The organism is Catenulispora sp. MAP12-49, from assembly GCF_041262705.1.
Classification (GTDB): Bacteria; Actinomycetota; Actinomycetes; order Streptomycetales; family Catenulisporaceae; genus Catenulispora.
The window spans coordinates 230,687-285,110 of record NZ_JBGCCP010000002.1; the positions used below are offsets into that span (position 1 = coordinate 230,687).

Annotated in this window: 54 protein-coding genes and 3 pseudogenes (1 of these 57 only partly in view); 28 read left to right on the forward strand and 29 right to left on the reverse strand. The window is 69.2% G+C overall.

The genetic code is table 11. The features are described from left to right. Positions 1-1,036, reverse strand: partial view of an alcohol dehydrogenase catalytic domain-containing protein gene (locus ABIA35_RS05110; protein ID WP_370357006.1) — the 5' portion only. 2 nt of this gene lie to the left of the window's left edge; the window shows 1,036 of its 1,038 coding nt (coding positions 1-1,036); the start codon lies at positions 1,034-1,036; its stop codon straddles the left edge of the window (only 1 of its three bases is visible, at position 1). 192 nt (positions 1,037-1,228) lie between these two features. Continuing rightward, positions 1,229-1,648, reverse strand: a pseudogene (locus tag ABIA35_RS05115) (zinc-binding dehydrogenase); the annotation flags it as partial. A 45-nt stretch (positions 1,649-1,693) separates the two neighbouring features. Here ABIA35_RS05115 and ABIA35_RS05120 point away from each other — a divergent pair. Then, positions 1,694-2,116: a TetR/AcrR family transcriptional regulator gene (locus tag ABIA35_RS05120; protein ID WP_370357007.1), complete on the forward strand. Its 423-nt coding sequence runs from the start codon at positions 1,694-1,696 to the stop codon at positions 2,114-2,116. Between the two features lie 10 nt (positions 2,117-2,126). On the opposite strand, the gene ABIA35_RS05125 is transcribed toward ABIA35_RS05120, so the two are convergent. Genes ABIA35_RS05125 through ABIA35_RS05135 form a run of 3 tightly spaced genes read right to left on the reverse strand, consistent with a single transcriptional unit; the run spans position 2,127 to position 4,113 of the window. Further along, complete coding sequence (locus ABIA35_RS05125; RefSeq protein ID WP_370357008.1) at positions 2,127-2,363, reverse strand: tautomerase family protein; 237 nt, start codon at positions 2,361-2,363, stop codon at positions 2,127-2,129. 36 nt (positions 2,364-2,399) lie between these two features. After that, a complete protein-coding gene (locus ABIA35_RS05130; protein ID WP_370357009.1) occupies positions 2,400-3,299 on the reverse strand; it encodes an SDR family oxidoreductase in 900 nt (299 codons plus the stop codon). A 13-nt stretch (positions 3,300-3,312) separates the two neighbouring features. Beyond that, positions 3,313-4,113: an SDR family oxidoreductase gene (locus ABIA35_RS05135; protein ID WP_370357010.1), complete on the reverse strand. Its 801-nt coding sequence runs from the start codon at positions 4,111-4,113 to the stop codon at positions 3,313-3,315. 125 nt (positions 4,114-4,238) lie between these two features. On the opposite strand from ABIA35_RS05135, the gene ABIA35_RS05140 reads away from it, so the two are divergent. Further along, entirely contained in the window at positions 4,239-5,090 is an 852-nt protein-coding gene (locus ABIA35_RS05140; protein WP_370357011.1) for a helix-turn-helix domain-containing protein, read from the forward strand. 280 nt (positions 5,091-5,370) lie between these two features. On the opposite strand, the gene ABIA35_RS05145 is transcribed toward ABIA35_RS05140, so the two are convergent. After that, the gene (locus ABIA35_RS05145) at positions 5,371-5,769 is read right to left on the reverse strand and encodes a hypothetical protein (protein WP_370357012.1); all 399 of its coding nucleotides are present in this window, start codon (positions 5,767-5,769) and stop codon (positions 5,371-5,373) included. A 13-nt stretch (positions 5,770-5,782) separates the two neighbouring features. Here ABIA35_RS05145 and ABIA35_RS05150 point away from each other — a divergent pair, with 13 nt between their 5' ends. Next, positions 5,783-7,465 carry an FUSC family protein gene (locus ABIA35_RS05150; RefSeq protein ID WP_370357013.1) on the forward strand — a complete coding sequence of 561 codons (1,683 nt, stop codon included), beginning with the start codon at positions 5,783-5,785 and terminating at the stop codon, positions 7,463-7,465. 99 nt (positions 7,466-7,564) lie between these two features. On the opposite strand, the gene ABIA35_RS05155 is transcribed toward ABIA35_RS05150, so the two are convergent. The 3 genes from ABIA35_RS05155 to ABIA35_RS05165 all read right to left on the reverse strand — a co-directional run bounded on the left by ABIA35_RS05155 (position 7,565) and on the right by ABIA35_RS05165 (position 9,543). Then, positions 7,565-8,107 (reverse strand): LuxR C-terminal-related transcriptional regulator, encoded by a 543-nt coding sequence (locus tag ABIA35_RS05155; RefSeq protein WP_370357014.1) that lies wholly within the window; start codon positions 8,105-8,107, stop codon positions 7,565-7,567. A gap of 66 nt (positions 8,108-8,173) precedes the next feature. Beyond that, entirely contained in the window at positions 8,174-8,635 is a 462-nt protein-coding gene (locus ABIA35_RS05160; protein ID WP_370357015.1) for a nuclear transport factor 2 family protein, read from the reverse strand. Then, the gene (locus ABIA35_RS05165; protein WP_370357016.1) at positions 8,632-9,543 is read right to left on the reverse strand and encodes a pyridoxamine 5'-phosphate oxidase family protein; all 912 of its coding nucleotides are present in this window, start codon (positions 9,541-9,543) and stop codon (positions 8,632-8,634) included. Before ABIA35_RS05165 ends, ABIA35_RS05160 begins: the two co-directional genes overlap by 4 nt. Positions 9,544-9,646: 103 nt before the next feature. On the opposite strand from ABIA35_RS05165, the gene ABIA35_RS05170 reads away from it, so the two are divergent. Beyond that, positions 9,647-10,291: an ABATE domain-containing protein gene (locus ABIA35_RS05170; protein WP_370357017.1), complete on the forward strand. Its 645-nt coding sequence runs from the start codon at positions 9,647-9,649 to the stop codon at positions 10,289-10,291. Between the two features lie 13 nt (positions 10,292-10,304). On the opposite strand, the gene ABIA35_RS05175 is transcribed toward ABIA35_RS05170, so the two are convergent. Next, the gene (locus ABIA35_RS05175) at positions 10,305-10,685 is read right to left on the reverse strand and encodes a DUF4406 domain-containing protein (protein ID WP_370357018.1); all 381 of its coding nucleotides are present in this window, start codon (positions 10,683-10,685) and stop codon (positions 10,305-10,307) included. Positions 10,686-10,754: 69 nt separating this feature from the next. On the opposite strand from ABIA35_RS05175, the gene ABIA35_RS05180 reads away from it, so the two are divergent. Then, complete coding sequence (locus tag ABIA35_RS05180; RefSeq protein ID WP_370357393.1) at positions 10,755-11,510, forward strand: DeoR/GlpR family DNA-binding transcription regulator; 756 nt, start codon at positions 10,755-10,757, stop codon at positions 11,508-11,510. Here the strand turns inward: ABIA35_RS05180 and ABIA35_RS05185 are convergent, their stop codons facing one another. Continuing rightward, the gene (locus ABIA35_RS05185; RefSeq protein ID WP_370357019.1) at positions 11,511-12,287 is read right to left on the reverse strand and encodes an SDR family oxidoreductase; all 777 of its coding nucleotides are present in this window, start codon (positions 12,285-12,287) and stop codon (positions 11,511-11,513) included. Between the two features lie 178 nt (positions 12,288-12,465). Between ABIA35_RS05185 and ABIA35_RS05190 the strand changes: the two genes are divergently transcribed. After that, positions 12,466-13,371 carry a helix-turn-helix transcriptional regulator gene (locus tag ABIA35_RS05190; protein ID WP_370357020.1) on the forward strand — a complete coding sequence of 302 codons (906 nt, stop codon included), beginning with the start codon at positions 12,466-12,468 and terminating at the stop codon, positions 13,369-13,371. Positions 13,372-13,532: 161 nt separating this feature from the next. Then, the gene (locus tag ABIA35_RS05195; protein ID WP_370357021.1) at positions 13,533-13,757 is read left to right on the forward strand and encodes a hypothetical protein; all 225 of its coding nucleotides are present in this window, start codon (positions 13,533-13,535) and stop codon (positions 13,755-13,757) included. A gap of 79 nt (positions 13,758-13,836) precedes the next feature. Here ABIA35_RS05195 and ABIA35_RS05200 read toward each other — a convergent pair whose 3' ends face one another. Then, positions 13,837-15,855 (reverse strand): glycosyl hydrolase family 28-related protein, encoded by a 2,019-nt coding sequence (locus ABIA35_RS05200; protein ID WP_370357022.1) that lies wholly within the window; start codon positions 15,853-15,855, stop codon positions 13,837-13,839. A 432-nt stretch (positions 15,856-16,287) separates the two neighbouring features. Between ABIA35_RS05200 and ABIA35_RS05205 the strand changes: the two genes are divergently transcribed. Together ABIA35_RS05205 and ABIA35_RS05210 are read left to right on the forward strand one after the other, a co-directional pair. Further along, positions 16,288-17,514, forward strand: a complete 1,227-nt coding sequence (locus ABIA35_RS05205) for a beta-ketoacyl synthase (protein ID WP_370357023.1) — start codon at positions 16,288-16,290, stop codon at positions 17,512-17,514. An 86-nt stretch (positions 17,515-17,600) separates the two neighbouring features. Next, positions 17,601-20,855 carry a BTAD domain-containing putative transcriptional regulator gene (locus tag ABIA35_RS05210; protein ID WP_370357024.1) on the forward strand — a complete coding sequence of 1,085 codons (3,255 nt, stop codon included), beginning with the start codon at positions 17,601-17,603 and terminating at the stop codon, positions 20,853-20,855. 50 nt (positions 20,856-20,905) lie between these two features. On the opposite strand, the pseudogene ABIA35_RS05215 reads toward ABIA35_RS05210, so the two are convergent. Further along, positions 20,906-21,780: pseudogene (locus ABIA35_RS05215) on the reverse strand (ABC transporter permease). Continuing rightward, positions 21,777-22,787, reverse strand: coding sequence for an ATP-binding cassette domain-containing protein (locus tag ABIA35_RS05220; protein WP_370357025.1), 1,011 nt, complete (start codon positions 22,785-22,787; stop codon positions 21,777-21,779). The pseudogene ABIA35_RS05215 and the gene ABIA35_RS05220 overlap by 4 nt, the downstream one beginning before the upstream one ends. Before the next feature lie 170 nt (positions 22,788-22,957). Here ABIA35_RS05220 and ABIA35_RS05225 point away from each other — a divergent pair, with 170 nt between their 5' ends. Together ABIA35_RS05225 and ABIA35_RS05230 are read left to right on the forward strand one after the other, a co-directional pair. Continuing rightward, positions 22,958-23,503 carry an ATP-binding protein gene (locus ABIA35_RS05225; RefSeq protein ID WP_370357026.1) on the forward strand — a complete coding sequence of 182 codons (546 nt, stop codon included), beginning with the start codon at positions 22,958-22,960 and terminating at the stop codon, positions 23,501-23,503. 5 nt (positions 23,504-23,508) lie between these two features. Beyond that, positions 23,509-24,123, forward strand: a complete 615-nt coding sequence (locus ABIA35_RS05230) for a hypothetical protein (protein WP_370357027.1) — start codon at positions 23,509-23,511, stop codon at positions 24,121-24,123. Here the strand turns inward: ABIA35_RS05230 and ABIA35_RS05235 are convergent. Beyond that, positions 24,054-26,078, reverse strand: coding sequence for a HEAT repeat domain-containing protein (locus tag ABIA35_RS05235; RefSeq protein WP_370357028.1), 2,025 nt, complete (start codon positions 26,076-26,078; stop codon positions 24,054-24,056). The genes ABIA35_RS05230 and ABIA35_RS05235 overlap by 70 nt on opposite strands. A 239-nt stretch (positions 26,079-26,317) precedes the next feature. Between ABIA35_RS05235 and ABIA35_RS05240 the strand changes: the two are divergent. Continuing rightward, positions 26,318-26,494, forward strand: a pseudogene (locus ABIA35_RS05240) (TetR/AcrR family transcriptional regulator); the annotation flags it as partial. A gap of 27 nt (positions 26,495-26,521) precedes the next feature. Here ABIA35_RS05240 and ABIA35_RS05245 read toward each other — a convergent pair. The 3 genes from ABIA35_RS05245 to ABIA35_RS05255 form a co-directional block, all read right to left on the reverse strand. Further along, a complete protein-coding gene (locus ABIA35_RS05245) occupies positions 26,522-26,710 on the reverse strand; it encodes a hypothetical protein (protein ID WP_370357029.1) in 189 nt (62 codons plus the stop codon). A gap of 71 nt (positions 26,711-26,781) precedes the next feature. Continuing rightward, positions 26,782-27,870: a glycosyl hydrolase family 18 protein gene (locus tag ABIA35_RS05250; protein ID WP_370357030.1), complete on the reverse strand. Its 1,089-nt coding sequence runs from the start codon at positions 27,868-27,870 to the stop codon at positions 26,782-26,784. Between the two features lie 91 nt (positions 27,871-27,961). Then, positions 27,962-28,768 (reverse strand): GntR family transcriptional regulator, encoded by an 807-nt coding sequence (locus tag ABIA35_RS05255; RefSeq protein ID WP_370357031.1) that lies wholly within the window; start codon positions 28,766-28,768, stop codon positions 27,962-27,964. 143 nt (positions 28,769-28,911) lie between these two features. On the opposite strand from ABIA35_RS05255, the gene ABIA35_RS05260 reads away from it, so the two are divergent. From ABIA35_RS05260 to ABIA35_RS05290, 7 genes are all read left to right on the forward strand, one after another. After that, entirely contained in the window at positions 28,912-30,276 is a 1,365-nt protein-coding gene (locus ABIA35_RS05260) for an ABC transporter substrate-binding protein (RefSeq protein WP_370357032.1), read from the forward strand. A 53-nt stretch (positions 30,277-30,329) separates the two neighbouring features. After that, complete coding sequence (locus ABIA35_RS05265) at positions 30,330-31,232, forward strand: carbohydrate ABC transporter permease (protein WP_370357033.1); 903 nt, start codon at positions 30,330-30,332, stop codon at positions 31,230-31,232. Next, positions 31,229-32,161 (forward strand): carbohydrate ABC transporter permease, encoded by a 933-nt coding sequence (locus ABIA35_RS05270; RefSeq protein WP_370357034.1) that lies wholly within the window; start codon positions 31,229-31,231, stop codon positions 32,159-32,161. The genes ABIA35_RS05265 and ABIA35_RS05270 overlap by 4 nt, the downstream gene beginning before the upstream one ends. Next, positions 32,158-33,408, forward strand: coding sequence for a 6-phospho-beta-glucosidase (locus tag ABIA35_RS05275; protein WP_370357035.1), 1,251 nt, complete (start codon positions 32,158-32,160; stop codon positions 33,406-33,408). Before ABIA35_RS05270 ends, ABIA35_RS05275 begins: the two co-directional genes overlap by 4 nt. Beyond that, positions 33,405-34,493: an N-acetylglucosamine kinase gene (locus ABIA35_RS05280; RefSeq protein WP_370357036.1), complete on the forward strand. Its 1,089-nt coding sequence runs from the start codon at positions 33,405-33,407 to the stop codon at positions 34,491-34,493. Before ABIA35_RS05275 ends, ABIA35_RS05280 begins: the two co-directional genes overlap by 4 nt. Positions 34,494-34,924: 431 nt before the next feature. Then, positions 34,925-35,545, forward strand: coding sequence for a protein rhiA (locus tag ABIA35_RS05285; RefSeq protein WP_370357037.1), 621 nt, complete (start codon positions 34,925-34,927; stop codon positions 35,543-35,545). Positions 35,546-35,613: 68 nt separating this feature from the next. Continuing rightward, a complete protein-coding gene (locus tag ABIA35_RS05290) occupies positions 35,614-35,952 on the forward strand; it encodes a hypothetical protein (protein ID WP_370357038.1) in 339 nt (112 codons plus the stop codon). Between the two features lie 315 nt (positions 35,953-36,267). Here ABIA35_RS05290 and ABIA35_RS05295 read toward each other — a convergent pair whose 3' ends face one another. Beyond that, entirely contained in the window at positions 36,268-37,125 is an 858-nt protein-coding gene (locus ABIA35_RS05295; RefSeq protein WP_370357039.1) for an HNH endonuclease family protein, read from the reverse strand. 131 nt (positions 37,126-37,256) lie between these two features. Here ABIA35_RS05295 and ABIA35_RS05300 point away from each other — a divergent pair, with 131 nt between their 5' ends. Next, positions 37,257-37,583, forward strand: a complete 327-nt coding sequence (locus ABIA35_RS05300) for a hypothetical protein (RefSeq protein WP_370357040.1) — start codon at positions 37,257-37,259, stop codon at positions 37,581-37,583. A gap of 151 nt (positions 37,584-37,734) precedes the next feature. Next, complete coding sequence (locus ABIA35_RS05305; RefSeq protein WP_370357041.1) at positions 37,735-37,956, forward strand: hypothetical protein; 222 nt, start codon at positions 37,735-37,737, stop codon at positions 37,954-37,956. An 18-nt stretch (positions 37,957-37,974) separates the two neighbouring features. On the opposite strand, the gene ABIA35_RS05310 is transcribed toward ABIA35_RS05305, so the two are convergent. Beyond that, entirely contained in the window at positions 37,975-38,682 is a 708-nt protein-coding gene (locus tag ABIA35_RS05310) for a hypothetical protein (protein WP_370357042.1), read from the reverse strand. Positions 38,683-38,868: 186 nt separating this feature from the next. On the opposite strand from ABIA35_RS05310, the gene ABIA35_RS05315 reads away from it, so the two are divergent. Next, complete coding sequence (locus ABIA35_RS05315) at positions 38,869-39,639, forward strand: DUF4253 domain-containing protein (protein WP_370357043.1); 771 nt, start codon at positions 38,869-38,871, stop codon at positions 39,637-39,639. A 66-nt stretch (positions 39,640-39,705) separates the two neighbouring features. Here ABIA35_RS05315 and ABIA35_RS05320 read toward each other — a convergent pair whose 3' ends face one another. Continuing rightward, a complete protein-coding gene (locus tag ABIA35_RS05320; RefSeq protein WP_370357044.1) occupies positions 39,706-40,335 on the reverse strand; it encodes an SMI1/KNR4 family protein in 630 nt (209 codons plus the stop codon). 273 nt (positions 40,336-40,608) lie between these two features. Between ABIA35_RS05320 and ABIA35_RS05325 the strand changes: the two genes are divergently transcribed. Next, the gene (locus ABIA35_RS05325) at positions 40,609-41,067 is read left to right on the forward strand and encodes a hypothetical protein (protein WP_370357045.1); all 459 of its coding nucleotides are present in this window, start codon (positions 40,609-40,611) and stop codon (positions 41,065-41,067) included. Positions 41,068-41,301: 234 nt separating this feature from the next. On the opposite strand, the gene ABIA35_RS05330 is transcribed toward ABIA35_RS05325, so the two are convergent. Then, positions 41,302-41,985 carry a hypothetical protein gene (locus ABIA35_RS05330; RefSeq protein WP_370357046.1) on the reverse strand — a complete coding sequence of 228 codons (684 nt, stop codon included), beginning with the start codon at positions 41,983-41,985 and terminating at the stop codon, positions 41,302-41,304. Next, positions 41,982-42,644, reverse strand: coding sequence for a recombinase family protein (locus ABIA35_RS05335; RefSeq protein WP_370357047.1), 663 nt, complete (start codon positions 42,642-42,644; stop codon positions 41,982-41,984). Before ABIA35_RS05335 ends, ABIA35_RS05330 begins: the two co-directional genes overlap by 4 nt. Positions 42,645-42,852: 208 nt before the next feature. Between ABIA35_RS05335 and ABIA35_RS05340 the strand changes: the two genes are divergently transcribed. Continuing rightward, positions 42,853-43,212, forward strand: coding sequence for a hypothetical protein (locus ABIA35_RS05340; protein WP_370357048.1), 360 nt, complete (start codon positions 42,853-42,855; stop codon positions 43,210-43,212). Continuing rightward, on the forward strand, positions 43,206-43,751 hold the full coding sequence (locus ABIA35_RS05345) for an Imm21 family immunity protein (RefSeq protein WP_370357049.1): 546 nt from the start codon (positions 43,206-43,208) through the stop codon (positions 43,749-43,751). The genes ABIA35_RS05340 and ABIA35_RS05345 overlap by 7 nt, the downstream gene beginning before the upstream one ends. Before the next feature lie 302 nt (positions 43,752-44,053). On the opposite strand, the gene ABIA35_RS05350 is transcribed toward ABIA35_RS05345, so the two are convergent. The 5 genes from ABIA35_RS05350 to ABIA35_RS05370 are packed head-to-tail and all read right to left on the reverse strand — an operon-like array spanning position 44,054 to position 46,851. Beyond that, positions 44,054-44,629 (reverse strand): hypothetical protein, encoded by a 576-nt coding sequence (locus ABIA35_RS05350; protein ID WP_370357050.1) that lies wholly within the window; start codon positions 44,627-44,629, stop codon positions 44,054-44,056. 7 nt (positions 44,630-44,636) lie between these two features. Further along, positions 44,637-45,437, reverse strand: coding sequence for a leucine-rich repeat domain-containing protein (locus ABIA35_RS05355; RefSeq protein WP_370357051.1), 801 nt, complete (start codon positions 45,435-45,437; stop codon positions 44,637-44,639). Then, complete coding sequence (locus tag ABIA35_RS05360) at positions 45,434-45,565, reverse strand: hypothetical protein (RefSeq protein ID WP_370357052.1); 132 nt, start codon at positions 45,563-45,565, stop codon at positions 45,434-45,436. Before ABIA35_RS05360 ends, ABIA35_RS05355 begins: the two co-directional genes overlap by 4 nt. 12 nt (positions 45,566-45,577) lie before the next feature. Then, complete coding sequence (locus tag ABIA35_RS05365; protein ID WP_370357053.1) at positions 45,578-46,240, reverse strand: hypothetical protein; 663 nt, start codon at positions 46,238-46,240, stop codon at positions 45,578-45,580. Continuing rightward, positions 46,237-46,851 carry a recombinase family protein gene (locus ABIA35_RS05370; RefSeq protein WP_370357054.1) on the reverse strand — a complete coding sequence of 205 codons (615 nt, stop codon included), beginning with the start codon at positions 46,849-46,851 and terminating at the stop codon, positions 46,237-46,239. Before ABIA35_RS05370 ends, ABIA35_RS05365 begins: the two co-directional genes overlap by 4 nt. 197 nt (positions 46,852-47,048) lie before the next feature. Here ABIA35_RS05370 and ABIA35_RS05375 point away from each other — a divergent pair, with 197 nt between their 5' ends. After that, the gene (locus ABIA35_RS05375; RefSeq protein ID WP_370357055.1) at positions 47,049-47,729 is read left to right on the forward strand and encodes a hypothetical protein; all 681 of its coding nucleotides are present in this window, start codon (positions 47,049-47,051) and stop codon (positions 47,727-47,729) included. Between the two features lie 45 nt (positions 47,730-47,774). On the opposite strand, the gene ABIA35_RS05380 is transcribed toward ABIA35_RS05375, so the two are convergent. Beyond that, entirely contained in the window at positions 47,775-50,900 is a 3,126-nt protein-coding gene (locus tag ABIA35_RS05380; RefSeq protein ID WP_370357056.1) for a Tn3 family transposase, read from the reverse strand. A 1,595-nt stretch (positions 50,901-52,495) separates the two neighbouring features. Here ABIA35_RS05380 and ABIA35_RS05385 point away from each other — a divergent pair. Both ABIA35_RS05385 and ABIA35_RS05390 read left to right on the forward strand, forming a co-directional pair. Continuing rightward, a complete protein-coding gene (locus ABIA35_RS05385) occupies positions 52,496-53,536 on the forward strand; it encodes a hypothetical protein (RefSeq protein WP_370357057.1) in 1,041 nt (346 codons plus the stop codon). Between the two features lie 54 nt (positions 53,537-53,590). Then, a complete protein-coding gene (locus ABIA35_RS05390; protein ID WP_370357058.1) occupies positions 53,591-54,364 on the forward strand; it encodes a maleylpyruvate isomerase family mycothiol-dependent enzyme in 774 nt (257 codons plus the stop codon). The last annotated feature ends 60 nt before the right edge of the window (positions 54,365-54,424 follow it).

A 54,424-nucleotide genomic window follows, 5' to 3' on the forward strand; every position in this document is an offset into this window, starting at 1 on the left:
AGTCGCGGATCAGGACTTTCAGCGCCGTGCGTTCGTCCATGGCCTTGTAGCCGTCGGCGGTTTCCTCCAGGCCGATGGTGCGGTCGAAGACCTTTCCGGGGTCGACGGCGCCGGAGAGGATGTCTGGCAGCAGGGTGGTGATGTAGGCGCGGGCCGGCGCGGGGCCGCCGGTGAGAGTGATGTTCGGGCCGAACAGGGTGCCGAAGCCGACGGATGCCTGGTCGTATTGGGGGACGCCGACGCGGCTGATGACGCCGCCGGGGCGGACCACGCCGAGGGCTTGTTCGTAGGCGGGCATGTGGCCGACGGCTTCCAGGACGGCGTGGGTGCCGTCGCCGCCGGTGAGGTCGCGGACGGTCTGGATGCCTTCTTCGCCGCGGTGGGCGACGACGTCGGTGGCGCCGAAGGTGCGGCCGAGGTCGGTGCGGTCGGTGTGGCGGCCCATGAGGATGATCTGTTCGGCGCCGAGGCGCTTGGCCGACAGCACGGCCATGAGTCCGACGGCGCCGTCGCCGATGACGGTGACGGTGGTGCCGGGGCCGACCCGGCCCTTGAGGGCGGCGTGGTAGCCGGTGCCGTAGACGTCGGACAGGGTGAGCAGCGAGGGGATGAGCGGGGAGTTCTCTTCGACGGGCACGGGCACGAGGGTCCCGTCGGCGAGGGGGACGCGGACCGCTTCGGCCTGCCCGCCGCCGACGTCGCCGGAGTTCCAGAAGCCGCCGTGGCGGCAGGAGGTCTGCAGGCCTTCGCGGCAGAAGTCGCAGGTGCCGTCGGACCAGGCGAAGGGGGCGATGACGAGGTCGCCGCGCTTGATAGTCGCGACCTCGCTGCCGGTGTCCTCGACGACGCCGAGGAACTCGTGGCCCATGGATGCGCCGTCGTCGCTGTGCGGGCGGTTGTGGTAAGGGTGCAGGTCGGAGCCGCAGATGCAGGAGGCGACGACGCGGACGAGGGCGTCGGTGGGGTGCTTGACGGCCGGGTCGGGGACGTCGATGACGCGGACGTCGCCGGCACCGTACATGAAGGTGGCGCGCATGGGGTTCCTCGTTCCTGGTGTCGCTTTGCATGCTGCGGCATCGCTGGGGGCCGTGGCGTGCCGCCGCGGGTCGGGTACCGCTGTTCGGGTGATTGCGGCGACGGCCACGGCCACGGCTCTCAGTCAACGCTGGTCGTCGGGCGACGGGGAGTGTCTGGCTTTAGGGGTCTTGGCAGTACCCCTTTCGCGGGTTCACAGGGTGACGACGATCTTTCCGTGGACGTGCCGTGTGGCCTGCAGCCGGACGGCTTCCTGGATCTTCTCGACGTCGAAGGTGGCGGCGATGGGGATGGTGATGTGGCCGGCGGCGACGGCGTCGGCGATGTGCCGGAGGTCTTCGGGGCGGGCGTTGACGCCGCCGGTGGCGCGCACGCCCGCAGGCGGGTTGGGGCCGGCAGCGATGGTGGAGACACGGTGTGCGGGGACGCCGAGGGCCAGTGCGGTTTCAGCGGTTTCGGTGCCGTGCAGGTCGGTGGCGGCGGTGATGCCGTTCGGGGCTGCGGCGCGGACGCGGTCGGGCAGGCCGGGGCCGTAGGCGACGGGTTCGGCGCCGAGGCCGCGCAGGAAGTCGGCGGTGTCGGCGGAGGCGGTTCCGATGACGCGCGCGCCGGCCTGGCCAAGAGCACGTTCTTCCGGCATTTCCAGGACAAGCGGGGGGTGTTGTTCGGTGAGGATGTGCTGACCGGGCATCTGGATGCTGCGATCGCGGCCGCTCCGGTGGATGCGGGGGCGTTGGAGGCGGTGGGGTGTGGGTTGGAGGCGTTGGGCGGCTTGGTGTTCACGCCGGAGTATCGGGAGTTCGCTGCGCGGCGGCGTGCGGTGATCGAGGCTCATGCTGATCTGCGGGAGCGCGAGGCGCTCAAGGGCGTGAGTCTGACTGCTGCGATGGCGTGCGCCGTGGCGGGGCGGGGTGTTGAGGTGCTGGTGGCGGAGGCGGCTGCGCAGTTGGGTGCGTTGGCGTTGAGGCGGGCTTATGAGCGGTGGTGCGATGTGGCGAACAACGATGAGTTCGGGGTTCTTGTCCGGCGGAGTGTGAGCGAGGTTCGGGGCGCGGCTGCTGTTGCGGCTGCCGCGCCCTGAGTTGTTCGGACTACTCTTCCGCGTTTGGCGTCTGTTCGGTCGGGCCGCCCTGGAGTACGGCCAGGGTCAGGACCTGGTCGCCGATGCCCCAGCCGCCGTCGGTGACTTCTTCGACGAGGACCATGGTGCCGGCGCGGGCGCGTTCGCCGTAGATGTCGGCGTACAGGTCGGTGGTGCGGTGGATGATTTCGGCTTTCTGCTGGTCGGTGAGGGTGCCGGCGGGGACTTTGAAGTTCGCGAAGGGCATGGTGTGCGTGGGCCTTTCTTTGTATCGCCGGCGCTGTCAGCGGCTGGCGTGTTCGGGGAGCAGGTCGGCGATGCCGATGCGGTGGTAGAACTCGGCTCGGATGCGGTCGGCGACGGTGGACACGACGTCGCTGCCGTCGCGGCTGGGGTCGACGTGGATGCGGAAGGGGCGTTGGCCTGCGGGGGTGCCGACGGCGGTGACGACGGCCTCGGCGACTTCGTCGGTGGTGCGTCCGGCGGGGAACAGGCCGGCGAGGCGGTCGGCCATCTGGGCGCGCAGTTCGCCGTAGGCGGTGTCGTATTCGGTGGCGCGCGCCGTGTCGGCGGGGGTGCCGGCGTGGGCGAAGTGGTTGGTGCCGGTGGGGTAGGCGCCGGGGACGATGATGACGGTGTCGATGCCGTAGCGGATGATTTCGGCGGCGTAGCTTTCGGCGAGGGCGTCCATGCCGGCTTTGGCGGCGAAGTAGGGGGCGAGGAACGGCGGGTGGCCGCCGCGGGTGCTGGAGCTGGCGATCCAGATGAGCAGGCCGGAGCCGGCGTCGCGCATCAGGGGCAGGGCTGCGCGGTTGACGCGTTGGGTGCTCAGGACGTTGATGTCGTAGAGCTGCGCGAGTTGTTCGGGGGTGAAGGCTTCGGCGGGGCCGAGGACCATGTGTCCGGCGTTGTGGACGACGACGTCCAGGCGGCCTTGTTCGGCGGCGATCTGGGCGATGGCGGCGTCGACGGAGTCCTGGTCTTGGACGTCCATTTCGATGCCGCGGATGTCGATGCCGGTGTCGGCTGAGAGTTGGGCGAGTTCGGCGACGCGCGTCGTGTTGCGTCCGGTGGTTTCGCGCATTCCGGCGTAGACGGTGTGTCCGGCGGTGGCGAGGGCTCGGGCGGTGAGGTTGCCGAATCCGGATGAGGCGCCGGTGACGATGATGATGTTGCGTGTCATGGTGGGGGTCCTTTCAGACCATTCCGCCGTTGGCGCGGACGATTTGCCCGTTGACCCAGTGCCCTTCGGGTCCGGCGAGGAAGGCGACGACGCGGGCGATGTCTTCGGGTTGGCCGAGTCGTTCCAGCGGGTTCTGGGCGGCGAGGTGGGCGATGAGTTCGTCGTCCTTGCCGTCGAGGAACATGTCGGTGGCGGTGGGGCCGGGGGCTATGGCGTTGACGGTGACGTCGCGGCCGCGCAGTTCGCGGGCGAGGATGAGCGTCATGGCCTCGACGGCGCCTTTGCTGGCGGTGTATCCGGCGTAGGTGGGGAACTTGGTGCCCATCACGGAGGTGGAGAACAGCACCAGGGATCCTCCGGTGCGCAGCCGCTTGGCGGCTTGCTGGGCGACGACGAAGGCGCCGCGGATGTTGGTGCGGTGCATGGCGTCGAGGTCGTCGAGGTTCAGGTCGGCGACGGTGGACAGTTTCATCTGTCCGGCGGCGTTGATGACGGCGTCGATGCCGCCGAAGCGCTGCTCGGCTGCGTCGAACATGGTCTTCACGGCGGTTTCGTCGGCGACGTCGGCCTTCACGGCGATGGCGCGGCCGCCGGCGGAGGTGATCTCGGTGACGGCTTTCTCGGCGAGGTCGGCGCGGCCGGCGTAGCCGAGGACGACGGCGTATCCGTCGGCGGCCAGGTGTTGTGCGACCGCGTGTCCGATGCCGCGGGAGGCTCCGGTGACGATGGCGACGCGGGTGCTGTCCCGGGTGCTGTCGGCAGTGCTGTCCGGGGCGGCGTCGGGAGTGACGTCCGGGGCGGTGTCCGTAGTCATGGTCTGCTCCGTTTCTGGTTTCGTTGTGACCACGGTGCGCCTGGTCGGGGGCGGTAGCCAGTTGCCGTTTACCCAGGGGTCGGCGCCCCCTGGCTCCGTGTCGGCCGGTGATCCACACTGGGAGGGTGGATTTGCTGGAGCTCGGAGGTTTCCTGAAGTCGCGGCGAGACCGTATCCGTCCGCGGGATGTGGGGTTGCCGACGGGGCCGCGGCGCCGGGTGCCGGGTTTGCGCCGGGATGAGGTGGCGCAGTTGGCGGGGGCGTCGGTGGACTACTACATCGAGTTGGAGCGGGGCGGGGCGCAGCCGTCTGAGCAGATGCTGGCGGCGATCGCGCGGGCGCTGCGGTTGTCCCGGGACGAGCGTGACCACCTGTATCAGCTGGCGGGGCGGCCGGTGCCGCCGGCCGGCGGGGGTGCGGCGCATGTGCATCCGGGGATGTTGGATCTGCTGGATCGCCTGGTGGGCACGCCGGCGCGGGTGATCACCGATCTGCATGTGGTGTTGGTGCAGAACCGGCTGGCCGAGGCGTTGCTGGGGCCGGCGCCGACTGGGGTCGGGCCGCGGGCGGGGTTCGTGTACCGGTGGTTCACCGATCCGGCGGCGCGTTCGCTGTATCCGCCGGAGGATCACGACCGGCACGCGCAGACGTTCGTGGCGGATCTGCGGGCGGCGATGGCGCGGCGTGGCCGGGCCGATGAGGAGGCCAACGGCATGATCGCGGAGTTGTTGGGGCGCAGTGAGGAGTTCGCGGTGCTGTGGAACCGGCACGATGTGGCGGTGCGGCGGATGGACACCAAGCGGATCGTGCACCGGCAGCTGGGGGTCATCGACGTGAATTGTCTGAACCTGCTCACCGAGGACGGTAGTCAGCGGCTTTTGTGGTTCAGTCCGGTGCCGGGCACTGATGCGGTGGAGAAGTTGGAGCTGCTGTCGGTTCTCGGTACGCAGGATCTGGTGGACGATCCGACGCAGTGATCGGCGACGGTGGTACACATTTGAGCGCGGTGTGGCGCCTGGCCAGGCCGACGTGCTCACCGGAGGTGTGAATGTCGTCAGGGGCCTGGGTGTCGGAGCGCTTATCGGAGCTGGTGGGATGGTTGCGGTCGCATGATCCGGCGTTGGCGGCGACGCGCCGGGCGGCGCGCACCGCGGTGGTGATGCCGGCGTTGTTCGCGGTGTGCACGCAGGTGCTGCATTCGCCGACGATGGCTTCTTTCGCGGCGTTCGGTTCGTTCTCGATGCTGCTGCTGGTCGATTACAGCGGCACGTTGATCCAGCGGCTGCGGGCGCAGTTCGCGTTGGCGGTGGCGTGGGCGGCGCTGATCTGTGTCGGGACGGCCGTGGCGCGGGTGACGTGGCTGGCGGTCGCCGCGACGCTGGTGGTGGCGTTCCTGGTGTTGTTCTCCGGGGTGGTCAGCTCGGTGCTGGCCGGCAGTGCCACGGCGTTGTTGTTGGCGTTCGTGCTGCCGGTGGCCTCGCCGGTGTCGTTCTCCGCGCTGCCCGACCGGCTTGTCGGTGCGGGCCTGGCGGCGGCTGCGGCGTTGCCGGCGGTGGTGCTGTTGTGGCCGCGTCCGGTGTCGGATCCGCTTGCGGGGCCGGCGGCGCGGGTGTGTCGGGCTGCGGCGGCGCTGTTGCGGGCTGATGCGGTGGCCACCGGGAGCAGCCGGGTGTTCGACGCCGCCGCGTGCAAGATCGCCGCCGATGAGACGGCCGCGGCGAACGACGCGCTGCGCCGGCAGTTCGATGCCACGCCGTATCGGCCGACGGGGTTGTCGACGTCGTCGCGGACGCTGGTGCGCCTGGTCGATGAGTTGACGTGGCTGTGCACGATCCTCACCGACCGGCCGGACTATGAGGAGCAGCCGCCGGCGTGCGACCCGGAGGCGCGCGCCGCGCGTGTCGCTGCTGCCGAGGTGCTTGATGGTGCGTCGGCGTTGTTGATGGATATGCGGGGTGATGTGGCGCCGTTGCGGGCTTCGGTGGAGAGGCTGCAGGTGGCGTTGGCGGCGATGGAGGCCAGTTCGACGGCGCGGTTGCCGGTGGATCAGCCGGTGGGTGAGACCCCGGGCGAGGTTTATACGTTCATCTCCACGTTGGACTTCTCGTTTCGGGCGTTGGAGTTGGGGTTCGCGGTGGCGCAGATCGCCGGGAACGTGGAGTTGGCGGCGCAGGCGTGGCAGCGGAGCTGGCCGGATCGGCTGTTGGGCCGGGAGCCCGGGGCTTTGGCGAAGCCGTTGGCTTCGGCGCGGGAGCGTGCTTCGGCGCATCTGGGGTTCAGTTCGGTGTGGTTGCACAACAGTGTGCGGGGCGCGATCGGTTTGGCGATTGCGATTCTGCTGGCTGATGTGACGAGTGTGCAGCATTCGTTCTGGGTGTTGCTCGGTGCGTTGTCGGTGCTGCGTTCGAACGCGTTGAACACCGGTCAGAACGCGGTGCGTGCGGTGATGGGCACGGTGTTCGGGTCGATCATCGGGGCCGGGTTGTTGCAGGTGATCGGGCATCACGGCAATGTGCTGTGGTTGTTGTTGCCGGTGGCGATCCTGATCGCCGGGATCGCGCCGGCGGCGATCTCGTTCGCCGCGGGGCAGGCGGCGTTCACCGTGACCCTGGTGATCTTGTTCAATATCGGGCAGAACCCGGACTGGCACATTGTGCTGCTGCGGATCCAGGACATCGCGCTGGGCTGCGGTGTGAGCATCGTGGTGGCGTTGTTCTTCTGGCCTCGTGGCGCGGCGGCCGCGGTGGACAAGGCCATGGCGGGGGCCTATACGGATGCTGCGCGGTATCTGTCCGGCGCGGTCGCGTACGCGCTGGGGCACTGTGATGCGGCCACGAGCACGCCGCCGCCGCTGGAGCCGGTGGCGGCGCAGAGCCGTGATGCGGCGGCCTCGGCGCGGCGTCTGGATGACGCGTACCGCACCTACTTGGCCGAGCGTGGCGCGAAGCCGCTGTCGCTGGCCGACACCACCACCTTGGTGACCGGTGTGGTGGGGTTGCGTCTGGCGGCTGATTCGGTGGTGGCGTTGTGGGAGAAGACCGGCCGCTGCCATGCCATGGCCGACCAGAGCGCCGCGCACAACGCGATTCTGGAGGCCACGGACAGTGTCACCGGCTGGTATCAGGGTCTGGCGGACAGTCTGGGCGGACGTAAGCCGATTCCGGCGCCGGTGCAGCTTCGGCCGGAGTCGGCGGCGCGGCTGGTCGATTCGGTCCGTACCGACTTGATCGATCAGGACGGGCAGGCCACGGCCACGGCGGTGCGGGTGATCTGGACCGGCGACCACGTGGATGTGGCACGGCGGTTGCAGCCGGATCTGGTCGCCGCGGCGAAGGTGGCGGTGCTGCACTAGGTCCTGCGGGGATCAGGTCCTGCGTGGGTTGGGCCCCGCGGGGATTGCGTTCAGGCCCGGGGAACCTTCAGGGGTTCCTCGGGCCGATCGCTTCCTGCGCTAGCGGCCGGGCCCGGACAGTGCCGCGTCGAGCTCGCGCCGGGAGGAGATCCCCAGCTTGGCGAACGTCTTGCCCAGGTGCCACTCCACGGTGCGCGGGCTCAGGAACAGCTGCGCACCGATCTCAGCGTTCGACCGTCCGGCGGTGACGAGCTGGGCGATCTGCGTCTCCTGCGGGGTCAGCACCGGCGCGCCGACGGTGCGTTTGCGGACGGTCTCGCCGGTGGCGAGCAGCTCGCGGCGGGCGCGTTCGGCGAACACGTCCATGCCCATGGAAAGCGCCGCCTCGTGCGCGGCTCGCAGCTCGGTCCGGGCCTGGCCGCGCTGGTTGCGGCGGCGGAGCCATTCGCCGAACAGCAGCCGGGACCTGACCTGCAGCACCCCGAGTTCGCCCCGGTCGAAGTGGGCGATCGCCTGGCGGTAGAGCTGTTCGGTTTCGGTCGCCTCGGTGCTCTGGCCACCTTCGCCACCCTCGTCAGCCTCGTCACCGTCGGCGATCGCCGGTGCCCCGGTGAGAGCCTGCGCCAGCGCGTACACGCCCATGGCCCACGGCGTCCCGGCCGATGCCCAGGCCGCCAGGCCTTCACAGGGAGGCCCGGGCGGGGCGGCCTACCACAGGGGGAAGTCGGCTCCGTGTTCTGATTCCGGGCGCGGGCCGAACCAGCGGCGCTGGGCCGCCTGGATGCGGCGGTCGTTGATGGAGGCCTCGCGGCGGCTCATCAGACCGTGCTCGTCGAACTTCCACAGCTCGTTGCCGTAGCTGCGCCACCACTGGCCGGAGGAGTCGTGCCATTCGTACTGGAAGCGCACCGCGATGTGGTCCTCGCCGAAGGCCCACAGGCCTTTGCGCAGCGCGTAGTCCTGCTCACGTTCCCACTTGGCGGTCAAGAACTCCACGATCGCCTCGCGTCCCACCAGGTGCACGTCGCGATTCCGCCACACCGAGTCGGGGGTGTAGGCCATGGCGACGTGCTGCGGGTCGCGGGTGTTCCACGCGTCTTCGGCGGCCTGCACTTTGCGCAGTGCCGCGGGGGCGTCGAACGGCGGCAGCGGGGGACGGGAGCCGGTCATGACAGGGTCCTTTCGGGAGTGTCGGGGGTGATCAGGCGGGCCGGCAGCAGGGGGCCGGTGACCAGGTGCTGAGGGGTGAAGCGGACGATCCGGCCGGTTTCGGCCTCGGTGTCGGCCGGGCCGGCCTGGCCCCACAGGGTTTCGGCGGTGCCGGACAGCTGCAGCGTGAGGCCGGCGGCGAAGTCGAAGAACAGCAGCGCCGCCGCCGGATCCACCGCCAGGTTGCCGAGGCTGTTGAACAGGTTGTTGCCCGGATAGTCCGGCCACCACAAGCTGCCTTCCTCGACACGCACGAACCCGGCCGGGCCGCCGCGGTGCGACACGTCGACGCCGCGCTGCCGGTGGCGCGTGCCGAGGAAGAACGTGTCCGAGGCGCTGATCAGCGCGACGTCCTGCGCGCTCAGTGCGGTGTCGCGGCGGATGTCGCCGCCGGGGCCGGGGTGTTCGCCTCCGGTGGCCGGGTCGGCCGGGGCGAGCAGGCGCGGGGTGATGTATTGGGGGCAGTTGCCGTAGGCCTGCTCGGCTTCGATGCTCAGGGTGTCGGCGTCGGCGTGGGACAGGGTTCCGTTGATGCGGACACGGCGGCGTGCGGCGAATTCGATCGCGGTCATGGCGATCTGCTGCCCGGCGCGGATGTCGTGCAGCGGATCGCCGGCGGCGGGGCCGGCGTGCACGGTCACCTGCGTCGCCGAGGTCACCTGCACGAATCCCGGCGGCCCGGCCAGCGGCGAGGCCCACAGCCGGTCCTGGTCATCGGTGCCGGCCACGACGACGAAGGTGCGCTGGGCCAGGAAGCCGGCGAACCCGGCGGAGAACCGTGCCGGATCCAGCATGGGCGAGAGCCGCGAGGCTTCTTGTGCGACACCGGCCCGGCGCTGCACGGCCAACTCTCCGGTGTGGAAGCCCATCACCCTCCGCCCTTCTCACGGAAACTCACATCTTCATCCGTGACAAGGTTTACCACGGGCTTATCACGGATGCAAGCGGATCCATCCGTGATAACCTCGCGGCATGGATGAGACGGCGGCCCGCCACCGGGAGGCAGAACACGGCGAGGCAGAACACGGGGCGGCGGCCCAGCGGGAGTGGATGCTGGCCGAGGAAGGCGCGCCGATCGCGCTGATGGCCACCATCTGGGCCGACACCGCCGGCCTGCACGACAGCCTCACCGACACCGAGGACCTCACCGCCTTCTGCGACGCCGTCACCATCGAGCGCGAAGGAACCACGGCCGGCGAGGCCGACCTGGAGCTGGCACGGCAGCTGCGCGACGCCCTGCGGCGCCTGGCAGCCCAGGTCACCGCCGATGACCGGCAGCAGGCCCGGTCAGCCACCGCCGATGTCGAGACCGCCGTGCACGACGTCAACAACGTCCTGGCCAACCTGCCGGCGCCCCGGCTGGCCCTGGCCGGCGGGAAACTGCGGCAGAGCTCCACCAGCGGGGCCTCCAGCATCGCCGCGGGGCTGGCGCACATCGCCGAAGACGCCATCGGCCTGCTCACCGGGCCCGACGCCGACAAACTGCGGGCCTGCCACGCGCCCGGCTGCGTGCTGTACTTCGTCAAAACCCACCCGCGGCGCGAATGGTGCTCGGTGACCTGCGGCAACCGGGTGCGTGCCGCGCGGCACTACGAGAAGGTCCGCTCGGCACGCTAAGACGCCCCCGGCCTCAGACCCCTGCCACCGCGGCGCCCGGGATCTGATCCAGCGAGGTGTAGACCGGGATGCCGCGCTCGTTGGCGATCGCCACATCCTGATCGGCGCCCGCGGACTCGCCAGGCAGCCGCAGCACCGCGTCGCAGTGCTGCAACAGCCGCTGCGCCGTCGGATACATCACCTGCTCGGCCAGAGCATCGTTCGGGCCGAACCCGCCGGCCGATTCCAGCACCGGCAGCGCCACCCACTCGCCGATCATCGGCACATGGCCGGCGGCGAAGATCGGCCACGCCGCCTCCTGCAGCCGCTGAAGGTTCCGGCGCATCAGCGCCTCATCACCGTTGGTGCCGGACTTGTACGGGCCCGCTATCAGAATCAGCAGTGGTTTCGTCATACCGTGTAGGATACGGCAAGAACATGCAGCATCGTGACGCAGATCGTGAATAAGTCGGAAGGAATCGGCATGCTGGCCGCCGCGCGCAAAGAACTGCTCCTGGAACGCCTCCGGCTCAACGGCCGCGTCGAAGCCAAGACCATCGCCGCCGAACTCGGCATCTCACCGGACAGCATCCGCCGCGACCTGCGCGAACTCGACGCCGCCGGGCTGGCCGTGCGCGTCTACGGCGGCGCGCTGCCCGCCTCACCGGCCGTCGTGGCCTACGCCGCCCGCGACACCGTCGCCCCGGACAGCAAAGCCCGCGTCGCCGCCAAAGCCGCCGGCCTCATCCGGCCCGGAACCACCGTCATCCTCGACGGCGGCACCACCACCGGCGCCGTCGTCGCCGCCCTGCCGAAAACCCTGGCCTGCACCGTCATCACCCACAGCCCCACCATCGCCGCCGCGCTGCTCGACCACCAAGCAGAGGTGTTCCTGCTGGGCGGACGGCTGTTCAAGCACTCCGCCGTCACCTGCGGCGCCGCGGCCGCCGAAGCCGCCGCCCGGATCAGCGCCGACCTCTTCCTGCTCGGCGTCACCGGCGTGCACGCCGAAGCCGGCCTGACCACCGCCGACGCCGACGAGGCCGCCATGAAACGAGCCCTCGCGGCGCGCGCCGCCGACACCTGGGTGCTGGCCAGCGCCGAGAAGGTCGGTGCGGCCTCCCGCTACACGGTGCTGCCGCTTGGGGAGGTCGCCGGTGTCATCACCGATGTGGGGGCCCAGGATGCGACGGCCGCCGCGCTGATGCGCGGCGGCGTCGAGGTGCTTTTCGCCTCCTGACTAGCTTGCCTGGCCGGTCGGCATGATCGTGACCTGCTGCAGGTTCACCCGCGGCGGCAGCGCCGCCAGGAACGCCACGGTCTCGGCGATGTCGGCCGGGTCCAGGAACTCCATGCTCTCCTTGGCGCCGGCCAGCCATTCCAGGGCGCCGGCGTCGGTTACGTGGGTCTGCAACTCGGTGCCGACGATGCCCGGCTCCAGTGCCGAGACCCGCACCTTGTTCGGGCCGAGCTCTGCGCGCAGCTGGCGCGACAGGTGTGTGACGTAGGCCTTGGTGCCGCAGTACACGGCGAAACCGGGGAAGATGTTCTGTGCCGCGATCGAGGAGGTGTTGACCAGGTCGGCCACGCCCCGTTCGGCGGCGGCGGCGACCAGCTGGCCGGTGAACGCGGCGATCACGTTCATCACGCCGCCGATGTTCAGGTCGATCTGCTGCTGCCACTGGTCGATCGCCAGTTCCTGCACCGGCGCCGGCAGCATCACCCCGGCGTTGTTCACCACCAGATCGGCGTCGCCGAACTCGGAGCGGACACGGTCCGCGGCGATGCGCATCGCGGCCGGGTCGGTGACGTCGGCGGTGATCGCCAGCGCGGTGCCGCCGTCTTTCTCGATGCGGGTGACCAGCTCGGCCAGCCGCTGCTCGCGGCGCGCCACCACGGCGACGCGCGCCCCGGCCGCGGCCAGACGCAGCGCGCAGGCCTCGCCGATGCCGCTGGAGGCTCCGGTGACGACGGCGACGCGGCCGGCCAGGGAAGCTGCTGTGATGTTCACGGACATGGTGATTGCCTTCTTACGGTGCGGGTGGATGCCTGGTGCGGCCGGTGTTTTCCGGCCCGCATCCAGCACACCAGCGGCCGGGGGCCTTCGGGCGGCCATAACTGTCCCCGTCCAGGCAGGTACTGGCAGGGCTACCCTGGCCCGCCCCGGCGGGCGCGGCGTGGACCACACTGGGGGTATGGACCGTGCCAAGGAGATCGCCGGGTTTCTGCGCTCACGGCGTGCCGGGATCAGCCCCGAGCAGGCCGGGTTGCCGTTCGACGGCCGGATCCGGCGCGTGCCGGGGCTGCGCCGTGACGAGGTGGCGCGGCTGGCCGGGGTCAGCAGCGAGTACTACACGCGGCTGGAACAGGGACGTGCCGGCAACCCCTCGCCGGAGGTGATCGCGGCTATTGCGCGGGCGCTGCGGCTGGACGACACCGAAGCCGAACACCTCAGGGACCTGCTGGCCGCCGGTTCCGGGTCCGGTTTCGGTACCGGCGTCGGCTCTGGCTCTGGTGCCGGGGCGGCGGGGACCTCGCGGCGCGCGCCGTCGCGGGTGCAGCGGGTGCGGCCCGGTCTGCATCTGATGCTGGACACGCTGGATCATGTGCCGGCGTTCATTCTGGGCCGGCGTACCGATGTGTTGGCGGCGAACCGGCTGGCGCGGGCGATCATCACCGATTTCGAGGTGCTGCCGGCGGCCAGGCGCAACATGGCCCGGTACTACCTGCTGGATCCGCTGGCACGCGAGCGGGTCGGGGACTGGGAGCAGATCGCCGCCGAGACGGTGGCGATGCTGCGGTTCGAGGCGGGCCGGTATCCGCACGATAAGCAGCTCGCCGATCTGGTGGGGGAGCTGATGCTGACCTGCCCGGAGTTCACCGGCTGGTGGAACGATCATCGGGTGCTGCGGCGCACGCACGGTGAGAAGAGCTATCGGCATCCGGTGGTGGGCGAGCTGCGTTTCTCCTACGAGTCGTTTCAGACGCCGGGCGATGCCGAGCAGACTCTGTGTGTGTACACGGTCCAGCCGGGGTCGGACAGCGCGCAGGCGTTGCGGGTCCTGGATTCGTGGACGGCGCCGGAGCCGGTGCGCCGGTGAGGTGCGCGCCGCGGCCTGGTTGCCGACGTGCGCTGGGCTGCTTGCCGACGTGCGCTTTCGAGCACTGAGTCCGGCTTAGCGGCGCGCCTCATCGTGCATCGACGGGCGCGATGCCGCCGCTAGCTTTGCGGTACGGAAGCCGGCAGCGAAGGAGCGATCACATGAAGGTCTACATCTACAGCAACGACACGGCCGAGACGCAGCTGTTCGAGGGCCAGTCCACGGCCGGGGTGCAGAACCGGCAGCTCGTCGTCACCGCGCCGACCGGGACCGGCGGGCTGACGAGGAACGCGAAGTACAAGTACTCGCTGACCATGCCGAACCACAATGTCGCGGTCGCGACGCTGACCGCTGTCAACGGCACCACGTACACGTTCAGCGTCTAGCGGCACAGCTACACAGCCGCACAGCAGTGAGCGTCGCCGCGCCCTCCCACTTTCCGGGCGCGGCGACGCTCATCTCACCTCAGCTGGTCGGCCACGCCGAGGGAGCCGGGGGCGGCACGACCGGCGGCCGGTCGTCGCACGTGATGGTGTTCGGCAACTCCCACGAGGCCATCCACGGTCCCGTGGTGCCGCCGCCGGTGTTGCCGCCCAGGTCGGTGACGGTGAACTCCGAGCCGGCCGGGGTGAAGTTGAACGAGCCGCAGTTGTTGATGCCGACGGCGCCGACGTTGCGGGCGACCACGTTCTGGAACGTGGCGCCGCCTGCGGAGCGGGCCGAGACGACCGAGGTGCCGGTGCCGTCGACCTTGATGTCGGAGAAGTGCACGTTCGTGATCTGGTACTGGTCCTTCACGGAGAAGTCCGACACCAGCATGATCGCGTTGTAGGTGTTGTCCAGGAAGTCGTCGCCGCTGACCTGGATGTTCGCGTCGATGCTGTGTTCCAGGGCGTAGATCCAGATGGCGCCCAGGCCGATCTTCCAGTTCAGTTCGAACGTTCCGGCGCGCACCGTGGTGTTGTCCTTGACGGTGATGGTGCCGGCGAAGGGCACCGCGCCGAAGCGGGAGCCGATCTGCAGCGCCGAACCCTCACGGATGGGGTCGGCGACCAGGTTGTCCGACACCGTCAGGTCGGTGCCGCCGTACAGGGCGATGCCGTTGGCCAGAACCGGTGTCTGCACCGTGTTGTGGTCGAAGGTGTCCTCGGCGTCGGCGGTCTTGTCCGACCACATCGCCAGGCCGTCGTCGCCGGTGTTGCGGATGAAGTTGTTCCGCACCACCGAGTCGGTGACGCCGGTGTGGAAGTTGATTCCGTCGGCGATCTGGTCGGCGATCTGGTTGTTGGTGATGCTCAGGTGGTCCATGGGGCCGTCGAACCACATCCCGACCTTGGTGTGGTGGATGTAGAGCCCTTCGATGCTGGAGTCGGACATCGCGCCGCCGATGCCGTTGACCTGGTCGGTGTCGATGCGCTCGCGTACGTCGCCCTCGATGGCGAAGTCCGACAGGTGCACGTTGTGCGACCCGCCGGCCGAGGCGTCCTTGCCGTAGAAGCCGACACCGGTGTGGACCGAGCCGTCCGGTGCGGGGGTCGCCAGTGTCACCTGGTGGCCCTTGATGACGGTGTACCAGCTGCCGGCGCCCTCGACGGTGACGTCGTCGACGATGATGTGCCGGTTCACCTGGAACACCCCCGGCGGGATGTACACCGGCACGTGTGCCAGGTGCGCGAAGGCGATGGCGCGGTCGATGGCGTCGGCCGAGTCGCGCCGGCCGGTCGGGTCCGCGCCGAACAGCAGCACGTTCGCCGCCCGCAGATCCACCTTCGGCGGCGCCACCAGCTGGGAGTCCATCAGGTCGATGGTGGTGGCGGTGGCGTTGGTGCCGGCCGGGGCGGTCAGGCGGATCACGTCGCCGGCCCGGTAGGTGCGGCCCAGCAGCAGCCGCTGCTCGTCGTAGAAGTGGTTCGGACGGAACGGTGTCGGGAACACCGGGGCCGGTGTCGTCTGATCCGGCACACAGTTGCACTCGGTGGTCCACCAGTCCGGGTTCAGCGGCCCGGCATTCGGGTCGTTGCTGAACGGGTACTCGTTGTACAGCCACGCGTACTGCGACGTCAGCGTCATCGTGCGGTGGTCGTGGCCGTTCACCGACACGTCCAGCGGCGCGGTGATGCCGCCGCCGCCCGGCGCGTCGGGAATGCTGTAGCGCACCGTGATGGCGTTCGCCGCCGCCGGCAGCGTGAACTGCACGTACTGCCCGGGCTTGAGCGTCACAGCCGAACGGCCCGACGCCTCGGCGGCCAGGGTGTAGGCATCGGTGCCGACCCCGATGACGGTGCCGTCGGTGACGGCGTTCTCAGCCTCCTGCTCGGCGAACCCGAGATCGGCGCCGCGCCCGGCGACCAGCGCGGGATCCAGCGCGGCCCGCGTGGGGCGGGCCGCGGCGGACGCCGCCCCGGCCGGGCCCGCGGCGAGCAGCGTGCTGAAGCCCAGGACCACGGCGAACGCCGCGGCCAGGGGTTTGGTGGGTGTGGACATGAGAGGACCGTAGGGGTCGGCGCCCGGCGAAGCAAGAGTTCTGTGCGTTGATTTCAGAAGATCATCGAAGATCTTCTTTGCTTGCAAGATTTCTTGCGCTAGTTACATCGAATCTTGCGCACCGGGCCGTGCTCCGCCGGCGCCGCCGACGGCCTTGGCCACGCTGATCGCGGCCCGGTTGTCGGCCTGCGATTCACGCTGCTCGCCGCCAATGCCCAAGACCGCTGAGAGGCCGCCGTAACGACGGTGGAACCGGCGCCGACCTCCGCCGCACTGGCCGTCGCACTCGATCAGATCCTGTGACACCTGTGGTGGGAACCGCACAACATCGAGAGCTGATCTCGGGAGGATGACGGCCTACGTTCGCGGGCCCGGCGGCTGGAAGGGTGATCGTGACGGCACCCGGAGATGCAGCAGTAGAAAGGCCCGCACATGCCTGCCAGCGCAGCCCGTGAAGAAATCCTCGTGACCGGCGTGGGAGCCACCACCCCGCTGGGCGCCGACGCGTCTTCCACCTGGGAGGCGATGCTCGCCGGGCGCTCCGGTGTCACCGCGATCGGGCACGACTGGGCCCAGGACCTGCCGGTGCGCATCGCCGCGCAGCTGCACACCGAACCTGCGCAGGCGCTGTCCCGTATCGAGGTCCGGCGCCTGGACCGGTGTGCGCAGATCGCGCTGATCAGTGCCCGGCAGGCGTGGGAGCAGGCCGGCCGGCCCGCCGTCGATCCCGAACGGCTCGCGGTCGTCATCGGCACCGGCATCGGCGGCGTGTCCTCGCTGCTGGCCCAGGAGCAGGTGCTGCGCCAGGCCGGGCCGCGCCGGGTGTCTCCTTTGGCCGTGCCCATGCTGATGGCCAACGGGCCCGCCGCCTGGGTCAGCATGGAACTCGGTGCCCGTGCCGGCGCCCGCACCCCGGTCAGCGCCTGCTCCTCCGGTGCCGAGGCCATCGCCATGGCCATCGACCTGATCCGGCTGGACCGCGCCGACGTCGTCGTCGCCGGCGGTGCCGAAGCCTGCGTGCTGCCGCTGCCGCTGGCGGCGTTCGCGCAGATGACCGTGCTGTCCACACGCAACGAGGACCCCGCCGGTGCTTCCCGCCCCTTCGACACCGGCCGCGACGGACTGGTCCTGGGCGAAGGCGGCGCCGTCCTGGTCCTGGAACGCGCCGACTTCGCCCGCGCCCGCGGCGCGGTGCCCCTGGCTGCCGCAGCCGGGGCCGGTATCTCCTCCAACGCCGGCCACATCACCGCCTCCGACGTCGCCGGCCAAGTCCGCGCCATGCGCGCCGCGCTGCGCGAAGCCGGCCTGGCCGGCCACGACATCGGCCTCATCCAGGCCCACGCCACCGCCACCGTCGGCGGCGATGTGGAAGAAGCCGCCGCCATCACCGAAGCCGTCGGGACCCACCCGGCGGTCAGCGCCGTCAAATCCATGACCGGCCACCTGCTCGGCGCCTCCGGAGCCCTGGCGGCGCTGGCCGCGGTCCACGGGCTGCGCGACGGCGCCGCCCCGGCCATCCGCAACCTGCACACCCCCGACCCCGCCGCCGAACTCGACCTCATCACCGGCGCACCCCGGCACCACCGCTTCGGCGCCGCGCTGGTGAACTCCTTCGGCTTCGGCGGGCACAACGTCAGCGTCGCCTTCACCCGCGCCTGAGAACTCGCGCCCTGAAAGTCGGGCCCTGAAAATCGGGCCCGAAACCCGCACCGCACACCCACCACCGCGCTCCTACACTTGGGGCGGTGAGTATCGCGCTGACCCTGCTGGACGACGTGCGCTGGCACGGCATCCCCGTCGTGGGTGAGCGTCCGCAGGCGCTGCTGGCCGTCCTGGCCGCACACCAAGGCCGGCCGGTCGGCGCCGCCGAACTCATCGACGCCATCTGGGGCCCCGGCGCCGGCGGCACCAGCGTGAAAAACCTGCAAGTGCTGGTATCGCGCACCCGCAGCGCCTGCGGAACCGATATCATCACCCGCGAGCCGGCCGGATACCGGCTCGGCGCCGCCCCCGAACATGTCGATGCCACCCGACTAGCCCGCCTCGTCCACGACGCCCAAGCCGCCCTGGACCACGACAGCGCCCGCGCCGCACACCTGGCCGCCGAAGCACTGGCACTGGCGCAAGCCCTGGCCGGCGCACCGGCCGAGCAGGACAGCGGCCCGTTGGCCGACATCCGCCGTGCCGCAGCCGCCGACACCGAGGCCGCGCGGCTGGTCGCCGCGCGCGCCGCCAGCCGCGCCGGCGCCCACACCCAGGCGCTGCCGCGGCTTCAAACCGCGCACGCCCGCGCCCCGCACGACGAGTCGCTGCTCGCTGATCTGCTGCGCAGCGAAGCAGCGGTGACCGGTCCGGCGGCGGCGCTGGACCGGTTCGAAACCTACCGGCGGCAGCTGCGCGAGGCGTTCGGAACCGACCCGTCGCAGGAGCTGGCGCGGGTGCAGCGTGCGCTGCTGGCAGCCGACCGGCCGGTGCGGCACGGGCTGCGCTACGACGCGACCACGCTGATCGGCCGCGAAGGCGACGTGGCGCGGCTGCGGGCGGTGCTGGCCGGGGCGCGGGTGGTGTCGGTGGTCGGCGCCGGCGGACTCGGCAAAACCAGGCTTGCCCAGGTCATGGCCCGGACCGCCGAGCAGCCGGCGGTGTATTTCGTGGAACTGGCCGGGGTGATGTCGGCCCAGGACCTGGCCACCGAAGTCGGCTCGGTGCTGGGGGTGCGGGACTCGGTCAGCGGCCGCACCACCCTGGGCGCCCGGCAACGCTCCGATATCAGGGCCCGGATCGCGCAGCAGTTGGGGCAGGTGCCGACGCTGCTGGTGCTGGACAACTGCGAACACCTCATCGAGGCCGTCGCCGACCTGGTGGCGTTCCTGGTCGCCGCCACCCCCGACGTTCGGGTGCTGACCACGAGCCGGGCGCCGCTGGCCATCGCCGCCGAACAGCTGTATCCGCTCGGGCAGCTCGGCGCCGCCGACGCGGCGCGGCTGTTCACCGAACGGGCCCTGGCCGCCCGGCCCGGCGCGCACCTTCCCGAGCAGGTCATCGCCAAGATCGTGCGCAGACTCGACGGGCTGCCGTTGGCGATCGAGCTGGCCGCGGCGAAAGTGCGGGTCATGGCCGCCGAAGAGATCGACCGGCGGCTGGCCGACCGGTTCGCGTTGCTGCGCGGCGGCGACCGCAGCGCCCCGGACCGGCATCAGGGGCTGCTCACCGTCATCGAATGGTCGTGGAACCTGCTCGGTGAGGCCGACCGGCGGGCGCTGCGGCAGCTGGCGCTGTTCCACGACGGGTTCACGTTGGCCGCCGCCGAAGCAGTGCTCGGCGATACGACGGCCGGCTCTGGGGCCGGTGATGCGGCAGTCCCGGCAGCCAACGATGCGGCGGCGGTGGTGGACGCGGTGCAGGCTCTGGTCGACCAGTCGCTGTTGACCGTGCGGGAAAGCCCGTCGGGCCTGCGCTACCGGATGCTGGAGACCGTGCGCGAATACGGCCGGATGCAGCTGGCGCGCGCCGGATGCGAGGCGGCCGCGCGGGCGGCGCTGCGGGGTTGGGCTGTGCGGTACGTCGGGGCGCAGCGGCTGCGGTTCGCCGACGGCGGGCAGTTCGCGGCGATCGACGCGCTCGGCGCGGAGGAGACGAACCTGGCCGATGAGTTGCGCGGCGCCATCGCCGAAGGGGACTGCGAGTCGCTGGTGCAGCTGTTGGCGGCGCTGGGCACGATGTGGATGATGCGCGGGGAGCACATTCGGCTGCTGGTCGTCGGCGGCGGGGTGCGCGACGCCTTGGGTGAGTGGGAGCCGCCGCCGCAGCTGGCTGATGTGGCGCGGGCGGCGGTGGCGGTCACGTTGAACACGTCGCTGGCGTTGTCCGGGGAGCGTGCCGACCTGTTTCAGGTGCTGCGGCGGCTGGGGCCGGCCAGCGGGCAGGACACCTATGTCGCGGCTCTGGTTCAGGTGCTGCTGACGTGTGCGCCGGTCGTTGATGAGGCGTTTCCGGCGCGGCTGGTGGCCCTGGCGGCGTCGCCGGATCGGCAGGTGGCCTCGGTGGCGGCGTTGTGGCTGAGCCGGCACCGGGAGAACGAGGGTGATCTGCCCGGTGCGTTGGCGGCCGCGCAGCGGGTGCTGGAGCTGGCCTCACCCGATGCCGATGTCGATGCTGATGCCGGGTCGTGGGCTTTCGCGATGCCGCACGCGCTGCTGGCGGAGCTGACGATGCAGCTCGGCGACACCGAGGCCGCGGTGGCTCACGCGTTGGCGGCGCTGCCGGTGGTGGAACGGCTCGGCGCCAACGACGACGAGGCGCAGCTGCGTGCGCTGCTGGTGCTGTGTGACATCGGCGCGGGCCGGCTGGAGCAGGCCCGGGCGCAGTTGGCGCGGATCGACGGCATCGAGATGCGGGCCGCCTCCTTCGGGACCGACGTGTTCCGGCACATCTGCCGGGCCGAGCTGCTGCTGGCCGACGGCGCGACCGAGGCGGGGCTGCGGTTGTATCGGGAGTGCGCGCAGCGGATGCACCAGACCGAGGTTCCCGACGTCATGCGCACCGGTACCGAGCTGTGGAGCTACTTCGGGGACGCGCTGGTGTTGAACGCGCACGCCTGGTACGGGGTTTCCGCCGACGAGCTGGGCTGCGGGCAGGAGATGTTCGTGGCCTGCCGTGGCAGTGCGCTGCGGGTGCTGACCGCCGGCAACGAGCGCCTGGACTATCCGGCGGCCGGGTTGCTGCTGCTGTCGTTGGGGGCGTGGGCGCTGCTGCGGGCCGCCGCGCCGGCCGCCGACGCGGTGCGCCTGGTGGTGCTGGCTGAGCGGTTCGCGTACAACCGGATGCTGCCGTCGATGGCGTGGGAGCCGATCGTGGCGGCGGCGCAGCAGGCGCTTGCCGGCGGGCTGGAGGAGTTTGAGGGGCTGCGGGCGCAGTACGCCGGCCGCCGCCCGCCGGAGTTGCTGGATGAGGCGCGGGCGGCGGCGCGGCGGCTGCCGGAGCGATCAGGGGACTGCTGAGGGCTGCCCTTTCACAGGAAGCCGGCACGGGCAGCCCGCTAAAGAACCCGCTACAGGCTTCGGCGGTAGCAGCGGGTGGACAGCGGCGCGAAGATCGCGACCACGACGGCGCAGGCCAGCAGCGTCCAGCCGACCTCGCCGCTGACCGTGCCGTGGTTGGCCAGCGCCCGGGTCCCGGACACCAGGTGCGACACCGGGTTGACCTTCACGAAGTCGGCCAGCCAGTGCGGCAGCGTCTGCACCGGCACGAACGCGTTCGACAGGAACGTCAACGGGAACAGGATCAGCATCGAGATGCCCTGCACCGACTTGGCGCTTGTGGTGATGGTGCCGAGCCAGGTGAAGATCCAGGCCAGGGACCAGCCGGTGACGATCGCCAGCAGCATCGCCCCGGCCACCCCGAGCACGCCGCCGCCGGGCTGGTAGCCGATGATGAGCCCTGCGACGAACGTCAGGCCGGAGGCGATGAGGTAGCGGACCAGGTCGGCGATCATCGGGCCGGCCAGCGGCGCGATCCGGGCCATCGGCAGCGACTTGAACCGGTCGAACACGCCCTTGTCCATGTCCTCGCGCAGCTGCACCCCGGTGGACATGCAGGTGGTCAGGACGGTCTGGGCGACGATGCCGGGGATCAGCACCGGCAGGTAGGCGCTGACGCCGCCGGAGATCGCGCCGCCGAAGATGTACGCGAACATCGCGGTGAACAGCAGCGGCTGGATCGTCACGTCGAAGAACTGCTCGGGGTTGCGGCGCATCTTCTTCAGCGCGCGCCAGGCCATGATCAGGGTTTGGCTGCCGATCTCGGCGGGGTGCCGTGCGCGCGGGCGGCGGCGACCGCCGCGGCCGGGTCGACGGTGCGCGCCGGTGACCCGGCCTTGGCGGCCGGCGCGGGGGCGGGGGCGGAGGTCGGGGCGGAGGTGGTCACTGGGTCTCCAAGGCGGTGTGGTCGGCGAAGGCGGGGAGGTTGTCGGCGTCGGTGTCGTCGGTGTCGGCGCCGTGGCCGGTGAGGGCGAGGAACACCTCGTCCAGCGTCGGCTGGGCCACGCTCACCGAAGCGATCGACACCCCGGCCTGCCGCAGCCCGATGAGCACGTCCGCGGCCCGGTCGGCGGCGTCCAGCGGCACGTTCATGCGGCCGGACTCCGGGGTCAGCACCGGTTCGGCGCCGGCGATGCGCATCACGACCTGCCGGGCCTGCTCGGCATCGGCGCCGGCGGCCAGGTGCAGCTGCAGCGTGGAGTTGCCGACCGAGGCCTTCAGCTGCTCCGGCGTGCCCTCGGCGACCTTGCGGCCCCGGTCCAGGACCGCGATGCGCCCGGCCAGCTGGTCGGCCTCGTCCAGGTACTGGGTGGTGAGCAGCACCGTGCAGCCTTCGGTGACCAGGTCGCGGATGGTGTCCCACATTTCCCCGCGGGTCCGCGGATCAAGGCCGGTGGTCGGCTCGTCCAGGAAGATCAGCGGCGGCCGGGTGATCAGGCTCGCCGCCAGATCCAGGCGCCGCCGCATCCCGCCGGAGAACTGCGCGATCGGCCGGTCGGCGGCCTCCTGCAAACTGAACTGGCCCAGCAGCCGCTTGGCCGTGGCGCGCGCATCAGATGACCGCAGCCCCTGCAGCCGCCCGAACATCCACAGGTTCTCCGCGGCGGTCATGTCCTCATCGACCGAGGCGTACTGCCCGGTGATCCCGATCAGCTGCCTGATCCGGTGCGGCTCGCGCGCCACATCCACCCCGAACACCCGGGCCTGCCCGCCGTCGATCGGCAGCAGCGTGGCCAGCATCCGCAACGCCGTGGTCTTCCCCGCGCCGTTCGGCCCCAGCACGCCGAAGATCTCCCCCTGGCGCACCTCCAGGTCGATACCGTCGACCGCCCGGAACTTCCCGAAGTCCTTCTGCAGCCCGATCGCCTCGACGGCGGTGGTGTCTGTGCTCATGTCCTCGCGCTCCTTCATACCCTCGTGGGCTCTGCCGCCGAAGGTAGGCGCGGCCGCTTTCACGGCGGCTACGCGGCGGTTTCACCGCTGGCACTCGAGCTGCCGGGCCGGGCCTCGGCGCGCCATATTCGGTTGCCGGCGCGGGCAGGTGGTTGCCAGCATCGGCTTCCATGACGAAGGCGGGCTTGCCGTTCCTGTGGCTGTACGGGCCATCCGGCGTCGGGAAGAGCACCGTCGCCTGGGAGATCCACCGGCTGCTGGGCGCATCCGGCATGGACGGTGCCTTCGTGGACGCCGACCAGTTGGGGCTGTGCTACCCGGCCGGCGACGGCGACCCCGACAACCACCGCATCAAAGCGGCGAACCTGGCGGCGGCGTGGCAGGGGTTCGGTGCTGCCGGCGCGCAGTACCTGGTGCTCAGCGGCTATGTGCGCAGCGCCGATGAGGTGCGGCTGTATGCGCAGGCGGTGCCCGATGCGGCGCTGACGCTGTGCAGGCTGCGTGCCAGCCGGACGGTTTTGCAGGAGCGTTTCCTGCGGCGCGGCTACTTGGTGGAGCACGTGGCGCAGACTCTGGAAGAGGCCGAGGTGCTGGACCGCAGTGAGTTGACAGACGTCGTGGTCGACACCGACGGGCGCTGCCCGCAGCACCTCGCGCAGCAGATCTGCGGCGTCGGCGGTGTGTGGCCCGTGCTTCGTAGCGGCAGGGAGGCGTGAGCCGCATGTCTGAGGCCGCATTTGTGCCGGTCGTCTTCCTGACCGGCGCCCGAGCCGTCGGCAAATCAACGATCGGCTACGCCCTGTTCACCCGCCTGAACCGCACCGTCGCCAAGAGCGCCTACATGGACCTGGCCCAGCTCGGTTTCTGCCGTCCCGTCCCCGCCGACGACCCGCAGCACCACCGCCTCAAAGCCACCGTCCTGGCCGCCGGCTGGCGCACGTTCCGTGACGCCGGCGCGCGCCACCTGGTGGTCACCGGCGTCATCGGCGCGCAGCACGATTTCGACCGTTACCGCTGGGCTCTGGGCCCTGTGCCGGTGATGGTGGTCCGGTTGGATGCGGATCCGCCGGCTCTGGCCGAGCGCGTAGCGTTGCGTGCCCGGGGTGCGGGGCCTGCGATTCCCGGTGACGAGCTGCGGGGGCTCGGTGTGTCGGAGCAGCAGGCTGTCATCGAGCAGGCGCTGCGGCAGGTGTCGGCAGTCGCCGCGGACCTGGTTTTGGATACGACCGCGTTGACGGTTGCCGAAGCCACCAGCGCGTTGTTCGATCAGATCGCTGCGCGGGCCAGCCGTACCGCCTCGTCGTCCTCGGCGATCCCGCGCCAGCCGCCGCTGTAGCTCAGGCGCTCGCTGCTGGCGATCGTGCTCTCCAGCAGTGGCCGGAACTGCGTCGCGGCCGCGCCGAGCTCGGGCAGGTAGCGCAGGACCTGCCGGGTGATCGGACGCTGCCTGCCGTGGCGCAGCGGATCCAGTGCCGTGTCGAAGACGCGCAGGCACAGCGTCGACTCGCCGGTGATCCGCCAGTGCGCCCAGGCGGCCTGGATGCCGGGCCAGGTCCTCCAGTACTCCGGCTTGGCCTGGAGCATGGCCTCGATCATGGCCGCGATGTCGCCGGCCGGCCCCAGCTCTCGGTGGCCGAGGTCGGCGGCCCGGCGGAACGTGTCGTGCGCGCCGGACAGTCCCTGTTCGAAGCTGAGCGCACCCAGCAGCGGTGCCGCCTCGCCGGTGATGCGCAGGTAGGCCCACGCTGCGGCTTCGGCGTCCGGATGCGGTGAGGTGCCGATGCGGTGCAGGTCTTCGGCGGCGTCGGCGGCCAGCGGCCCCAGCGTGCCCAGGACGTTGCACGCCATACCGGCGTGCGCCGATTCCAGCAGGGCCCTGAGCTCGGGTACCGCGGCGGCCGAGGCGGGGCTGAAGGCGGCGAGGGACTCGGTGAGATGGTGCACGCCGGGGGTGGTGGTGTCCTGGGCGAGCCGTCGACGTAGCGCCGGCATCAGGGTTTCGGCATGCCGGCGCATCGGGATCAGGACGTCCAGCAGGCCCGGTAGGTCGGTGAGCATGAACGACACGGGCCAGCTCCTGTAGTGCACCCTGCGCGCGGGGAACCGGTCGGGTGTGCCGTTGACGGACCCGCTGGCCCTGGTGGCCTCGATGGCTTCGATGGCCGCGATGAGGTCGGGGACCGCGCGGGCATCGCCGAGGCTGGCCAGCGCCCACAGGGCACGGGTGGCGACCGCGTCGTCCGGGTCGTGTACGGCGTCGGCGAGCAGGTCGGCGTACGGCTGCGCGGGTGCTCCGGCTGCGGCGAGCAGGTGAGCGGCGCCGAGCCGCACCTCGGGCACGGGATGCCTCAGCAGCGGTGCGATGTCCGGAACCAGCTCCGCCGTGGCCGCGCGCGAACGCAGCATCACACCGCCGACCTGCATGAACACCTGCGAACCGCTGCTGCGGACCTCGTCGTTGGTCAGCGCCCACGATGCCAGGCGCTGGTGGAAGTCGCGGTCGGCGACGCGGTGGGAAACCCAGGTGGCCAACTCGCCGACGGTCGCGGCGTCGGCGAAGTAGTCCTTCGCGACCAGCGCCGGATCGGCGAGGGCTTGAAGGATGTCGGTGGCATCAGCGCGCGCCGGCCCCAGCTGGTGGCGTGCGATGAGTCCGGCCAGGCGGGCGCGGCGGTCGGTGCGGGTGGCCTGCTGCGCCCAGGCGGCCTCGGCGGCGCGGGCGTCGGGCGGCAGTTGGGAGGACAGTTCCCCGAGCGCCAGCAGCAGTGTCACGCGGACGCGGTGGTCGGATTCGATCGGGAAGCGGCGGCGCAGGGCGTCGGTGATCTGGCCGATGTCGGAGTCTGTGTCGGAGGCGGTGTCGCAGTCGTAGGCGGCGATGAGTTCGGCGGCGGCCATGCGCACGCCGGGTTTGGCGTCGTCGAGCAGCTCGATGAAGCGCACGAGCGCGGCCTGCATGGTCGTGCGCAGCGCTTGGGCCTGCGGCTTGGAACGCCACGGGTCGCCGATGTCGCCCAGCAGGGCGGCGAAGCTCGTCAGCATGTCCAGGATCAGGGGGCGGTGTGCGATGGCCGGCTCGCAGGCCAGGTCGATCAAGATCGGCACGGCCGCTGCCGCCGCCGGGTAGACGCAGCCGCCCTGGTGGTACAGCGACATGTCGAGCTCGCCGATCGCGGCGGCGTCTCCGGCCAGTGCCGCCCGCAGGTGTCCGGCGGTGTCGGTGGCCGGGCCGTAGGCGTGGTCCAGGCTGGGCCAGTCGACGGCGTCCACCGCGGCGGTGATCTTCTCCACGAGCGGTCACGGTACGGGCCTGACCAGGGATGAAGCAATCGGATAACGCCGGGCAGCGGACACCGGGCCCCAGGTACCCGGACATCAGGCCCCGGTTGTCCGGGGCCTGATGTCCGGTCCGGTGATCAGCTCCCTGCCACGCCCATCACCGCCGCCGCCGCCGCGATCACCGGCGCCGCGGCGGCTCCGAGGCTGGCGGTGTTCACGCCGTGCACGGTCGCCGCGGCGGCGCCGGCCGCCAAAGCTGCATGGACGCCGGCCTCGCCCCGCCCGGCGACGCCGCCCTGGTCGCCCTGGACCTGCGCGCCGCGGTACACGGCGCGATGTCGATGCGCGTCAACCAGCCGGACCTGCCGTGGCCGCCGCTGGAGGAGCAGGTGGAGCGGTTCTTGACGAAGCTGGTCGGGGTGGCCTGAGGCAGGCTTACGGCCGGCCGGGAATGTTCAGCGCTTCAGGGCTCTGTAACGCCTCAGCAGCGCGGTGATCCTTGCCGGGTCGGCATCGCCGTTGAGCTCGAGAAGCAGATCATCCGGGCACAGTTCATACAGGTCACCCCACCAGCGGCGGATCTTGTTGTCCCAGATCCGGTAGCCGCCGGGGACGCCCTTTGCCACGTAGCGTCGTCTGCTCACGCGATTCACCATAGAGCCGGCCCGGGAATCCCACCCCGGGCCGGCTCATCGGTTCCCCGAAACTGGGCTGATCAGAACCAGGGGTTGCCGCCCAGGCTCCACACCGAGACCTTCGTGACCCCCAGCCCCTGCAGCACGGCGAGCTTGCGGTCCATGGCGGTGGAGTCCACGTAGTCGTACAGCATCCCGCCGCTGGTCCACCGGATCTCCCCGGACCCGGAATCGCGGCGCGCCGCGATCGTCCCGGGATCTGAGCTGTAGCCGGGCATCGTGGCCATGGTGACGTTCGGGATGTTCCCCGTGATCTGCGAGGTGTCGCACGCCGCCGGTGCGCTGTATCCGTACGACGGCAGCCCGATCACCAGCTGCGCCGGGTTCGGGATCTTGCTCTGGGCGTACTGCGTCACGCTGGTCAGCCAGGCGAACGGGGTGATCGCCAGGCAGCGCTGGCCGGCTGTGGAGTCGTACTCCTCGTCGTAGGCCATGATCTCCACCTCGTCCACGCCGGTCGCCGCGACGCCGGCCAGGTCGTAGAAGTCGGCGTCGGCCACCATCGCCGGGGCGTCGACCTGGAGTTTGCGGCCCGAGGCGTGCAGGGCGGTGGCCAGCTGCTTCAGGAACTTCTCGTAGTTCGTCAGCGTCGTGGAGTTCCACGACCAGTAGTCCTCGAAGTCGACGTCGATGCCGGTGAACCCGACCGCGTTGATCTGGTTGACCAGCTTGGTCACCGCCGCCGAGCGCTTGCTGCTGGAATTCACCAGCGCCGACACGTCGGCCGTGGTCATTCCCGACACCGTGGCGAACTGCTCGGCCGAGTGGGCTTTCACATCGGCGACGAACGACGGCGTGTCCTCGTTGCACTGCCCTGACTCGACCTGCACGGTGCCGCGAGTGCCGGAGATGGTGAAGAACTCCGGCTTCAGCACACCGGTGGCCAGCCGGCCGTCGGCGTATTCCGACTGCGCCAGACACGCCGGGTCCGACCCCGGCGTCCCCGGATACATCCACGCCTGAAGCTGCGGCGAAGCCGCGCTGGTGCCTGAGTGCGAGTGCCAGTGCGCTGAGCCGGCGGGCTCGGCGGGCTTGGCGGCGGCCAAAGCCGCCGAGGCCTGCGTCAGGCACGCCAGCGTGCACGCGACCGCGGTGAGGCGACGCATCATGGTGGTTCCTCCTACTCGATACCGGTGCATACGGAAAAGCAGGAGTCGCAAAGTGTCAGTCAGGCAGTCAGGCCGGCCGACAGTCAGGCAGTCAGGCCGCGTCGTACGGATTCAGCGAAAGCTGCTCGGTGCCCTCGGCGGCGGCGCTCCAGGAGGAGTTCACCACAGTCAGCCCGGCGGCGTGGGTCGACAGCGTCAGCTCGGACTGGATCCGGTACCGGTCGCCCCGGTACACCGACCGGCTGAACTCCACCACCCGGCCGTCGCCCGCCCTGGTCACCCGCTCGAACAGCAGCGCCGGAGTGTGCACCGGAACCTTCAGCAGCGCCGCCTCCTCGGCGTCCACCACCGTCGGCTCGATACTCTGCGACGCCGTCGCCGGCTCGATCCCGTACGTCTCCACCAGCGTCCGGTAGAACGAACCCCCCGCCAGCTCCTCGCCGGTCAGGCCGGGAACCAGGTCGTAGGGCACGTACAGCTGCTCGATGGAGACGGGTTCGCCGTCGACCAGCCGCAGCCGCATGATCCGCACCACCGGGTCGGCGGGGGACCGGTTCAGCCGGCGCCCGATCCTGGCGCCGGCCGGATGTGCCGGCTCGAACTCCAGGATCCGGCTGCTCCACGCGCCGTCCACATCACCCGGCAGACGCTGGGCGACCTTCGGGCGCGAGACGTACACCCCGCTGCCGTGGCGCCGGTCGAGCAGACCCTCCCGGACCAGCTCGTCCACCACCGACCGCAGCGTCGGACGGGACACGCCCAGCTCCTCGGCCAAAGCCCGCTCCGGCGGGATCGGTTCGCCGACCCGCAGCGCCTCGAGCACGTCCAGCAGATGCTCGCGCACCCGCCGACGCTTGCCGTGCCGGCTCTCCTTCGCCGGCGCCGGAATCTCGACCATTACCTGACCACCTTCTTGACCACTGGATGCTGACGTGGACCAGTCTGCCGCACCCAGCGCTTGACTCCGCCACGCATGCTGCCCCACGATGGGCCACCGGTCAATAAGTGGTAAGTATTTGGAGCAGAAAATCGGGAGGATCCATGCGCAGACCTCGCACACTCCGCGCACTTCGCACCGCCGTGCTCACCGCCGCCGCCATCGCAGCCACCGCGGCGCTCGCCGCCTGCTCGGCACCGGCAGCGTCGCAGCCGTCGGGCAAGGCCCCGCAGGCCTACGACGGCAAACCGGTCACCATCACGTTCTGGCACCCGTTCACCGACGACCACGACGTGAACGCGATGAACGCGGTCCTGGCCATGTTCCACAAGGCCTACCCGAACATCACCGTCAACGCGGTCAAAGCCCAGGACTCCGACAAGGTCACCCAGGCCATCAGCGCCGGCACCGCCCCGGACGTGGCCCTGGCCTTCGACGCCAACAAGGTCGGCAAATGGTGCTCCACCGGCGCCTTCACCGACCTGACGCCCGCCCTCAAAGCCGGCGGCGTCGACATGACACAGTTCCCAACCTCAGTACTGTCCTACACCGGCTACCAGGGCAAACAGTGCACCCTGCCCCTGCTCGCCGACACCTTCGGGCTCTACTACAACAAGACCCTGCTGGCCCAAGCCGGCTACAGCGGCCCGCCCAAAACCATGGCGGAGCTGACCGCCATGGCCGAGAAACTCACCGTCCGGGGCCCCGACGGCACCATCCAAGTCGCCGGCTTCATGCCCTACCTCGGCGTGTACCAGGCCGTGGCCGAACACTTCCTGCCCAGCTTCGGCGGCACCTGGCTGGCGCCCGACGGCACCTCGCACCTGGCCGCGGAACCCGCCGTCGCCGCGATGCTGACCTGGCAGAAGAACCTGGTCGACTTCTTCGGCGCCAAGAACCTGGAGAAGTTCAAGGCCGGCCTGGGCGATGAGTTCTCGGCCCAGAACGCCTTCGAGACCGGCAAGATCGCGATGATGGTCGACGGCGAATGGCGCAACGCCATGATCACCTCCGACGGCTCCAAGGTCGACTGGGGCACCGCCCCGGTCCCGGCGGCCGACGACCAGCCGCAGCTGTACGGCGCCGGCTTCGTCGGCGGCAACGTCATCGGCCTGCCCCGCGGCGGCAAGAACCAGGCCGCCGCGTTCGAACTGGTCAAATACCTGACCACCGACACCCAGGCGCTCGCCGCGTTCGCCGACGGCCTGGGCAACGTCCCCACCACCAAGGCCGCACTGTCCTACCCGGGGCTGAAACTGGCCGCCGACCCGCACTTCCAGCCGTTCCTGCAAGTCTTCGCCAACCCCGCCACCACGACCACCCCGGCCAGCACCGACGGCGGCGCCTACCTGACCAACTTCGGTCAGTTCGCGCTGCGCTGGCAGCAGGGCGGCGTCAGCGACCTGACCAAGGGCCTGGCCGATCTGGACGCCCAGAACAACGCCGCGCTGAAGCTGGGCGCGCCATGAGAAAGCGCAACCCGAACAACCGCGCCACGAGAAGACGCACCAGAAGACGCACCATGAGAAACCGCAAACTGATCCTGGGGCTGCTCAGCCCCTGGCTCATCGGGGTCGCGGTGTTCTTCCTGTACCCGCTGGGCGCCACCGTCTACTACTCCTTCACCAGCTTCGACATGCTCACCCCGGCACGCTGGGTGGGCCTGCGCAACTACAGCTACATGCTGCACGGCGACCCCTACCTGTGGCAGGCGCTGCGCAACACCGCATGGGTCATGGCGATCCTGGTGCCCTGCCAGCTGCTGTTCGCCCTGGGATCAGCGCTGGTGCTGACCCGGATCAAACGCGGCGCCGGCCTGTTCCGCACCCTGTTCTACCTGCCCTCCCTGGCCCCGCCGGTCGCCGCGACCATCGCGTTCGTGTTCCTGTTCAACCCCGGCACCGGACCGGTCAACACCATCCTGCGCTGGTTCGGCATCCAGGGCCCGCTGTGGTTCACCGACCCGCACTGGGCCAAACCCGGCCTGGTCCTGCTGGCGCTGTGGGGCGCCGGCAACACCATGGTGATCTTCCTCGCGGCGCTGCTGGACGTCCCGGTGGAACTGCACGAGGCCGCCGCCTGCGACGGCGCCGGACCACTGCGCCGGCTGATCACCGTCACCCTGCCCACGATCCGCCCCGTCCTGCTGTTCTCCCTGGTCACCGGCATGATCGGCGGACTGCAGTACTTCACGCAGGCCGTCGTGGCCGGCGAGGTCGCCAGCGGCTCGGCCGACATCACCGCGTCCTCCGGAGCCCCCGGATACCCCGACGGCTCCACCCTGACCTTCCCCTACTGGCTGTACGCGCAAGGGTTCCAGCGCTTCAACATGGGCTACGCGTGCGCCCTGGGCGTGGTGCTGTTCGCCATCGCGATCGGCTTCACCGCGGTGCTGCTGCGCCGCACCGAAGGATTCGCCGCATGAGCACACTGACCGGATCCGACCAGCGCACCACACCGGCCGCGGGCGGCAACAGCGCGCGCCGCCGCGGCCGCGTCCGCCTCACCGATCCCGCAGCCCGCCGGGCCCGGCGGCGCGAGCGCCTCGGATGGATCGCCACCCACTGCGTCGCGATCGCCCTTGCCCTGGCGTTCCTGACCCCGCTGATATTCATCGCGCTGACCGCGCTGATGAGCGACCAGCAAGCCCTCACCGCGCAGCTGTGGCCCAAGCACTTCCAGTGGTCCAACTTCACCGACGTGTTCCGCAAGGCGCCGCTGCTCACCTGGCTCGGGAACTCCGCGCTGTACGCGGGCCTGGCGACCTGCTTCACGCTCGTCTCGGCCGTCCCGGTCGCCTACGCGCTGTCCCGGCTGCGCTGGCGCGGCCGCAACGCCGCGTTCCTGCTGGTCATCGCCATGATGCTGCTGCCGCCGCAGATCACCCAGGTCCCGATCTACGTGATGTGGGCCCGGCTGCACCTGACCGGCACCCTGTGGCCGCTGGTGGTGCCGCCGCTGCTCGGCGACGCGTTCTCGATCTTCCTGCTGCGCCAGTTCCTGCTGACGATCCCCGAGGAGTACTCCCTGGCGGCGCGCGTCGACGGATGCAGCGAGATCCGGGTGCTGCTGAAGGTGATCCTGCCCATGGCCAAGCCGGCGCTGTCCGCGGTGGCGCTGTTCCAGTTCTTCTACGCCTGGAACGACTACTACGGGCCGCTGATCTACACCTCCGAAGTGCCCTCGCACTGGACCCTGGCACTCGGGCTGGCCTCGTTCCGCACCGTCCACGGCGCCCAGTGGAACCTCACCATGGCCGCCACCCTGCTGGTGATGGCGCCGGTGATCGTCGTGTTCTTCTTCGCACAGAAAGCCTTCATCGAAGGCGTCACGCTGACAGGAGTCAAGGGTTGAAGATCGCCATCGTTGGGGGCGGCTCCACCTACACCCCGGAGCTGATCGACGGCATCGCGCGCCTCGGGCTGCCGGTGACCGAACTGGCCCTGGTCGACCCGGCCGAGCCGCGCCTGGCCACCGTCGGCGGCTTCGCCCGCCGCATCCTGGCCGAGCTCGGGCATCCGGCACGGCTGGTCACCACCACCGACCTGGACGCCGGGGTCGCCGGCGCCGACGCGGTGCTGCTTCAGCTGCGCGTCGGCGGGCAGCAGGCCCGGCACAGCGATGAGACGCTGCCGCTGGAATGCGGCTGCATCGGGCAGGAGACCACCGGCGCCGGGGGCCTGGGCAAAGCACTGCGGACGGTGCCGGTGGTGTTGAGGATCGCCGAGCGGGTCGCCGCGCTCGCGCCGCAGGCGTGGATCATCGACTTCACCAACCCGGTCGGTATCGTCACCAAGGCGCTGCTGGACGCCGGGCACCGCGCGATCGGGTTGTGCAACGTGGCCCTGGGGATGCGGATGACGATCGCCTCGCACCTCGGGGTCGCCCCCGATCGGCTGGGCATCGACCATGTCGGGCTGAACCACCTGACCTGGACGCGTTCGGCGGTGCTGGACGGCAAGGACATGCTGCCGGAGCTGCTGCGGACCCACGGCGGTGAGTTGTCGGCCCGGGTCGGGCTGCCGGTTGCGTTGTTACGGAACCTCGGCGTCATTCCGTCGTACTACCTGCGGTTCTTCTATGCCCACGACATCGTGCTGGACGAGCAGCGCAGCAGCCCATCACGGGCCAAGAAGGTCGAGGCGATCGAAGCCGAGCTGCTCACGATGTATGCCGACCCTGGTCTCACGCAGCTTCCGCAGCTGCTGACGCAACGCGGCGGCGCTCACTATTCGGAGGCCGCGGTGCAGCTGATCTCGGCGGTGATAGGCGATACCCACGCCGTTCACGTGGCCAACACGCGCAACGACGGGGTGTTCCCGTTCCTGCCGGACGAGGCGGTGATCGAGGTGCCCTCTGAGATCTCCGCCGCCGGTGCTCGGGCGCTTCCTGCTGCCCCGCTGGATCCGTTGTTCGCCGGGTTGGTGGCGCACGTGTCGGCCTACGAGCAGCTGGCGCTTGATGCGGCGCTGCACGGCGGCCTGGAGCGGGTCGAGCGGGCGCTGCTCGCGCATCCGCTGATCGGTCAGGCCGCCATGGCCGAGCCGCTGGCCGCGCGACTGGTCGCTGCCAACGCCGAGTACCTGCCGTGGGCGCGATGACCGGGGAGCTCCTGATCGCCATCGACGGCGGCAACAGCAAAACCGACGCGCGCCTGGTGCGTTCCGACGGCACCGTTGTGGCGGCCGGCAGCGGCGGCGGGTTCCGGCCTCAGGTGCACGGTGTGGCGGCGGCCGTGGAGGTGCTGGCCGGGCTGGTCGCCGGCTGGCCGCTGCCGGTGCGTGGCCTGGCGGCGTTCCTGGCCGGCGCCGACCTGCCCGAGGAGGTGCTTGCGTTGCAGGCCGCTGTGGAGGAACGCGGCTGGGCGAAGGAGGTTCACGTCGCCAACGACACCTTCGCCCTCTTCCACGCCGGCACCGCGAGCCGCGAAGGTGTGGCAGTGGTCTGCGGGACCGGTATCAACTGCGTCGGCGTCGCAGCCGATGGCCGTACCGCGACCTTCCCGGCGCTCGGCGCGCTGTCCGGCGACTGGGGCGGCGGCGGCGATGTGGGTCGGGCCGCGCTGTGGTGGGCAGTGCGCGCCGAGGACGGCCGCGGCCCGGCGACGCTGCTGCGCGCCGCGGTCATCGAGCACTTCGGCACGGCCACGGTGCAGGACGTGGTGCTGGCCGTCCACCGCGGCGAGCTGCCCGAACTGCGGCTGGCCCAGCTCGCGCCGGCCGTGTTCCGAGCCTGCGACGCCGGCGACGAGGTGGCGGCACTGCTGGTCGACGTCCTGGCCGACGAGATCGCGGCGATGGCGCTCGCCGCGTCGGGGCGGCTGCGGTTGGCCGATCCTGACGTCGTCCTGGGCGGTGCCATCCCGGCGGCGGGGAACGCGCGGCTGCTGGAGCGCGTCGGCGCGCCTGCCCGGGGCGGTGTCGGTGGTCGGCGACGCGCCGGTCGCCGGTGCGGTCAGGTATGCGGTCGACCGGTGGGGGAATTAGTTTCCGCAACATCACCGCGTAACACTTTTTCGGCACTTCCCGGTCGACGGCTCAGGATATCGTTTTTGTTTCGCTTTATTGTTTTTGCTTTTCTCCCGAGTCTGGCGCCCGCGAATCAGGCGGCTGTGCGCGGGAGTGGATTTGCGTCACGCCCAGCATCCCCAGTTCGATGCATTCCGCCACTGTCGCCGGAGCGATGAAGACGGCGATGACCGTCCCCGCGTCACCGCCTTTGGGGTGGGTCGGCGCGGGGCGGTGCGCACTCCCCACGTGCTCGTGCCGCTGACGGTACGCGCGCTGGCGACAGGCCGTTGAGCAGTACTTTCGTGGACGTCCGGCTCCGCGGACCACCGGGGTCTCCTTCTGGCAGACGACACATCGCATACGCCGACTCCATTTCCGTGGCTGACGATTTCTTTTAATCGCGAGACAATAATTCCTCATCGATATCGGAATTCATCCCCGTGCGACACGACAATGCACTGGGTCAGTCGGGTGAAATATCCTTCTCGAATTGACGGGGTGGGCGGCCGCTGTTCTTCTGGAATCAGGCAGCCGGTCAATGAACACATTGATCTGGCCCGGGTCGGCAGAGCGCCGGCCGTCGTATTCCGGAAACGGGAGGAGGACCATGGCCGCGTACCGCCTCGAAGTCCAGAACAACTCCAGCGGCTTCACCAACTTCTGCATGTACCAGAGCGTGCCGGACACCAACCTGGGGGTCCAGGTGGAGACCCTGGCCTGGTTCGTCGAACTGGCCTACCCGACCACCACGGTCACCTTCGACTGGACCGTGGACTACTCGTTCTGCTGGTCGGAGACCGGGCCGCTGTCGCCGGGGGTGACGTTCACCGCCAGCCAGGTCTGGGCGGCCGACCCGATGAACCCGGTCCAGCAGGCCGTCCAGTTCCTGCGGTCCAACGGCGCCTACACCTTCGAGCGCCTGGCCGCCGACCCCACCCGGCACGCCGGCGACCTCTACGTCGAGCAGGGCGGCGACGTGCCGCTGCGCGCGGCCAGCGTCGGCATCGGAATGTCCGGCACCGGCACCCACGCCGTCCAGGCCCAGCCCAACCTGCACCTGGTCTTCACACCTCACCCTCGGTACTGGATCGTCGCCGGCGAGTTCGAGCACGGCGAGGTCCTGGACGTGGCAGAGCTCTCCAACGCCCTGGAGATCGACTACTACGGGGCGCAGACCAGCCAGCGGCTCACCTACACCATGAACAACATCTTCGAGCCCGTTCAGTGACCACCAGGCACTGCCGGTACTCGCCGGCAAAACCATCGCCACGACAAGCCAGAACAGGAGACACCGCCATGCCGCAGTTCCACAACATCGAGGACGCCAAGAGAATCATCGACGCGGCCTGGAACGCCTTCGACCCGCACGGCCGGGTGCACAGCGACATCGGGGGCGTGCCGGTCCCGGTGGTCTGGTCCTACTACAGCCGGACGATGGACGCCGGTACCGACGACGTGTGGGAGTTCACCGGCAACCAGGGCGAGCTGACCAGGTGGTGGACGGACTTCGGGCCGGAATACACCGTCCTGCCTCCGGAGTACAAGGGACGCAGGTTGGGCTACCAGATCAACCTGAAGTTCCGGGACCCGCGCGACACGTGGTTCAACTTCCACCTCACCGTGCCGGCACCGTAGGAGCACCACCGTCGCGGATCGGCACCGTGGCCACGGCACCGCGGCACAGTATTCGGGGGTCGCGAACAGGGCCCGAAGCAGGTGTGGGCGCCAAGGAACCCCTTGGCGCCCACACCGTCATGCGGCCGTGAAGCAAGCGACAACCGCCGTCCACCAGTGTTCTTCCATGCCTCGCATGGTCCGCATCAGCCGCAGGCATCCGTGTCACAGACGCGACGTGCCCGTGTGGGTCTGGGCTACTCCCGGCCCGAGCTGGGGATTCACTCGAAAGCGTCCAGTACCACTCATAGGACCTTCCGACGGACATGCCTGCGGCTACGCGCACTGCCCCAGCATCGCCGTCTTGTCGGCGCTCGCCACCGGAAGCTGGTACTTGATCGCCACCTGCGCGAAGCGGACCGCGTAGGAGCAGCCGACGGCCTTCAGCGGCGGCATCCAGGCCCCCGGGCCGGAGTCACCCTTGGCGCCGTTGTCGGGGCCGTCGACCGCCAGGAGCTCCAGCGGGTCGTTGGCCAGCTGCTCGCGGCGGGCCGCGGTCCAGCGGGAGGAACCCATCTGCCAGCTGTAGCCCAGCGGCAGGACGTGGTCGATCTGGACCGCGGTGGCGTTCTTCTTGGTGAACTGGATGTTCTGGCCCGTGTAGGGGTTGAACAGCGTCATCGACTCCACGACGCAGTGGGCCGACTTGCCCTTGGCCTCGTCCTGGACGTTCTGCCCGTCGCGGGCCAGGACGTCGTCACGGGTGTCGCAGCCGTTGTCGGCGAAGGGGTCGCCGACGGCACCGTCGGTCCAGGCCTGCCCGAACTGCTCACGGGTGTAGCCGGACATCCCGGCGGGGGCCTGGGTGGTCAGGCGGTTGATCAGATCGCGCGCCGCACTCCGGTCCGCCGCCGAGATGATCGGCGCCAAACCGGGCTTGGTCCCGTCGGTGTCGGCGAGCGGGCTGACCGCGTGGCCGTCGGTGGTGACCGGGCCTGATCCGTTACCGCCACTGGTACCGCCACCGGTGCCACCGCCGGAAGCCGAGTGGGAACCCTGCGACGAGGTGCCGTCGGCCGAGGCCACCGGCTTGCAGCCGCCGACGACCGCGACCGAGGCGATGAGCGCCAGGACGGGGATGGCGCGGGCGGGTCTGGATCCGGCGACAGCCTGGACACGTATTCGGCGCTTCATGGTTCACCCTCCGAGAAGAACTCTGCGATGCATCGCCAATGCCGCCCTGGTGCCCAGGTGGCAGGCATTTATCAGCGGTCGGCGGTGAAAGGGCTCAGCCGTGTGGCCAAGGCGCGGCGCATAGTGTCCCCATGGAGCCTTTCAAGAGCCCGGCACGCCTGGAATGGTGGGCAAAGCCGTCGATGTGCATCGGCGAGTACGAGATCGACATCACGGTCACCGTCGACCCAGCCGGCGTGTGGAGCGCACAGGGCCGGCACTCCCATGCACTCGACACGACGCAGCGCGAGGGCTGGGACTTCCTGGTGGAGATGGATCCCTGCTTCTCCCTCGCGTTCCCCGGCGAGGAGCGCGGCCACCTCATGGTGCGCGTCGACGAGGCGCAGGACGGCGACCTGATTCTCACGGAGGCACAGGGATGGGACGGGTCGGCTTCCGTCACGTTCGACCTGACGTGAGACCGGCCCCACGGCTCTTCGCCATGCTTCAGCGACCTGTGCGCTTTCGAGCACCGAGTCCTTCTTAGCGGCGCTCTCTATCGCGCATCGACGGGCACGAACCCGCGTCTAGCTTGGCAGTACCGCAAGCCAGAAGCGAAGGAGTGATCGCATGAGGGTCTACATCTACACCAACGACACGGCGCAGACGCAGCTCTTCCAAGGCACGACTCCGGGCGTGCAGAACCGGCAGCTCGTCGTCACCGCGCCGGCCGGCACCAGCGGGCTGACGAGGAACGCGAAGTACAAGTACTCGCTGACCATGCCGAACCACGACGTCGCGACGGCGACGCTGACGAACATCAACGGCAACGTCTACACGTTCACCGTCTAGCCGTCGTCAAGCTCGACGTCACGGGGAGTCCTCCCTGAAGCGGGCGATGTGAGTCAGCTCTGACTGGATGACCTGATGCTGATGGAGCGCGCCGGTGCCAGTCAGCAGGACGCGCGCGCTGTGCGGAGCGTCGAGCAGTTCGGCGGGTTCGCCGTCACGCTCGATCGCCGAGATCACGCGATCGAGGGGCGAGCCGCTGCCGTGCGATCTGGTGAAGCGAGTCCCGATGCCCACCGTGCCGCGTCTGCAGCCGACGACAGCCCAGGTCTGCTCGCCGGCGTCGGACTCAACGCCGATAATGTCGAGCTCAGCGTCGGAGACGACATCGCCATCAGGACAATCAGTCCGGCGAAAAACTCCGGTGATACTGCCACCGCCGGGTTCCTGGCGCTCGGTGCGCGGGATCAGGACTTCCCGCATGCGACCGTCGTAGAGCATCCACAGGCCGAAGCAGCTGTCCTCTTCGTCTCGGATCAGGACTTGAACCGAGTGCGGGCAGGGCCAGGGCAGACTCTCCAGCCGTCCCAGCAACCCGTACCAGTTGTGTCGCCAGAACTGGATAACCCAGGTAAAACAGGGCCCCGCGCCAACCGTTCCGGAGAACAGATCCTCACCGATCTTCGTGAAGCACTGATGCCACTCCCGGTCCGGATCGGGCCGAGTAAAAGGCTCCATGACATGCTCGGCGTCCTTGGCGATGACGATGACCTCGGCGAATCTGCTCATGGTGGTTAAGTATGACCAGCTCGCGAGGTGCGCCGGCGACCGGCAACGGTCCTGCGCGACCCCTATGCTCCGGCCATGGTCACGACGGCTTCTGAAGACTCCCCTCTCGCCGCGCTCATCGACGAGCCTGGCGGCGGTGTGCTGGCGCTTCCAGCCGGTCGCGTGATTTAAAACGATGAGGGCCCGGTGCTTTGGCTCAGCGACGGTGAACCCGATGGCCAGACCGTAGAGCGGCTGCGCGCGAATCACGCCTCCAGCGGACTGTGGCCGATGCTGATCGGTGATGATCCTGGCTGGGACGACGCACCTCCCGGTGTCGTCCGAGAGCCGTCGCCGCGCCACCCGTGGGTCAGGCCGTTCTATCCGCTTCTCCGTGAAAGCCTGGGCAAGCCGCGCTTGCGTTGGTTCGAACTGCCCCAAGCGGAGCCATGGCTGGCCGATCGGTGGGCCGAGGAGGTCGCCGATAACGAGGCCAACGACTACTGGGCGCCGCAGGAACGGGTCTCAGCGCTGGCCCCGTTCGGGGCGGCGTGGCCCGGACTGGCCCCGGCCGCCGACCCGCTCGGCGAACCACTGGCGATCGCCGACTGGCATGCGGCAATGATGCTGCAGGAGAACTGGCTGGGCCGACCACGGTTGGCACTGTTCGAAGGAGCAAGCAGCAGCGAGGCGTTGGCAGCGGCGCGTTGGGCGCCGGCCGAGAACGACAACTTCCTGGCCCACATTCAGGTGCTCCAAAGCTGGGAGCAGCGTTTCGGCGCGCGGGTCGTCGCGCTGAAACCGGACACCCTCTACCTCAGCGTGTCCGCACCCCCAGCAACGCCGGAACACGCCGTCCATGTGACATGCGAACACCTGGCCTTCTGCCCGGACGCAGTGTGGCAGTGCAGCGACTCGTTCCAAGACCACGCCGAAGGGCTGATCGGGTCGCCGTGCTGGGGGTTCTGGTGGGACTGATACCGCCGGGAGCGTCTCGCCGGAAGGTTCCCAGAGTTCATACAGCGGGACATTGGACTAGCGATCTCATGCCGCGCCGGCGGTGATGGCCAGTCCGCGTCTTTCCCAGTCCGACTCCATGGTCCAGTGGATACCGGGCCTGTCCACGAGAGACGACGCCGGATGACGACCCGAGAGCAGCTCGAGGAGGAATGCCACCATGCCGCCGTGGGTCCAGTAGGTGGTGACGGGGCCTCGGGCCCACATCACGACGGGCCACCGGTCGGGGTCGGGGTCTTGGGTCAGCCAGAAGAAGGAGTCTCCTGCCTCATTGGTTCCCCAACAGACCAGGCCGCCGGGGGCGGGGTGGAACGGATGGACCGGGCCGCCCCAGTCGTCTTCATCGATCCCCTCGAAGGTCTGCGCCTCGTAGGCCTGGATGTCGAGGAGTCCGTGGAACCCACCGCGAAGTACTCGCGATCCCGGCCATTGCACGCTAGGTGGCGGAGGCGCGGGGCAGGGGGCGAATACTTCGAGCAGTTCGAGGCCGCCGTGGTCTGCGGTCAGGACGCCGCCGCCGTAGCGTTCGACGAACGCGCGGTAGTCCCCGGGCAGTTGAAGCCCGAACTCCGCTTCGGCGCGGTCCCATGGCGGTGCTGCGACAGGTCCCGGGGGCGGTGGCAGCAGCAGGGCCAGATCGTCAAGGCTCGCGGTCACCAGGTCTCCCGTCAACGCGGTTGAGTCCGGGCCAGCGTAGAGGACACCCGTTACCCCCTTGGTGTGAGTCCCCACGAGAGTGTCAGTGGATAGTCGTCACTGGATGTCAGCAGCAGCGATCTTGCTCAGCCGTTCGTGCCCGAAGGTGACTCAGGCCACCGATGCCGATCCGGCACAGCGTTTCCGCGAGCCAGCCAAAAATCCCCGAGATGCGGCAGCTGCGGACTGCTATAACAGCGCCATGACCGGCATAAACGTCCGTAGGCAGGCCGCATGATCACGACCGGATCGGTTCCGCGTGACCTTGCTGTTGAGCGATTCGCCTTCCTTGCCCAGCGCTTCCGTGGACGACGAAACGCGATCAAGGAGTTCACTCATACCGCGCCCGAGTTCGTCTTCTGGATCTACCCCGACGGCACGCTGTTCGATGCCAAGGACGCACACCGCAAGAACGTTCCGCGCGGCTACCAGCACATCCTGGATGATGAGCCGGATTACGGGGGCTTCTTGCGGGGGCGCCTTGCGCGATCCACAGATGGATTCCAGCTGGTGGTCGTGTACTGCCGTGCGGAGGCACTTGCCGAACCAGGCCGGTCATTGTCCCAGGTGCTGGTGGGGTTGCGGCAGATTCCCGTGCCGTTGGACGACGATGCCCTGGTGATCAGCGACAACGCCGACATCTACGGAACCGTGGACGACCTGCGTATACGCGAGGCCAGCGAGCACCGATAACTGGAGCCGACCGAGGGCGCGCTTCAAAGCTCGGTAATTGGCTCAACGGGCGTGTATCCGCAGGTCTGCGGTAAACAATCGTCCTGGTGATCTTCGCCCCAGAGGCGGCTATCGCGCTGTGTTCCACGAGCGATCTGGACGAGTTGACGCTGTCGAAGCCGTCCGACGTTCGAGGCCAGAGTTGTGAAGGTCTCGGGCATCACTGCGAGCGAGCTGTAGATCCGCTCCCCGTGATCATTTGAAGAAGGACACGGCACTGCCACCAGGGCCGTCCGGCCTTCGGGTCCGGCCAGTAGTACGACGCGGGGTCCGGGTAGATGAAGTGTTCGGCGCTCTGGTCAGGTGCGCCCGAAGCCAGGGGCTTCCTTGGCCAAGTCCGAGCCGTAGCCGCCCAGCTTCCTCATACAGGGCGTTGACCGTGTCGGTGTCTACGGCTTTGAGCACTCTTGCTTCTTCCGGTAGAGGCCGGCGGCCCGATGGCGTCCTGACCGGCCATCCGACCAGCGACCCGACACGCTGCCGAGTGGTGAGCTTGGGCGCGCCCTTGCGGTGCTCCGGGAACGGCGGCGGTGGTGTCCATCGATGTCCCGCCTCCTTGACCTGCTGAAGGATCCAGGCTTGGCCCTCTGGGCCGGACGTATGCCATGTCCAGATCATTGGCCGTTCGGCCATCGCCCGATCCCTGCTGCTGACCAAGCCCTTGCGTACGGGCTGCATCTTCGGCGGATTGGCGATGCCCGGCATGTTATGGCAGAGGTTGGCCAGGAACCTGATGCGTTCGAGGCGGGCCGTGCGCGAGACGTCTCGTGTCGCGGGGCCGGAACCGGCCAGCATCCGGATCTCGATGAACGCCTGAGCCGAGAGCAGAGCGGCCAACCGGCGGTCGTCTATTTCGCTGGGGGCCGTGTCGTTCTTCATTCCTGCCCGCCTTCGATCTGCCGTGGGACCCGACCTGCGCGCAGATCTTTGAGGTCGGGGATGTGGTTGTAGAGCGTGCCGGGACTGACGCCGAGCAGCTTGGCAATTGTGGTGATGCTGTTGTCGGGGTTCGGGAGCATGTCACGAGCTGCTCGCAGGATGTCGGGGCTGACGACGCTTGGCCGGCCGCCGACGCGGCCCCGGGCGCGGGCGGCGGCCAGCCCTTCGCGGGTCCCGGAGACGATCAGCTCGCGGATGAACTCGGCAAGGGCGGCGAAGACGTGGAAGACGAGCCGGCCGCCGGGGGTGGTGGTGTCGAGGCTCTCGTGCAGCGAGGTGAATCCGATCTCGCGCTTGCGGAGCTCGCCCACCATGTTGATGAGGTCTTGCAGCGATCGACCGTAGCGGTCCAGTGATGGGACGACCAGCGTGTCGCCTGCGGCAAGGAAGGCGTGGCAGGCCTTCAGCTCTGGCCGGAGATCGCTTCTGCCCGACTTCTTGTCGGCGAACACTCGTCGGCAGCCGGCCTCGGTGAGAGCGTCGATCTGACGATCGAGCTTTTGCCCGCCTGTCGACACACGCGCGTAGCCAATGCGGATGCCGGTCGGCACCGCTGGCTCCGGCAGGAGCAGTGCGGAGGGTTCGAGCGGGTCGGCCACGCCGTCGATTCTCTCAGAAAAGGGTCAGCGAGGGTTGTTGAAGGGCCGAGGCTTTTGAAGGAGTTTCTGAAGGGAAATCGAGCCTGATGCGGGGTCGAGGAGGATCGGAACAGCAATTAGCGCTAAGGAATGATCACGATCCCGGGCAGTGGAGGGCCCCGTCGGGATCACGGTGGCATCGTCAGTGGCGGTCGACATCATGGAGGCCATGAGCAACCCCCACCTGGCAAAGGGCAGCATCTGGCGGCTGCATCACGACGGGCATGAGATCGCCCGGCTGACCGTCACCGACACGGAGATGTTCTGGGTCCACGCGGACATCGAGACGCTGCCGGGCTTCGAGCCGTTCCGCCCGGTCTTCGCCGAGCAGGAACGCGCTGCCGAGGCCGGGGACGGGGAGCTGTACGACTCCTGCTACGCGCAGATCCGCGACGCACTCTCCATGATGTTCCCCGACGGCAGCCCGGTCGCCGAGTTCATGCTCAACGTCCACGGCGACGGTACCGCCGGCTGGCGATGGCACGACGAGCCCTTCGGGAACGTGAGCGATCTCGGGGCAGGATGGTGAGCGTGTGGGTGGAGAACGAGGGTGGACCTCTCCTGGTCGCGCCCGAGTCGGAGCTTGCCCACTGGGGCGGGTCGACCGGCGATGACGGCCCTGTCGAGACCTGGGGAGACTACGGCCGGGCCTGCTCGGTCCGCGGCTACCTTGGCCTCGTCGATGTCGGCGGCCAGCAGGCACTCGTTCTTGGGGATGAACCCGCGCCCACGACGTACCTGGCGGAGGAACGGATGTTCCTGCGCTGGGTGGCGGCCGACTCCGAAGCCGAACTTATTGAAGCAGGTCAGCGAGCACTGCAAAACGGTGTCCAGTGGGACGAAGACGAAGGCCTCATGTGGGTCATCCGCGAACCTGTCGTTCTCTTCGAGTCATGGTTGTCCGGCATGGAACTCGAACCGGACAACCACCTCGTGATCGACATTGAGCCCGGCCGCTACAGAGTCCGCGCGACTGGCCTAAGTGATCACCACAGCGGGGCGATCCTTGTTCAACTCCAGCAGACCTCAGATGTTGGGGACGCCGGCGGCATGCCGCGAGCTGTTTGATAGGCGGTCGCCTGTGAAACAGCGGGACGAGAAGCAGCCATCCAGGGCGTTCACAGTTTCATAGGCCGTTGCAATCGCCTAGGCGGCTGAAACGGACCCATGATTTCGGGGTGAATCCGGATCCGCACACGCGTCAGTTTCCATAGCTGCCTGCACGGATGGCCGAAGTCGGTTGCGGTAGGCGCCCAAGGGTGCGCTGCTGGGTGAGGCTGACGCCCGGCCAGTACCATGAGTGAGCCGCTGCGTCAGCGCTCAACCCAGCTGTTACGGATCACACCAGGTCAGGCTGAGGGCTGTCGGCATCAGTACTCTTCGGAGGGCATCGAGTCCCATTCGGTATTTGCGCCGTCGCGCGTCACCATGAATAACGGACGCGATCGGAGGACCTGCCCGACGCGTTGCCCGCGCAGGACGACCCCGGGATCATCCGGTCCTGCGTAGCCCTCGGGCGTGTAGCGAAAGTACACGTCGTTTGCCTCGGCGTACGCGATTGCGTCGTTCTCCAGCTCCGGAAGGCCTCTCCCGACCAGCGGGATTCCGTCGTACGCGACCTGGGGACCGTGGACGGCGTCGGCCGCGACGCAGAACAGCCCCACAGCTTGGCTCACATAAGCCGTGACGGCAGGCGGAGAAGGAGTCACCCCGCGACGGGAGACTTCGACCTTCCAAGTCGGCGAGAAGATCGCGTGGTCCTTCGGACAATCGCTGATCTTCGTGTGACCGAAAGCCTTAGACGCCTCGACAACTTCGTCGAGGGCCATGCCAAACCGGAGCGGTCCGACGGTGACAGCCGACGAATAGGACCACTCGTCTCGTTCTGCGAGCCCGAGATCGGCTTCGGGCTTGAACCCCATGGTCGCTTCCTCCTCGACGCTCATGCTGATCTCAAATCAAGTAGTCGGCGGCGGGCTGCGCCACGCTGGGACCGCCGCGGTGTGGTGTCGGGGGGTAGTGCTCTGGTGGTCGCGGCAGTGCTTGGATGCACTCTTCGGAGCATGCGTTGACCAGCAGCGGGAGGATGTCGGTGGCGACGCGGAGCGAGATCCAGGCCTGGACCGGGCCTGAGTGCCCGATCGGCGCTTCGCAGACGCTGCACGTCCGGATCGTCGTGGCACCCCAGGTGCCCGGAAGCAGTTCACCGATCCTGTCGGTCTCGGAGTCCAGTTCGGGGAACGGCGGCCGGTACTTGTAGTTGCCGTACAGGGCGCGGGTGCTGACGGTGCTGCGCGTAAGGTTCGGGCAGCGGGTCAGCTCGTATGGGAACCAGTGCAGCCGGTAGGAGGTGTAGGGGGTGAACTCCTCCAGACCCGTCATGACGCCGATCTCCGGCGGGAGGCGCACCAGGTTGCTGCCGTACAGCACGAGGTGGCGGACCGCGGTCAGTTTGGCGATCGTCGGTGGGAGGGTGACGACCTGCCGGCGCTGTTCGGCGCTCAGCTCCACCAGCGGCTTGAACTCCTCACGCCGGTCCTCGGCCGCCTCTTCGACCAGTTCGAGAAGGCGCCGCCACCCGGCTGAGTCGGTGTCCTGGCGGTCCTTGTGGAACTTGACCCGTGACGGTGGCCGGTCCAAGCGCTGTCCCAGGCACCGGCACTGGTCGCGCCCGGATCCCGCGCCGCCGGGGCTGGCTGCGTCCGCCCAGCGGTTCCCGAACAGTCGCGGCTGCTGCTGTGGCTCGTCGGTCATGTCTGTGCTCCATGCTCGCGGCGGGAGTCCTCGAGGCCGCGGTGGACGGTGGGCCGGGAGACGGAGAACAGCTCGACAGGCTCCGCGATGTTGTGCTCGTCGACGGAGTGCGGCTTGACTAGGCTCATGCCGCGGCCTGCTCAGAGCCCTGACGGCTGCGGCGATCGCCAGTCTGGGAAGGCGGTCGCAAGCCGATCACGGTCGTCGGTGCTTTCGGCGATGACATCCGCGCCTCCGTCATAGGGGTGATACAGCCAGTTGAGACCTGGACCGACGATGAGGACGCCGCCGGTCATGTCATCGGCGACGGTCATCAGCAGCCGATCCAGGTCTGTGCTGGCTAGCGTCGTGACCGAGGCGTAGTGGTGCTGCCAGGAGTGGAATCCGGGATCGGTGGCGAGATCGTCGCTGCGCCAGTGGTCGGCGATGGGCATGGCGGTAGCGACGGCGGAGTCGCGGGGCACTGGTCGCGAGGTATCGGACCACGAACAGGTGATCACGACAAGCCGCTGACTCTCGGGTGCCGGATGTCTTGTGAGCGCCGCCAGAATGGTGTGGTGCCGGTGCAGGATCTCGGCGTGCTCGGCATCTGAGGTTGCGTAGCGTTTGGATTCCGGCAGGGAGTGGAACCGCACCCACCGGCTGGGGAAACGGCTGCGGAGCGGGTGCGCGACTGGCGTGATGCCAGGCCACGAGCGGAGCCAGGTGTCGTTGAATGCCGCGATATCGATCGCATGATTCGTCGGGTCGGCGGGTGCGTCCGTGCTGCCCGTTGAGCGGCTGAACTGCGGCTGATGCGTCATGGGCGCTTCTCGGCGGAGGCGATTTCCAGGTAGCGGTGTAGCGAAGTTTTGGGGATGCCGGTCTTGGCTGCGATCTTGCCGAGGCTTTCGCCTTGCGCCTTGAGTAGCCGTGCGTACTCGATCTTGTCTTCGGGGTGCGCGGCGGGGCGGCCGATGTGGCGGCCGGCAGCTTCGGCGACGGAGCGGGCGTGGGCGGCGCGTTCGGCGGTAAAGGTGCGCTCCATCTCGGCGAACAGCGCCAGCAGCAGGAAGGCGATGCGGCCCATGCCCTCGTCAGCGGTGTTGATGGGCAGCGGGTCGGCCAGCGACCGGACGCCGATCTTCTTCTCGGCTAGTTCGTGGACGAGGTTGAGCACCTCGCGCAGGTTCCGGCCGAGCCGGTCCAGGGTGTGGACGACGATGGTGTCGCCGGGACGGGCGTAGGCAAGAAGCCGGTTGAGCCCGTCGCGGTCGACCGTGGAGCCGGACTTCTTGTCGACGTAGATTCGGTCGTCGGGGATCCCCGCGGAAGACAGCGCGTCGAGTTGTCGAACGAGTGACTGTTTGGTTGTGGACACGCGGGCGTATCCGAGTTCGAGTCCACCGTGAGGGTGCTCGCCGGCGATGCTCATCTTCGGATCGTACCGGAATTCTGGTTCGTACCCTGTTTCCGGAACACTAGTTGTGGAACGGCTTTCGGAACGATCCGAGGCGCGGCAGGGCCCGGATTCGGAAGCCTCGGAGGCCTCTCCGATTTCCGTTCCACTTCCAAGGAAGTGGAACGGAAATCGAATGGCGTCGACCCGGAGGGGTCGGGAGATGATGACGTGTGAGCTTCGGAACCTACGCACGCCGCGCCCGTGACGGCGATTTGCCGTACTGGGCGCGCTACTGCGCGCTGCGCTGCGCCGTCGGCCACTACTGCCCGATCGGGTTCCACGCGACTTGGTCCTATCTGAGCACCGTCGGTGATCTGAAAGTAGACGAAGGCGCGCTGCTTCGTGCCCTGGAGATCCTCGAGACCAGCCGAGGCGCCTGGCTCGCCGAAATGGATGCCTACGCCGCCCGACGACGTGCCGAGAAGAAGCGGCATCGCCGGTCGCCAACCATGGCGGATCGTCTCCGCCTCTACAGCTATCGCTGGCCTGGGCCCGACGGGCACCAGGCCACGCTCAACGCGGTCGAACATCTGTGGGCGCAGCATCGCGCCGCGCCGTTTCCGGAGACGCCGGCCGAGTTCAAAGGCGATCTCGTGTACTTGGACTCCACCATCGCCGGCTGCGTCTCGACCTATGTGGGTCGCGGTGGCATGGGGGCTCCCGGCCACCGGGACATCCTCCTGGCCTGTATCCCGCCGCTACGCCTCCAACTCGGACGCCTGGGATATCCCACCGACTACTACATGGCTTTCGGATACTTCCGACGCCTCGGCAAGCTCGCACAGCTCGTCATCAATGACACCGCCGATCATCCGGCTACTCAGTCTGCGGATGCTGTGTTGCCGAGCTGATGCCGTCGATCGCAGAAGCGACTGCCGCTGGCACGGCTCGCTGCGTCATTCGTCGACCTCGTCGTCGGGACGTGGCTCGCGGAGCGGGCGGAGGGTGCCGCCCAGGATGGGCGGGGTGAACGTGTAGGTGCCGTGGACGTTGATGTGCTTGCGCAACAGCGGGGAGAGCTTGGCGATGGCGTCTTCAGTGAGCGGGAAGCCGTCTTCGGCCAGGTTGTTGATGATGGCGTCGATGTAGACGGTGTTCCGCAGCACGATGGCGTTGACGACCAGGCCGAGGGCTCCGAGCTGGTCTTCCTGGCCGTCGCGGTAGGCCTGGAACAGCTGGCCGCGCCGGCCATGGAAGACGTGTCGGGCCAGGGCGTGGCGGGATTCGGAGACGGTGGTCTGGGCGTGGACGGCACGGTGGTGGCTGTCGTCGACCGGGTCGGCCATCGCGAGCATGTGGATGGTCTTCGGGATGCGCCCGTACTCGGCGATCGCCGCGCCGAGCGGGGTGGGCCGGCCGTCGCGCCCCAGCATGGCCAGCAGGTCGTGAGCGCGTACGGCGCCGGTAATCAGGGATCCTGTGACGCGCAGCATGTCCGGCCACTGTGATCGGATCTTGCGTAGGTCGATGCGGTTACGGGCGAGGCCGGCGAGGTTGCCGTAGTCCGGCGCCGGGGTGCCGTGGTCGTGGGCGTACCAGTAGCGGGCGTCGCCGAGGTCGGCGAGGCGGGGGCAGAAGCGGTAGCCGAGCAGCGCGAACAGCCCGAACACCATGTCGGAGTAGCTGCCCGCGTCCGTGATCACGGTGTCGGGTCGTGGACCACCGTCGAGGTTGAGCAGCAGATCGATGATCCACGGCGAGTCGCGCGGGGCGCCGGTCACCACGACCGCCCCGATCCCCATGACCTGGTCGTTGACGGCGTTCAGCCAGGTCATGCCGCGCTTGTAGCCGAAGTACTTGGGAGCGGGCGCGCTGTGGATGCTGGCGACCGGGACAGTGAAGCGCAGGCCGTCCACGCTGGCGACCTGGCCGCCGCCGAGTCTCCAGGCGAAATCGATGGTGCGCTGATGGTCGATGAACAGCGCGTTGGCGCGGGCGTGGTTCTCCAGGCGCATGTATTGCTGCTCGATGTGGGACAGCCGGTTGGCGGTCAGGGCTGGGTGGTCGGAGGCGACCGGGGTGTGCCCGACGTTGCAGGCCTCCGAGACCAGTAGCGCCGCGATCGATAGATCCAGACCTTCTAGGTTCGGCTGGCGGCCGGCAGGGTTGAGGTAGGCCCTGGACAGGAACCCTGTCCAGGAGTCCACCTCCAGCAGCAGGTCGGGCAGGTCGATGCGGGGCAGCATCGAGGACACCAGGCTGCGCAGCGCCTTGTCCGCAGTGCTGGCCCCGAGCGCCTGAGGGCGGGTGACTTTCAGCTCGGCTCGGCCGTCGGCACCGGTGACCAGACGTACCCGCGCGTCGTCCCCGGCCTCTACCAGGCGGGCCTGGTTGTGCCGCCACGCTGCGTCCAGCGCCTGGACCTGCGGACCCAGGTGTGCGTCTACCTCTTTGGGGAGTCCGAGCCCGGCCAGGACCCGGTCTTTGACGCTGGCCCAGGCGGCACCGTCCAGCAGCTTGGCCCGCGGGTCGGCGTAGCGCAGCGAGGGGGCGGCGAACACGTCGCGGACCCGGATCGCGGCGTGCAGCTGCTCCAGCAAGCAAAGTACGTACGCGTCGCGGTCTACCGCGCCGTCCTGGAGCGCCGCATTCGCGTAGACCGCGCGGAACCACGGCTTGGGCACCAGCGACCGCTCTACCTCCTTCACGATCAGTGGCTCGGCCTTCACTTTCCGGGCAGCCAGCGCCGGCAGACGCCTGATCTCCTCCAGCAGCCGTGCGCCGCCCGGCGCGGCGTGCAGCCACTCGGCCTCCCCGAGCGCCTTGATGAACGGCCGGACGGTGGCGTAGCGCTCGGCCAGGAACGTGCGCAGCGCCGCCTCGGCCGCTGAGGCTTCCGCAGCGTCGTCCGGTACCAGCTCCTCCACCGTGGCGACCGCCTGTTGCACGTGCTCGCGTGGGGCGGCCTGTTCGATCGCCGCCCATGCCTGCGCCACTGTGAGCCTGCCACGGCTGACGGTCTTCGGGTCTTCCAGCACCGCTGTCAGCGCCTGGTGGGCGGCGGCCAGCACCGCCGAGGCCGCCTCCAGGCGCGGCATCGCGGCCAGTCGGGCGCCCTCGGCTTTCTTGCGCGCCGGGTTGATCAGCTTGGTTGTCATCAGCAGCATGAACAAGTCGATCGCGTCGTCGGCCGCGGAAGCCTCCAGCGCCTGTACGGAGGCAACCAGTGTCGCGGTCCGGCGCGGCTCGGTGACGTCTTTGAGTGCTGCCTTACTGTGCAGGCCGTAGCGGGCCATTGCCGCCAGCTTGTTTGCTGGCACCGCGGACACGTCCGCCTTCCCGGCGCCTAGCGCGGTCAGCCGGTCCACCCGGCCGATCGCGGCGGCCGCCTGCGATCCCGAGACCCGCTTGGGCCCGCGCGCGAGCTCCTGCAATGTTGAGTGCCGGTGCCCCGGCTCTACCTCCAGCAGCTGGACCAGGCGCTGCGGCAGCTGCGAATCCGAGGCCTGGGCGGCTTCGGAGAGCGCAGTGTGCTGTCGGTCGGCGATCTCGTCTCGGACCTGAGCGATCATTCGGGTCAGCACCGTGATGCCCGGCAGCAGGACCCGGTTGCCGCGCAGCCACGCCACCGCGTGTGTGAACATCGTCGTCGGGCCTTCGGTGCGAGTCCACGCCCGGCCCTCGAGGAAGGCCTTGAACTCGGGGCCCTTCGGCCCGTCCGTCAGCTCGGAGTAGCCGAAGGCCTGGCGGATCTCCCAAGAGTGCTCGTAGACCGTCTGAGAGCGCTGCGCGTACTGCTTGACGCATGACGGATCCTCGATCCCCAGCTGCCCGGCCAAGTATTCGATCACCGGCCACGGCGCGTCGATCGGATCGTCGGTAAGGAAGACGCCGAGGTAGCGGACGGTGGTTGCCTGGAGGGCGGCGAACCCGAGCCTGTTGTGGCCCCCACGCCGTACGGCGATCAGCGCGAGATCATCGCCGTCCAGGAAGAAGAACCGCTCCAGGTCCGACCTGGACGGAGTGCCGGTGAAGCGGCCGTATGCGGCCGCCTGCTCATCGCTCAGGAAGTCGACTGGCATGCCAGCGGACGGTAGGCCAGGAACAAGACCATGAGCAGCGGCTTCACCGAATCGATATCAGACTACAGATACGCGGCCCTTGAAGATCGTTCCTTAGCGCTATTTTCTGGTCCGATCCTCTCCGACCCCGTGATGGATCTCCACGCTTCGATCTTCAGATAACGAACGATTCTCGACATGATCGAAACGTGGGACGGCGGCGCAGGACTCACCTCGCCGGCCGCCAGCGAAACCAATAGTCGACGCCCTCGACTCGGTAGCGGGCGCCGCCATCGAACCTCGGTTCACCTGCCAGCCGCCGCGGGTTATCTGGTGCGCGCCGGTGTGGAGCAAGCAGTACGTCGAGCTCGTCGTAGCGGGCGTTGGTTCCTCCGCGGCCAGGATGGCTGTCCTGATCGACCATCCCTGCTTCAAAGCGCTCGTTCCACCTCGCAAAGATCGCCCACTGCTCGCGCTCCAGCGCTAGGGCGTCTTCGCTTGCTGCCCACACGTTGTATTCATCGGCCTCGTCGGCGGCGTCATAGTCCCTGCCCTCGAAATAGTGGGCACACCGTCGACATCCGAGAGGCCCGCCCGAGGCCCGTCGTACCACTCCAGTTCGACGTATACACGCTCGAACCCATCCGCGATCAACCGCGCCTCATCCCAGGTCTCAGCCACATCAGCAGGCTACCAATGGCGTATCCGTGCCTAGCCCGAGCACGAGACGAAGAGCCGGCGGGGCCTACTTGTCACTTCGCGGGAGCTTCGGGAGCGGAGGGCCGTAACCGTCGGTCCCGCTATGCCCTGACCTGTCCTGAGACGTTGAAAGGCGGGCTCTGGCTCGGCAGTCACGGTGCGGCAGCGACGTGGTTTACCGAACGCGGCGGGCTGTGCACCGCCGACAGCTGCTTCACGACACGATCTTGGCCGTGCTTACGGCAAGAAGCTGGCGAACCCTCGACGTCATCCCGGCAGTAACACATGCCGCCGAACAGGCATCACCCTGCTACTGACACGAGTGGCGAGAACCCACTGACATGCCGTGGCGAATCACCAGGTCGCCGAAATGGCGACAGCCTTTCCCTCTGGTTTCCATCGCACCCGCCGGTCCCGGTCCTCAGCGTCCCCACGCGAACCTACTCCGCATAACGTGCATTATGCGGAGCCTGTTTCCTTGCATATCATTACAGAGTTGCGTTGCATTGCATGTCTCGCAAGGTAATGAAACTGTACTGTGCGGGAAGTCGCGGAGTGGCGGTGGCCGAGTGGGGTGCGGGGTCCGCCAGGATGGTGCTGTGAGCGATGAGTTGAGTGCCGGGGCGCGGCCGTTATGCAAGTTCGAGCGGTTGGGGCGGTGTTCGCGGCCGGTGAAGGAGACGCTGCCCGGGAGTCGGGGGCGGCGGCATGAGTACTGCGATGACCCTTCGCATAACGCCGTGACGTTCAACCGGGCGCGTAAGGCTGCTGCCAGGGCTGAGGCTGCTGCGGCTGTGGGGAATGCGCCTGACGGTGCGGGTGCCGGCGTGGGCGGGGCCAGGGTTGGTGCTGGTGGCGGGGCTTTCGGCGGGGTCGGGATCGGTGTGGGTGTGCGGGGCGTCATGGGTGGCGGGGGGATGCCGGTAACGGCGGCGCGCGCCGGGTTCGAGGCGTCCGGGGTGTCGGTGGCGGCGACGTTGCGGCAGTTGGGGGCTCAGGTTGATTTGTGGTTGGAGCGGGCTGAGGCGATTACCGATCCGGAGAATGTTGAGCGGCAGGTGCGCTCGGTGGAGTTGGATGCTGCGGCTCGGGTGACGGCTGCTGAGCAGGTGGCTGCTGCGGAGGCTGCGCGGCGGGCCGAGGCGGAGGTGGCCGGGCAGGCGGCGAATGCGCGGGCTGAGCAGGCCGGGGCTGATGCCGAGGTGGCCCGGGAGGCGTTGGAGGCGGCGGTTGTTGCGCATGCCGAGCAGGAGCAGGCGCTTCGTGAGCAGTCCCTCGATGAGCTTGCGCAGGTGCGGGAGCAGGGTGAGGCCGCTCTGGCCGCGATGCGGGAGCAGGCCCGGCGGGAGGTTGAGGCAGCCAGGCGGGACGCTGCTGAGGCCGCGGAGCTGGCGGACCGGACCAAGGCCGAGGCGGCTTTGCAGCTTCAGGCAGCCAGGGAGCAGGCCGAGCTGGTCCGTCAGGCCGCTGACGCACAGATCGCCGCGGCCGAGGGCAAGGCTGCTGCCTCTGCTGCCGAAGCCCAGGCGGTGGCGCAGCGGGCGGCGGCGGAGTTGGAGTCGCTGCGCAGCGCCCTGACCGCGCAGGTGCACAGCGCGAAGGCTGATGCGGAATCGGCGCGCGCGGCCCGCGTCGCTGAGAGCGAACGTGCCGACCGGGAGGCTGCGGCCAGGCAGGGCGAAGCGGAGCGTGCGGCGCGTGCCGAAGCCGCTGCTGAGGCCACTGCCATGCAGGTGGAGCAGGTGACGGCGCGCTGGCAGCAGGACGTGGCGGCGTTGGCCTCTGAGCGGGAGGTGCGGCGGGAGGCGGAGTTGATGGCTGCGTCGTTGCGTGGGGAGTTGGCTGCTGCCGCGCGAGAGCGGGACGCTGGTGCGTCGGTGGCGCGGGTGCCGGGTGGACGTCGGCAGGAGCAGGGGGCGGAGACGGAGACCGATGTTATGACAGGTGGCGGACAGTAGGCGGCCGATTAATTCGTTTCCGGGCGGCCGGAGCGCCGTGATACACAGTGCGCCGTGCATACGATTCTGGAGTTTCCCGAGGTCCTGCGGCTGATCGAAGACCGGTCGGCCGCGTTCCGCGCTGCGATAGCGTCCGCCGACGACCTCGACGTCCCGGTTCCGACCTGCCCGGACTGGACGCTGCGCGACCTGGCGCAGCACCTGGGCGATGGCCGCCGCCGCCAGGCTGCCATCGTCGCGGCGGGCCCGGGCGCGGAGCCCCCTGCCAAGACAAACCCGAAGGGCGCCCCGACCGCGCCCCGCGACCGTGAGGCCCTGGACGCCTGGCTGGCCGAGTCGACCGAGCTGATGCTCGACGCGATGCGCGAGGCCGGCCCGGACCGCGGCTGCTGGACCTGGTGGGGCCGCTCGCAGGCCCCGCAGACCTCCGGGGCCATCGCCCGGCACCAGATCCAGGAGATCGCCGTCCACACCTACGACGCCCAGCTCGCCCAGGGTGCCGCACAGCCGCTGCCGGCCGAGGTGGCAGTCGAGGGCATCGATGAGTTCCTGGTGACGGTCGCGGCGACGAACGTCCCCTGGCCGTTCAAGCCGGCGACCATCGACCTGCACGCGGCCGAGGGCGGCTCCTGGCGCCTGACGCTCAACGCCGACGGCGTCCGCTGCGACGACCTCGCCGCCGACGCGGAGCCGGGCGACCTGGTGACGCGGGGTGCGGCGAGCGAAGTGGTCCTCTACCTTTACGACCGCATCCCGTTCGACAGCCTGGAGAACACCGGCAGCACCGAGCCGATGGACCAGCTCGCTGAGTGGGATCCGAACGCGTAGAGGGCGTAGAAGGCCACAGCGCGAAACGCTTGTCAGGCGGCGGCCGACTGCCACTGAGGC

What these genes read in the sequence shown, in the direction of transcription:
- ABIA35_RS05125 (WP_370357008.1), bottom strand. Translation starts at nt 2,363, where the DNA reads ATGCCCTTCGCGAACTTCAAAGTCCCCGCCGGCACCCTCACCGACCAG.
- ABIA35_RS05365 (WP_370357053.1), bottom strand. Translation starts at nt 46,240, where the DNA reads ATGACGCATCAGCCGCAGTTCAGCCGCTCAACGGGCAGCACGGACGCA.
- ABIA35_RS05310 (WP_370357042.1), bottom strand. Translation starts at nt 38,682, where the DNA reads ATGAGCAGATTCGCCGAGGTCATCGTCATCGCCAAGGACGCCGAGCAT.
- ABIA35_RS05285 (WP_370357037.1), top strand. Translation starts at nt 34,925, where the DNA reads ATGGCCGCGTACCGCCTCGAAGTCCAGAACAACTCCAGCGGCTTCACC.
- ABIA35_RS05220 (WP_370357025.1), bottom strand. Translation starts at nt 22,787, where the DNA reads ATGAGCACAGACACCACCGCCGTCGAGGCGATCGGGCTGCAGAAGGAC.
- ABIA35_RS05385 (WP_370357057.1), top strand. Translation starts at nt 52,496, where the DNA reads ATGCCGGTAACGGCGGCGCGCGCCGGGTTCGAGGCGTCCGGGGTGTCG.
- ABIA35_RS05130 (WP_370357009.1), bottom strand. Translation starts at nt 3,299, where the DNA reads ATGACACGCAACATCATCATCGTCACCGGCGCCTCATCCGGATTCGGC.
- ABIA35_RS05330 (WP_370357046.1), bottom strand. Translation starts at nt 41,985, where the DNA reads ATGAAGAACGACACGGCCCCCAGCGAAATAGACGACCGCCGGTTGGCC.
- ABIA35_RS05290 (WP_370357038.1), top strand. Translation starts at nt 35,614, where the DNA reads ATGCCGCAGTTCCACAACATCGAGGACGCCAAGAGAATCATCGACGCG.
- ABIA35_RS05225 (WP_370357026.1), top strand. Translation starts at nt 22,958, where the DNA reads ATGACGAAGGCGGGCTTGCCGTTCCTGTGGCTGTACGGGCCATCCGGC.
- ABIA35_RS05280 (WP_370357036.1), top strand. Translation starts at nt 33,405, where the DNA reads ATGACCGGGGAGCTCCTGATCGCCATCGACGGCGGCAACAGCAAAACC.
- ABIA35_RS05185 (WP_370357019.1), bottom strand. Translation starts at nt 12,287, where the DNA reads ATGTCCGTGAACATCACAGCAGCTTCCCTGGCCGGCCGCGTCGCCGTC.
- ABIA35_RS05200 (WP_370357022.1), bottom strand. Translation starts at nt 15,855, where the DNA reads ATGTCCACACCCACCAAACCCCTGGCCGCGGCGTTCGCCGTGGTCCTG.
- ABIA35_RS05300 (WP_370357040.1), top strand. Translation starts at nt 37,257, where the DNA reads ATGGAGCCTTTCAAGAGCCCGGCACGCCTGGAATGGTGGGCAAAGCCG.
- ABIA35_RS05160 (WP_370357015.1), bottom strand. Translation starts at nt 8,635, where the DNA reads ATGACCGGCTCCCGTCCCCCGCTGCCGCCGTTCGACGCCCCCGCGGCA.
- ABIA35_RS05170 (WP_370357017.1), top strand. Translation starts at nt 9,647, where the DNA reads ATGGATGAGACGGCGGCCCGCCACCGGGAGGCAGAACACGGCGAGGCA.
- ABIA35_RS05340 (WP_370357048.1), top strand. Translation starts at nt 42,853, where the DNA reads ATGAGCAACCCCCACCTGGCAAAGGGCAGCATCTGGCGGCTGCATCAC.
- ABIA35_RS05265 (WP_370357033.1), top strand. Translation starts at nt 30,330, where the DNA reads ATGAGAAACCGCAAACTGATCCTGGGGCTGCTCAGCCCCTGGCTCATC.
- ABIA35_RS05190 (WP_370357020.1), top strand. Translation starts at nt 12,466, where the DNA reads ATGGACCGTGCCAAGGAGATCGCCGGGTTTCTGCGCTCACGGCGTGCC.
- ABIA35_RS05350 (WP_370357050.1), bottom strand. Translation starts at nt 44,629, where the DNA reads ATGAGCGTCGAGGAGGAAGCGACCATGGGGTTCAAGCCCGAAGCCGAT.
- ABIA35_RS05370 (WP_370357054.1), bottom strand. Translation starts at nt 46,851, where the DNA reads ATGAGCATCGCCGGCGAGCACCCTCACGGTGGACTCGAACTCGGATAC.
- ABIA35_RS05155 (WP_370357014.1), bottom strand. Translation starts at nt 8,107, where the DNA reads ATGGGCGTGTACGCGCTGGCGCAGGCTCTCACCGGGGCACCGGCGATC.
- ABIA35_RS05230 (WP_370357027.1), top strand. Translation starts at nt 23,509, where the DNA reads ATGTCTGAGGCCGCATTTGTGCCGGTCGTCTTCCTGACCGGCGCCCGA.
- ABIA35_RS05165 (WP_370357016.1), bottom strand. Translation starts at nt 9,543, where the DNA reads ATGGGCTTCCACACCGGAGAGTTGGCCGTGCAGCGCCGGGCCGGTGTC.
- ABIA35_RS05135 (WP_370357010.1), bottom strand. Translation starts at nt 4,113, where the DNA reads ATGACTACGGACACCGCCCCGGACGTCACTCCCGACGCCGCCCCGGAC.
- ABIA35_RS05360 (WP_370357052.1), bottom strand. Translation starts at nt 45,565, where the DNA reads ATGAGCCTAGTCAAGCCGCACTCCGTCGACGAGCACAACATCGCGGAG.
- ABIA35_RS05205 (WP_370357023.1), top strand. Translation starts at nt 16,288, where the DNA reads ATGCCTGCCAGCGCAGCCCGTGAAGAAATCCTCGTGACCGGCGTGGGA.
- ABIA35_RS05255 (WP_370357031.1), bottom strand. Translation starts at nt 28,768, where the DNA reads ATGGTCGAGATTCCGGCGCCGGCGAAGGAGAGCCGGCACGGCAAGCGT.
- ABIA35_RS05195 (WP_370357021.1), top strand. Translation starts at nt 13,533, where the DNA reads ATGAAGGTCTACATCTACAGCAACGACACGGCCGAGACGCAGCTGTTC.
- ABIA35_RS05180 (WP_370357393.1), top strand. Translation starts at nt 10,755, where the DNA reads ATGCTGGCCGCCGCGCGCAAAGAACTGCTCCTGGAACGCCTCCGGCTC.
- ABIA35_RS05355 (WP_370357051.1), bottom strand. Translation starts at nt 45,437, where the DNA reads ATGACCGACGAGCCACAGCAGCAGCCGCGACTGTTCGGGAACCGCTGG.
- ABIA35_RS05325 (WP_370357045.1), top strand. Translation starts at nt 40,609, where the DNA reads ATGATCACGACCGGATCGGTTCCGCGTGACCTTGCTGTTGAGCGATTC.
- ABIA35_RS05175 (WP_370357018.1), bottom strand. Translation starts at nt 10,685, where the DNA reads ATGACGAAACCACTGCTGATTCTGATAGCGGGCCCGTACAAGTCCGGC.
- ABIA35_RS05305 (WP_370357041.1), top strand. Translation starts at nt 37,735, where the DNA reads ATGAGGGTCTACATCTACACCAACGACACGGCGCAGACGCAGCTCTTC.
- ABIA35_RS05380 (WP_370357056.1), bottom strand. Translation starts at nt 50,900, where the DNA reads ATGCCAGTCGACTTCCTGAGCGATGAGCAGGCGGCCGCATACGGCCGC.
- ABIA35_RS05295 (WP_370357039.1), bottom strand. Translation starts at nt 37,125, where the DNA reads ATGAAGCGCCGAATACGTGTCCAGGCTGTCGCCGGATCCAGACCCGCC.
- ABIA35_RS05270 (WP_370357034.1), top strand. Translation starts at nt 31,229, where the DNA reads ATGAGCACACTGACCGGATCCGACCAGCGCACCACACCGGCCGCGGGC.
- ABIA35_RS05345 (WP_370357049.1), top strand. Translation starts at nt 43,206, where the DNA reads ATGGTGAGCGTGTGGGTGGAGAACGAGGGTGGACCTCTCCTGGTCGCG.
- ABIA35_RS05250 (WP_370357030.1), bottom strand. Translation starts at nt 27,870, where the DNA reads ATGATGCGTCGCCTCACCGCGGTCGCGTGCACGCTGGCGTGCCTGACG.
- ABIA35_RS05260 (WP_370357032.1), top strand. Translation starts at nt 28,912, where the DNA reads ATGCGCAGACCTCGCACACTCCGCGCACTTCGCACCGCCGTGCTCACC.